This window comes from Coprococcus sp. AF21-14LB, assembly GCF_003458885.1.
Lineage (GTDB): Bacteria > Bacillota > Clostridia > Lachnospirales > Lachnospiraceae > UBA9414.
Genome location: NZ_QRVX01000006.1, coordinates 1 through 57,671, shown reverse-complemented (window position 1 = coordinate 57,671; position 57,671 = coordinate 1). Strand labels below are relative to the sequence as shown.

Genomic DNA, 57,671 nt, shown 5'->3' with positions numbered 1-57,671 from the left:
CTTCGCTACTTCGGATGCTTTCGCTTTCGGAATTGTAAGCACTCCGATCTCAATTCTGTTTTCTTTTACAAACTCTTGCAGTTCATCCATCATCCGGATCTCCACACCGCGAATGGAAACTCCCGCAAGTCGTGGATTCACGTCAAAAATCCCCTTCAGAAGAAAGCCTTTCTTCTCAAATGAAGTATAATTAGCCAGAGCCTGTCCCAGATTACCGGCGCCAATAATTACCATGTTATGCGTCACATCCAGTCCAAGAATCTTACCAATCTCTTCATAAAGACTCTTCACATTATACCCGTATCCCTGCTGTCCAAATCCTCCGAAATTGTTCAAATCCTGTCGTATCTGAGATGCTGTCACTTTCATGCGCTTGCTCAGTTCATTAGACGAAATTCGTTCAACTCCATTATCCAATAATTCACCTAAATACCGATAATATCTAGGCAATCTTCTTATAACAGCCTGTGATATCTTTCTTTCATTCATTTCGTCAACCTCGTCTTTCCGTAATCCGCATATTTACTAAAATATTATAGCGAATTGTCATATTGATGTCAATTATTTGTTGTAATTTGCAATATTTGCGCTATAATTGAACATGGAGATTTTTATGTCAAAACAGTATAGAAACTTGGCGATACGATCCAGCCAAATGAAAGATAAACAAACAGGAGGATACACATGGTACTCGCATGTCATAATATCAGCAAAGCATTTTTAGAGCAGGTCATTGTTAAATCCGGCTCTTTTCATATAGAAGACCGTGAAAAAGCGGCTTTAATCGGTGTCAATGGCGCCGGAAAATCAACTATCCTGAAAATGATCGTAGGTGAACTTACGCCAGACTCCGGTGAAGTCGTCCTTACCAAAGGAAAAACGCTCGGATATCTTGCTCAGCACCAGATCCCAGATACAGAACATTCCATTTATGAAGAATTAAAAACTGCAAGAAGTTACCTAATCCAAATGGAAAAGGAAATCCGCAAAATTGAAGGCGAACTGTCTTCCCTTACCGGAGACGATCTGGAAGAACGGCTTCATACCTATCATCGACTTACCGCCCAATTTGAACGCGAAAATGGATACGCCTATGAAAGTGAACTCACAGGTGTATTAAAAGGACTCGGATTTTCTGAAGAAGAATTCCAAAAACCGGTCAACACTCTCTCCGGAGGACAAAAAACCAGAGTAGCCCTCGGCAAGCTGCTTCTGACGAAACCAGACATCCTTCTTCTTGACGAACCGACAAACCACCTGGACTTAAATTCCATCGCCTGGCTTGAAACTTATCTTATGAATTATCCGGGTGCTGTTCTCATTGTTTCTCATGACCGCTACTTTTTAAATCGTGTTGTCACAAAAGTAATTGAAATTGAACATGGAGAAATCATGAGTTTTCCCGGAAATTATACTGAATTTGCCGAAAAGAAGAAACAGGTACGGGAAGCAAAACTGAAAGAATATTTTAAACAACAGCAGGAAATCAAACATCAGGAAGCCGTTATCGAAAAGCTGCGCTCGTTTAACCGGGAGAAATCCATCCGCCGCGCAGAAAGTCGTGAAAAAATGCTTTCAAAAATGGTACCGGTAGAAAAACCGCTTGAAGACACAAACGAACTTCATTTTCACCTTGAACCGTCCTGTGTCAGCGGAAATGATGTGCTATCCGTAGAAGATCTCAGCATGTCCTTTCAGACACAAAAATTATTCCAGCATGTAAGCTTTTCTCTGAAGCGCGGAGAACATGTTGCAGTCATCGGAGATAATGGAACCGGAAAAACAACGCTTCTTAAAATTCTGAATGGTCTTCTTGATGCCGATGAAGGACGGTTTCAGCTTGGAACCAATGTACATATTGGATATTATGATCAGGAACACCATGTACTCCACCCGGAAAAAACTATTTTTGATGAAATCTCTGATGATTATCCGACACTTACCAATACCGAAATCCGCAATGTTTTGGCTGCATTCTTATTTACCGGTGAAGATGTCTATAAATTGATCGGAGATTTAAGCGGAGGCGAGCGCGGACGGGTATCTCTGGCAAAGCTCATGCTCTCTGAAGCAAATTTTCTAATTCTGGATGAGCCTACCAACCATCTGGATATTGCCTCCAAAGAGATTCTGGAAAAAGCTTTGAATGACTATACCGGAACAATCCTGTACGTTTCTCATGACCGGTATTTTATCAACCAGACCGCACAGAGAATCCTGGAACTGACGAATCATACTTTCGTAAATTATATCGGAAACTATGATTACTATGTAGAGAAGAAAGAAGAACTGACAAGAATCTATGCCCCGTCTAACGAAAATTCTTCTCACGTTCAGGAAACGCTTTCCGATACAAAACTTGACTGGCAAGCCCAAAAAGAAGCACAGGCCAGAGAACGTAAGCGAAAAAATGAATTTCAAAAAACAGAAAAACGTATCGATGCACTGGAAACAAGAAATGCGGAAATCGATGAATTAATGACTCAGGAAGATATTTATACAAATTCTGTCAAATGCCGGGAACTTGCAGAAGAAAAATCTGCAATCGAAGAAGAACTCTTAGAACTGTATGAAACCTGGGAAACATTGGCAGAAGAACTGTCTTAATTAATTGCCGCCGGAAATGGATTCTTTTAAAAAGAAAACAATTCTCCGGCGGCAGCTTTATTTCTATCGTATTTTTTTGATATTTTTTCTAATTCTTACAGAAGCTTCCTAAGATTCTCTGCAATCGCCTGGATAAATTCTTCACTGTTTAAGGTTATTACATTCTCCAATGCAGTAATCGCCGCCAGATCCTTCGTCATTTTACCGCTTTCGATCGTATCAATGACCGCTTTTTCAAGGCTGTCAGCGAATTTCATCAGGCGATCGTTCTGATCCAGCTCTCCTCTCTTTCTAAGAGCTCCGCTCCAGGCAAAAATTGTCGCAACCGGATTCGTAGATGTTTCTTCCCCCGCCAGATATTTGTAATAATGTCTCTGTACCGTTCCATGTGCAGCCTCATATTCATAGTTACCGTCCGGCGTTACAAGAACAGATGTCATCATGGCAAGAGAACCAAAAGCCGAGGAGATCATATCACTCATCACATCCCCATCGTAGTTTTTACACGCCCACACATAGCCGCCTTCTGATTTCATAACGCGGGCAACTGCATCATCAATCAGCGTATAAAAATAATTGATTCCTGCTTCCTGAAACTTTTCCTCATACTCTTTTTCATAAATTTCCTGAAAAATATCTTTAAACGTATGATCATATTTCTTTGAAATGGTATCCTTTGATGCAAACCACAAATCCTCTCTTACATCAAGTGCATAGTGAAAACAGCTTCTGGCAAAGCTTTCGATAGACGCTTTCGTATTATGCATTCCCTGAATGATACCTTCTCCGGAAAATTCATGGATCAGTTCTCTTTGTACCGTTCCGTCCTCTGCCGTATACACAAGTTCTGCTTTTCCAGCCCCAGGTACTTTCATCTCTACACTCTTATACACATCCCCATAGGCATGGCGAGCTACTGTAATCGGTTTTTTCCAGTTTTTCACACATGGTTCAATCCCTGCTGCAAGGATCGGCGCCCGAAATACGGTCCCGTCCAAAATTGCACGGATCGTTCCATTCGGACTCTTCCACATTTCTTTCAGATCATACTCTTTTACTCTGGCTGCATTTGGAGTAATCGTCGCACATTTCACTGCTACATGATACTTCTTTACCGCATACGCTGCATACGCTGTTACCTGATCTTCTGATGCGTCTCTGGACTCCAGTCCCAGATCATAATATGCTGTTTTTAGCTCTACGAACGGACAGATCAAATGCTTTTTAATCATTGCCCACAAAACTCTTGTCATTTCGTCTCCATCCATCTCTACAAGCGGTGTTGTCATCTGAATTTTATCCATAGCCCTTTTCCTCCTGTTTCATTTTACTGATTTCTCATATTGTTTTCCATTACGTTAAATTATCTACTACATGACGGATATGTTCATCTGCCAATTGTTCTGCCAGCCTGGCATCCTTTGCTTTGATCGCCTCATAGATCCCGCGATGCTCTGCAATGGATTTCTCCGCCCGATCTTTCTTCTCTACGGATGTCTCTCTCGCTTTGCGCACATAATTGTGAAAATCTGTCATCACATGCTGAAGAATCCGACTGTTGGAAGCTTCGTATAATACTTCATGAAATTCACTGTCCAGTTCTACTACGTGCCCTCCGTCTTCTTTCTTTCTGCCGTAAAATTCCGATAGCAGCAGCACTTCTTCCATCTTCTCTAATTGTTTCTGTGTAATATGCTCTGTTGCCCATCTCGCGCAGAGACCTTCCAGCCTGGAGCGTATTGCATAGATATCCGCAATGTCCTTCTCATTAATTCCAGTTACATAGGCGCCTTTATTTGGAATGATCTTCACAAGCCCTTCCAGTTCTAACTGACGGAGCGCTTCCCTTACCGGTGTACGGCTGACTCCCATCTCTTCTCCTATCGTAATTTCCCTTAATTCTTCGTTCTCTTTATATTTTCCCGACAGAATATCTTCCCGCAAAACATTGAACACCCGTCCTCGCAGAGAATGATCCTGATATTCCTTCACTTCTATCACTCCAATTCCTGATTTTGTATAATTGTATACAATTATATTTCTTTTGTCAATAAAAAACAGGTGAAATCTCACCTGTTTTCAAAAATTTTATAGATTTATCAGACGATTTAATATAACTTTGCACCAACCTGACGCGGCTGATATCCTTCCCGCACAAGCGCTTCTAAAATTTGCTCTTTATGTTCTGTTCCAAATGCCTCCATCGTAATTCGAAGTTCTACTGCCGCATTACGGTTCGTATTCACAAACTGATTATGTTCCAGGCGAATGACATTGCCCTGCGCATCTGCGATTGTCTTCGCAACATGTACCAGTTCTCCCGGTTTATCCGGCAAGAGCACCGAGATAGAAAAGATACGATCTCTCTGAATCAGACCGTGCTGAACAATCGAAGACATCGTAATAACGTCCATATTTCCACCACTCAAAATGCAGACTACTTTTTTTCCTTTCAAATCGAGCTGACGAAGAGCTGCCACAGAAAGAAGTCCGGAATTCTCTACGATCATTTTGTGATTCTCTACCATATCAAGGAAAGCGCCGATCAATTCATCATCTTCTACTGTAATTACCTTATCTACATTTTCCTGTACATACGGAAACACCTTCTCTCCTACGCGCTTCACTGCTGTACCATCTGCAATCGTATTGGCGCTTCCAAGCGTAACAACTTCTCCTGACTTTAAAGCCTCCGTCATACTTGCTGCCTCTGCTGGTTCTACCCCGACTACTTTAATCTTTGGATTCAGCATCTTGGCAAGAGTAGAAACACCGCTGATCAGACCGCCTCCTCCAATCGGAACAATAATATAATCAACTGTTGGAAGCTCCTGAATAATCTCCATTGTGATGGTTCCCTGCCCGGTTGCCACATCAATATCATCAAATGGATGAACGAATGTGTATCCATGTTCTTCTGCAAGTTCATAGGCCTTTTCGCAGGCATCGTCATAAACATCTCCGTAAAGAACTACCTCTGCGCCTAATTCTTTCGTACGGTTCACTTTAATGAGCGGTGTGACTGTCGGCATTACAATGGTTGCTTTACAGCCAAACGCTTTTGCAGCATACGCTACGCCCTGGGCATGATTTCCGGCTGATGCTGTGATCAGCCTTTCTCGCGCTCCTGCGGTGTCAGTGTGCTTATTTTATAATATGCCCCCCGCAATTTATAAGCACCGGTATGCTGCATATTTTCTGGTTTCAGATACACTTTCGCACCGGTATCTTTACTCAGATATTCGCTGTATACCAGTTTTGTAGGATTCGTTACTTTCTTTACAAGCTCACTTGCCTCTTCAAATTTCTCTAAAGTAAACATTATCATTCCTTCTTTCTTCTGTGAAAAACTATTCTTCTTCCTCTTCTTTCTTGACATCAAATAAGGCATTCACAAAATCATCCGCATGGAATTTCTGCAGATCGTGAATCGACTCTCCAACGCCAATATATTTTACCGGAATTCCAAGTTCTGACTGATTGCAATTGCAATACCGCCCTTTGCCGTTCCATCCATCTTTGTCAAAATAATTCCTGTAATATCTGTCACTTCACTGAATTGTTTTGCCTGCGCAAGAGCATTTTGCCCTGTAGTTGCATCAAGTACAACAAGTGTCTCACGAAATGCTTCCGGATATTCCCGCTCCAAAACGCGGTTGATTTTACGAAGTTCTTCCATTAAGTTCTTTTTATTATGAAGTCTTCCTGCCGTATCTACAAGAAGTACATCCGCATGACGTGCCTTCGCTGCCGCAACTGCATCATAGACAACTGCTGCCGGATCAGAACCTTCCTGGCCTCCGATCAGATCTGCATCTGCGCGATTTGCCCATTCTTTCAGCTGTTCCCCTGCCGCTGCACGGAATGTATCTGCCGCCGCCAGAACAACCTTTTTATGCTGTTCCCGCATCTTCCCTGCAATTTTCCCGATTGTTGTTGTCTTTCCAACACCATTGACTCCGATGACCAGTACCGCAGAAGTACGATTCTCAAATTCGTAGGCTGCTTCCCCCACATCCATCTGCTCTTTAATACTCTCAATCAAAAGCTCTTTGCATGCCTGCGGCTCTTTGATATGCTGCTCTTTTACTTTTTCCCGCAGATTATCAAGAATCTCCATCGTTGCCCGCACACCAAGATCACCCATAATCAGAACTTCTTCCAGTTCCTCATAAAACTCCTCATCAATATGGGAAAATCCTTTAAAAATGTTATCAATACCGGACACAATATTATTTCTTGTTTTTGTCAGTCCTTCTACAAGACGTTTAAATAAACCACCTGCCATATATATCACCTGCTTTTCTTTTTTATTTATTTCTTTCTGTTCTGACTGCATTTATGTCTCCAGCTCATTTTCCAATAAGTCTACGGAGACTAATGTGGATACCCCTTTCTCCTGCATTGTAATTCCATACAGACGATCGGCTGCAGTCATAGTACCACGCCGATGTGTAATGACAATAAACTGCGTGTTCTTCGTCAGTTTATGCAGATACTGTGCAAAACGAACTACATTATTATCATCTAATGCCGCTTCAATCTCATCCAGAAGGCAAAACGGTGACGGTTTCAGATTCTGAATTGCAAACAGCAGAGAAATCGCAGTAAGAGCTTTCTCTCCACCGGACAGCTGCATCATATTCTGCAGCTTCTTTCCCGGTGGCTGAGCAATGATCCGGATACCTGCTTCCAGAATATCTTCCTCTTCCATTAATTCCAGTGTTCCTTTTCCACCGCCAAACAACTGTTTAAATACCTGATCAAATTCTTTCTGAATCTCTGCAAAACGCTCTTGAAACTGTGCTCTCATCGCTGCATCAAGTTCATCAATAATTGCCAGAAGCGTTTTCTCTGCTTCTACAAGATCCTGCTGCTGCGTTTTCAGAAATTCATAACGCTCAGATACATTCTTATAGTCTTCGATCGCATTGACATTGACAGAGCCAAGTCCCCGGATCTCTGTTTTCAAATTCTGGATCTGCTTTTTAATATCTGCCAGATCTACCAGCGTCTCATCCCGCTGTTCTTTCGCGCTATAATACGTCAGTTCATATTCTTCCCACATATAATTTGTCTGTTTTTCAGAAGCTTCTTCGCATGTTTCTTTCTGATTTGTCAAACGGAAAATCTCCTTATCAAGATCCCCCATTCGTTTCTGCAAAGACTCCCTTTGCTGAAGAAATGCCTTATGTTTCTGCAAAAGCATTTCTTTTGTTTTCGTATCTTCTGCAATTGCCGCCCTGATTTCTTCAAACAGCTCTTTCGAATTACTGATCGTTTCCTCAATTTCCAGAATTTTTTGCTCTTTTGCCGCAATCTCACCGGACATGTCGTTCTTATTTCGCTTTAATTCCTCTAACGCTTCTGACGATTTTCCAATCTCTTCTGACAGACGTTCTGTATTCTCTACAAGAAATTCCAGCTTCTGCTCCAAGCTGGCGCAGGCCAAATGAATCGTTTCACTCTTATGCATTGCGTCGTTCTCTTCCTTACGAGCCTGTTCTGTTTCCTGCTGCCATATTTCTATCTGTGAAGATATATCCCGCTCAAGAGATTCTGAAATCTCAAGTTCCACCTGAATTGAATCCTGATTTTCCCGGATTTCTTTCATCTGTTGTTCCAGATCCGTTCCTTCCCGATAAATCTGATCAATTTCTTCTTTTGCAGTCACCCGTTGGCTTTTCGCCTGTTCCAGATTCATTTTCGCTGTATTTTGTTTCACATAGAATTCCTGCAGCTGATCTTTGATCTGTTCCAGTATCCCATAACTGTCGGTACGCTTTTGTTTGCTGGCATTTAGTGCAGTCTCTGTTTCAACCATCTCGTCTTTTAACCTGCGAACCGTTTTCTCAAGCTCTTCAATCTCCCGCCTCCGGCTCAAGAGATTACTGGAATTCTTAAATGCACCTCCCGTCATTGCTCCGCCAGGCGTAATCAAATCGCCTTCTATCGTTACAATTCGGAGTGTCTGTCTGTATTTTCTTGACAAAGCAATTCCATGATCAATGTGATCTACCACAACTGTTCTTCCAAGTAAATGATCCGACAGCTTCCGAAAGCGTTCTTCCACTGTTACAAGTTCATTCGCAAGACCAATCACACCCGGTTCTTTCAGCGCTTCCGGTGTCCGAAACCCTTGACTTTGTCCGATGGCTGTCAGCGGAAGAAACGTAGCTCGTCCATACTTATTCTGTTTTAGAATCCGATCATACGCTTAGCTGTATCCTCGTTATCTGTTACAATATTCTGAATACTTCCGCCGAGCGCTGTCTCAATTGCGCTTTCATAATTCTTCTGTACCTTAATGATATCTGCCACAACACCAAGAAGACCTTTCTCCTTCACACGCTGTTCCATAACACGGCGGATACTGTTCCCGTAACCGTCATAGCGCTCTGTCATGTTTTTTAAAGAATCTAACCGTGAATGTTCTCTGTGATAGGCTGTCTGTCCGACACGAAGCATCTCATTTTTCTTTCCAATCTCCTCCTGAAGTGTCTGGATCTGCTGCTCTACTTTCTTTTGCTCCTCCAGAAGCTTTCGGATTGCTTCTGCAATCTCTTTCAGCTCCTCCTCATACACATGACATCTCTCATCGTGTTCACTGTCTGCACTCTTCATCTCGATCAGCCGTTTATGAATCTCTGCACGCCGCATCTGAATTTGTCCAAGCATCGTGTCATAATGCTGAATTTTAGCTTTTGTAGAGGAACGGTTATTTAATATCCCAAAAATGTCGCTCTGAGCATTTTCTACTTTCGAAGAAATATCTGCAATCTGAGACTGAATCTGGATAAGAGCTCTCTTAGCCTCTTCTTCTAATATCTGTTTCTCTGAAAGTTCTCTCTTTAGTTTTTGTTTTTCTTCTGCAAATTCTTCTTTTTGCTTCTGTTTCTCCTTCATTTCACTTTGAATTGCCTGATATCTCTGATCATAGTGCTCATCACTCATACGCACACTATTAATCTGTTCTTTCAGAAGATTGATTTCTCCTTCTAACTGCTGCTTCAAAAGTGTTGTCTCATTCAACTGTGTCTTAGATTTCTCAATCCTGTCATCCACAGCATCTGTTTCTTCTTCCATAGCCTCATATGCTGTCTTCGTCTCCTCATAACTTCGATTTACCGCATCAAGCTCCTCTGAGGCAATCTGTAATTTCTTCTCCAACGCATCCAGCTGTTCTTTCAGCCGATCCGATTCCAGAAGAAATAGATTAATGTCATATTTCTTCAGTTCTTCTTTCTTCTTCAAATAAGCCCTTGCCGTCTCTGACTGACGTTCCAGCGGTTCAATCTGACGTTCCAGCTCTGAAAGAATATCATTGACGCGAACAAGATTCTGTTTCTCATCTTCCAGCTTCTTGATCGACATATTCTTTCTCCGTTTAAATTTTACAATACCTGCTGCTTCATCAAAAAGCTCTCTGCGTTCTTCTGGTTTTCCGCTAAGAATTTTATCAATCTGTCCCTGACCGATAATGGAATATCCTTCTTTTCCAATACCGGTATCATAAAACAATTCATTCACATCTTTCAGACGGCATGTGCTTCCATTAATCAGATATTCGCTCTCTCCCGAACGATACAGCTTACGAGTTACCGTCACTTCCTTGAAATCAATCGGCAACTGTCCGTCGGAATTGTCAAGCGTAATCGCTACCATCGCGTAGCTTAACGGCTTACGGTTCTCTGTTCCGGAAAAAATGACATCCTGCATTGTTCCTCCGCGCAGCTGTTTCACCCGCTGTTCTCCAAGTACCCAACGCACTGCATCTGCCACGTTACTCTTACCACTTCCGTTTGGTCCGACAATGCCTGTAATTCCATTATGAAATTCAAATACAATCTTATTGGCAAAAGACTTAAAGCCTGCACTTCGATACTTTTTAAATACATCCTGCACCTACTTCATCTCTCTCATCTTACGGATCGCACAGTACGCCGCGGCCTGTTCCGATGCTTTTTTCGTTCTTCCGGTTCCTGATCCATAACAAAAGTCTCCAATATAGACGGCTGTCTCGAACGTTTTATCGTGATCCGGTCCCTCTTCTTTGACAAGCACATAGGACAGAGCTTCCTCATGCTCGGCCTGTACCATCTCCTGCAGGATAGTCTTGCTATCATAAAAGAGAAGTTTATTTTCCAGATCACTCAGCACAAATCTGTGAATAAACTCTTTTGCACTAGCAAAACCACCATCAAGATAAATTGCTCCGATCAACGCCTCAAGTGCATCCGATGTTACAGAATCTCTCCTGCGTCCTCCCGTTGCCTCTTCGCCTTTGCCAAGCAGCAGATAAGATCCAAGCTCGATTTCCCTTGCACAAAATGCAAGTGCAGGCTCACATACCATACTCGCTCTTGTTTTTGTCATCTCTCCTTCTGATTTCGTCTCATAGTTTAAAAAGAGATATTCACTGGAAATCAACTCCAGTACTGCATCGCCCAAAAATTCCAGACGTTCATTGCATTGATATTTTTTTAAATGCTTCTCATTTGTATAAGAGCTGTGCATCATAGCATGTCTTAAAAGTTCAAAATCATGAAACTGATATCCGATGCACTCTTCTAATTGTTTTAAATTACGACTCATAGTTTCCTCTCTTTAAAACGAAAAAGCCCATGCGGGCTTTTTCGCGAACATCATTTAATTTGTTGCGCTTTTAATTTTCTCAACAGCATCGCCAACTGTTACAATAGACTCTGCCTCTTCATTCTCAATCTCGATATCAAATTCTTCTTCAATTCCCATAATAATCTGGAAAATATCAAGAGAATCTGCTCCTAAGTCATCCACAAAAGCTGACTCCTCTGTAATCTCATTCTCATCCAGGTTTAATACATCTGCAATAATTGCTCTTACTTTTTCAAATTCCATAACAGGTCAATCCTTTCTTTTCTATTAATTTACTCTTCTGAATTTTCTGATATATTCTGCATACATTCCTGTATCTTTTCATTGATACGCTGTTCTTTGAATGTTACGCACTGAATAATAGAATTCGACACTTCCTTCGCTGTGGAACTGCCATGTGTTTTCACGACGAGACCATTCAGTCCCAAAAGCGGTGCACCGCCATATTCACTTGCATCAAATGACTTCAATGTCTTCTTCAGCGCCGGTTTCACTAATAATGCCCCGATCTTACTTCGAAGCGAAGTCATCATGCCATCTTTGATCTTCTTGATCAGTACTGCTCCCATGCCCTCATAGAGCTTAAGGATCACATTGCCGACAAACGCCTCACAGACAATAACATCTGCTGCACCGTGAGGAATCTCCCGGGCTTCAATGCTTCCGATAAAATTGATATCCGAGCACGCCTTCAACAGCGGAAATGTCTCTTTCACAAGGGCATTTCCCTTCTCCTCCTCTGCTCCGATATTGACAATTGCAACCCTAGGATTCTTAATTCCAACAACATGTTCCATATAAATGGAGCCCATTTTTGCAAATTGTACCAGATGGGAAGCTCTGGCGTCTACATTCGCTCCGCAGTCAATAATAAGTGATACGCCATTCTTCGTCGGAATCAGTGGCGCCAATGGCGGACGTTCCACTCCTTTCACTCTTCCTACAAGTACCTGACCGCCTACAAGGATGGCCCCTGAACTCCCTGCTGAGACAAATGCGTCTGCTTCTTTCTTCTTGACCATCTGCATTCCGATTACAATAGAAGACTTCTTCTTCTTCCGGATCGCCATTACCGGCGGCTCTGCCGTTTCAATCACTTCCGGAGCTTCCACAATCTCTATCTGATCCTTCGGATACGTATAGGCCGCAAGTTCCTTCTGGATTGCTTCTGTAATTCCGACCAGATAAACCTTAATGTCTTTTCTGCTTGTCACAGCAGTTACAGCTCCCTTTACAATCTCTGCCGGGGCGTTATCTCCGCCCATAGCATCCAGGGCAACTCTTGTAATTTCTGACATGTAAATTCCTCCCTGCTTCCTGTCATCCCAGAATTTCTGGTACTGACTAAAACTAATTCTACTAAACATTGGTATAAAAAGCAATATTTGTTGTAAGGTTTTTATGAAAATTTATCTCATTTCTATATTGACTATAGGGTTACCCTATTCTTTATAATATAATCGTACACAAAAGGAGGTAATTTATTTGAAACACAAACTAAGACAGATCCTTAGAAAACTTACTGCCGGTTTATCCTGGCGCAAAGTATTTCCAATTATTCTTGGCGCTGCGATCTGCTCTTTCGGAATCTATAACATTCATCAACAGACAGGAATTACAGAAGGCGGAGTCATTGGCGGAATGCTTTTAGTCCACCACTGGTTCGGTATTTCTCCCTCTATCATCACTCCGATACTGGATCTTTCCTGCTATCTTCTCGCCTACAAATATCTCGGCGGAAGATTCATCAAAATTTCGATCGTATCAACAGCAAGCGTTTCTCTGTTCTTCAAGCTATGGGAAATGTTTCCTCCGATACTTCCGGACTTGTCTGATCATCCTCTTACCGCAGCGATTGCAGGCGGACTTTTTGTTGGAATTGGTGTCGGTCTCATTGTACGTCAGGGAGGTTCCAGCGGCGGTGACGACGCTCTCGCCCTGACAATCTCCAAACTCAGCGGATGGCGACTTTCAAGAGCTATCTGTTTACCGATTTACTTGTACTTGCCTTGTCACTGTCCTATATTCCATTTCAGAGAATTGCCTTTTCTGTTATTACCGTCACGCTTTCTTCCTATCTGATTGACTGTATCCAGAACTGGCAGCCGAGATCAGCGAAAGAGCCGGAACTGATCTGATTTTCTCATTTAAGGATACTTTTACAAAAGAATGCCTTTACACAGCAGTTATCTAAGCGTTTTACATCTGTGCAGGCATTCTTTTTTTGACTCCGGTTGACTATTTCTACCAATAGCTTATAATAAATCACATGGAAAACTATAGAAAAAGAAAGGGTAAGCTTTACTTATGAAACCACAAACAAAACAAAAGAATCATGCAAGTGTAGAAAATGTCTACCAGCTAAACGGACGTGTTCCGCTCGGAAAAGCAATTCCCTTCGGACTGCAGCACGTTCTTGCCATGTTCGTCTCTAATTTGACACCGGTTCTTATCGTCTGCAGTGCCGCATTGCTTCGCGGAACCAATCAGACACTAAGCTCCGCAGACATCACACGCCTTCTCCAGTGCGCTATGTTTGCTGCAGGAATTGGTACTTGTCTCCAACTTTATCCAATCTGGAAGATTGGCTCAAGACTTCCAATCGTCATGGGTGTCAGCTTTACTTTCCTCGGAAGTCTGCTTATGATCTGTACGAATCCGGATCTCGGATACGAGGGAATGGTAGGCGCTGTCATCCTCGGCGGTATTTTTGAAGGGATCGTCGGACTCAGCGCCAGATATTGGAAACGATATCTGACACCGGTCGTTTCTGCCTGTGTTGTTATTGCCATCGGTCTGTCACTCCTTCCGGTAGGTATGGATTCCTGGGGCGGCGGCTCCGGGGCCGAGACCTCGGAATGTGGTATCACCTCGTCATCGGCGGTGCAACCTTAATTGTCTGTCTCGTTTCCCGCTATAAGTTACACGGAATTTATAAAAATCTCAATATTCTTGTCGGTCTGGCGTTTGGATATCTCCTGTCCGCAATCTTTACGATTGCCGGAATTGCTCCAATCATTGACTTCTCCGGAATCACAAAAGTAATTAATGAAATCGGATTTTTCGGTATTCCACAGCTTGTCTTTTTCTCAGACCACAAACCTGTATTTGATCTCGGTGCATTTCTGACGATCGCCATCGTTTACCTTGTATCTGCAGCTGAGACAACCGGTGCAACCACTGCCGTATGTAAGGGCGGGCTGCATCGCGATATTACAATGGAAGAACTTCAGGGCGCTCTGGCTGTTGACGGATTCTCAAGCGCTGTTTCCGGATGCTTCGGCTGTCTTCCTTTAACCTCTTTCAGTCAGAATGTGGGACTGGTCACGATGACCGGTGTTGTAAACCGTTTTACAATCTTAATGGGTGCACTGATCATGATCATCACATCATTATTCCCGCCACTTGGAGCATTTTTTAATTCTCTTCCGCAATCTGTACTTGGCGGCTGTACAGTTATGATGTTTGGCTCTATCATGTACGAAGGCGTAAAAATGCTAAAAGAATGTGAATTCAATGACCGTACTATGATCATTGTCTCCCTTTCCTTCTGCATTGGCGTTGGACTGACTCAGACTTCCGGAGATTTCTTTGCTGCATTTCCATCTTTCATAGGAGATATTTTCAACGGAAATGCTGTAGCCGGAGTCTTCGTTATCTCACTGCTTTTGAGCCTGTTTCTCCCAAAAGAGAAATCAAATGAAATAAAATAAAAACAAACTTTTCTCTTCATATCATAATAAATCCCGAAAGTATCTGTGTTCCTTCACATTCTTTCGGGATTTATCTTTAAATTTATTATTTTCCATATAAAAATGAGAACTACCACTATGATAGTTCTCATTTTATCTTTTCATTAATCTTCAACGCTTACAACTTCGCGTTTGTTATAGCTTCCACAAGATTTGCAAACTCTGTGAGGCATCATTAACGCACCACATTTGCTGCATTTTACCAGATTCATAGAGCTCATTTTCCAGTTTGCTCTTCTTTTATCTCTTCTTGCTTTGGAAGATTTATTCTTTGGACAAATTGACATGACATTTACACCTCCTTAAAATTGTTGAACAAATCGCGGATAACTGACATTCTAGGGTCAAGACTCGTATCTTCACAGTCACAAGTTCCCTCATTTAGGTTTTGACCACATACACTGCAAACACCTTTACAGTCTTCGCAGCATAGAATTTTCATCGGCCATCCTATCAATATCTCATTATAGAGTAATTTGTCTACGTCAAGCTCATATCCGTCAATATAATTTGCTTCGTCTAATTCGTCTGTCGTCACGGCATCTTTGTCATCAAGATTCACATGCTTATCAATCTCAATCGCAAGCGGAACTTCCGTTTCTTTCAAACATCTGTCACACGGCGCTTTTAAAATCAATTCAACATGTCCTCTGATCAGCAGCTCCCGGTTCTTGAGATGTGATATCTCAAGATGCAGTGGAGTATCTATCTGAATCGGATAATCTGCTCCTTCTTTCCTGAATTCCTTCAGATCAGGCAGAACATCTTCCTTGATTGTCTTATGCTGTTCAGACAGTACACTTGATAGGTTCACTAACATATCTGTTACACTCCTATTCATACCTAGACTATTATATCATGCAAAAAGATTTTGTCAATAAATATTTTTATATTTATTGAATTATATCTTTTTATTGAATAAATCTTTTACTACACAAGTGCTACTGTCTCGCGACAGATTGCAAGTTCTTCGTTTGTAGGAATAACAAGTACTGTTACTTTAGAATCTGGTGTAGAAATTACGATTTCTTCGCCGCGTTTTCCATTTGCCTCATCATTGATCTCAATTCCAAGATATCCGAGGTAAGCACAGATTGCTTTTCTCATTTCGCAGTCATTTTCACCGATACCTGCTGTAAATACGATATTGTCAACGCCGTTCATAGCTGCTGCGTAGCTTCCAACGTATTTTGCTACACGGTATGCAAATACATCCAGAGCAAGCTGAGCGCGTTCATTTCCTTCTTCTGCTGCACTTGCAAGGTCACGGAAGTCGCTGGATACGCCAGAGATTCCTTCTACACCTGATTTTTTGTTCAGAACTGTCATCAGACCATTGATATCAAGGTTTTCTTTCTTAGCGATGAATTCCATGATTGCCGGATCGATATCTCCTGAACGTGTTCCCATTACAAGACCTTCCAGTGGTGTAAGTCCCATAGAAGTATCTACAGATTTTCCATTGTTTACTGCACAGATAGAAGATCCGTTTCCAAGATGACAAACGATTGTCTTTGTTGCATTGTAGTCTTTTCCAAGTACTTCTGCAACTCTCTTAGATACGAAGCTGTGGCTTGTTCCGTGGAAACCGTAGCGTCTTACTTTGTAGTTTTCATAATATTCATATGGAAGACCATATGTATAAGCTGTTGCAGGCATTGTCTGATGGAATGCTGTATCAAATACTGCTACCATCGGTACGCCCGGCATTAATTTCTGGCATGCTTCGATACCGATTAAGTTAGCCGGATTGTGAAGCGGTGCAAGATCGTTGCACTCTTCGATTGCAGCTTTTACTTCATCTGTGATAACAACAGATGATGCAAATTTCTCTCCGCCGTGTACAACACGGTGTCCAACTGCATTGATTTCTTCCAGGCTCTTAACAACACCTGTCTCAGCATCTGTCAGAGCATCGATTACAAACTGGATTGCCTCTGTATGTGTTGGCATTGCTTTCTCAGTTGTAACTTTTTCTCCGCCTGCCGGCTGATATGTCAGTCTTCCATCGATACCAATTCTCTCGCAAAGACCTTTTGCAAGAACGCCTTCTGTGTCAGAGTTGATGAGCTGGAATTTCAAAGATGAACTTCCACAGTTGATTACTAATACATTCATTGTGATTATCTCCTTTTTTTCTCTCTATTGTACTGCTTACGCAGTCAATTTCAAATGTGTGTGATGCTCTTTATGTTCTGAAACGAACTACTCCTGAGCCTGTACTGCCGTGATTGCTGCAACGCCTACGATATCTTCCACGCTGCATCCACGAGATAAGTCATTGACCGGTTTTGCGATTCCCTGTGTCAGAGGACCGTATGCCTCTCCTTTGGCAAGTCTCTGTGTCAATTTGTATCCGATATTACCTGCATCCAGATCCGGGAAGATCAGAACATTTGCTTTACCTGCCACTGGGCTTCCCGGTGCTTTTGATTCTGCCACTTCCGGAACAAGCGCTGCGTCAAGCTGCAGTTCTCCATCTACCAGAAGGTCTGGTCTTGCAGCCTTTACGATCTCTGTTGCTTCTACTACTTTTGTAACGTCTGCATGCTTTGCACTTCCTTTTGTAGAGTGAGAAAGCATAGCAACACGAGGTTCAGCTCCTACAAGCTGTCTGAAAGACTCTGCTGAAGAATCCGCAATTGCTGCAAGCTCTTCTGCTGTCGGATTCTGGTTCAGACCGCAGTCACCATATACAAATGTTCCATTCTCGCCCATATCGCAGTTTGGTACTACCATCAGGAAGAATGCAGAAACAATCTTTGTTCCCGGTTTTGTCTTTAAAATCTGAAGACATGGTCTCAATGTATCTGCAGTAGAATGGCATGCTCCTGATACCATACCATCAGCATCTCCCATCTTAACCATCATTACACCGTAATACGGGTAATTTGTCAGAAGAAGCTCTCTTGCCTGTTCTTCTGTCATTCCTTTATTCTTACGGAGTTCAACCAGTTTTTCAATATATTCTTCTGTCTTAGAATATGTCTTTGGATCTACGATGATTGCGTCTTCGATAGCAAATTCAGCTTTCTTTGCCTGAATTGCGTCTGTATCGCCAATCAGTACAACCTTTGCAATCTGCTCTTTTAAAATAATTTCAGCTGCCCGGAAGATTCTGTCGTCTTCTGTCTCCGGAAGTACGATTGTCTTCTGCAATGCGCGGGCTTTTTCTTTAATTCCATCAATAAATCCCATCTTTAGGACCTCCTCTTTTTTCTCATATATTGTTTATTATAACTTATTTTCCTCATGTATACAACCCAAATTCTGTCTATTTTCCGATACAATGGTCTACTTCTTTTGTAAAACTGCTCATAATATGATATATTGAATATAATTTTGATAACAGAAGGAGTGACATCACTATGAAATTGACCGGACTGATTACTGAATATAACCCCTTTCACAATGGACATGCTTACCACTTAAAGAAAGCTTTGGAAGTTACGGGCGCAGATGCAGCTGTCGTTATTATGAGCGGTGACTTTGTGCAGCGCGGCGCACCTGCCCTTCTTCCAAAACATATGCGGGCAAAGATGGCATTGTCTGAAGGCGCCGGGGCTGTTTTCGAGCTTCCGGTCTGCTACGCCTGCGGAAGCGCTGAATTCTTTGCCGGAGGCGCCATTTCCCTCCTGACACAGCTCGGATGCATTGATTCTGTCTGCTTTGGCTCCGAATGCGGTTCTATTGAGCCTCTTATGAAAGCCGCCAAAGTCCTTTCGGATGAACCTGCCGCTTTTCAAAATATTTTACAAGAACATTTGAAGCAGGGACTTTCCTTTCCAAAAGCAAGGCAGAAAGCTCTGATCTCCTTTCTGCCGGAGCTTAAAGATGCCGGCTCTTTCCTTGCGTCTCCTAACAATATTTTGGCAATTGAATATCTCAAAGCCATCTTACAGCAGAACAGTCCGCTCAAACCATTTACCATTTCAAGAACAGGTACTCATTACCATGATACCAGTCTTGACAGCCCTCTAAGTTCCGCATCCGCAATCCGCAGTGCAATTTCAGAGGGTACTTCCCTTGATGCCCTGGAGACTTTTATGCCGGTATCGGCGCTTCACATTCTGAAAGAAGCTTTTTCCTGCGGTTATCCTGTTACTTTGGAAGACTTTCGACTGCCTTTAAAATACCGCCTTCTCACAGAGTCTCGTGATTCTCTTTGCCAATTTGCTGATGTCAGTCCTGAACTGGCTGACCGGATCTGCAATCAGCTTGGGAATTTTAATTCCCTCGCCCAATTTACTGCACTTCTAAAGACAAAAGAAATGACACATGCGAGAATCAGCCGGGCGCTGTTTCATATTCTGCTTGGAATTACGCAGGAGAAACTTCTTGCATATCGGGCGGAAGGTTTCACTTATTATGCACGGCTTCTTGGATTTCGCACAAGCCAGAAGGAAATCCTGACCGCCGTCAGTAGATCATCTTCCATTCCTTTGCTGACAAAGATTACAAAAAGTTCTTCGCTATCGCCTGTCGGACAAGATATGCTTTCTCTCGACATCCGCTCTTCGGATTTGTACGAAATAATAGCTGCCGATAAATACCGGCAGCCATTTCGCTCTGAATATCAAAAACAAATTATTAAATTACCTTAGAGCAGGCCACGGCCATTGCTCCCGGGCCAATATGGCATGCCACGCTCAGCGACAGGCGTGCCATATAACTTCACAAGTTGGGAACCTGTCCTCAATCTCTTCTTTCCATTTTGCTGCTTCCTCATCTGAACAAGTATACGCCGCTTCTAAATGGATCTTCTGATTCTGGAAGCGGTGCAGCATATCTTTCTCCATCGCATCCAACATCGTTTTCTTCGCCTGCTTCCAACCCCGTACCTTTGCAAATGCATCTAATTTTTCTCCCTGGATCTGAAGCACCGGTTTTAAATTCAGCACTGTTCCGATTGCTGCTGCAGCAGGTGTGATTCTGCCGCCCTTTTTCAAATATTTTAATGTATCAACTGTAATATAAATACTTGCCGCAAGACGATTTTCTTCCAGAATTTCTTTTATTTCTGCTGCATTTTTCCCTGCTGTGGCGAGCTGCATCGCATCCAGTACCGACTGACGCTGTGTTACAGAAATACGCTGATTATTTACAACATGCACCCTGCCTGCATATTCTTCTTCCATTGCAAGACTCATAGCGGTCTCACAGGAGCTGCTCAAACCACTTGACATCGGAATATGAAGCACTTCCTCATGCGTGCGCAGCAGTTCATCCCAAAGTTCCATTACATCTCCCGGAGATGGTTGGGATGTGGTGATTTCCGCATCATTTTTTAATTTTTCATAGAATTCTTCCTGCGTCAGCGTAATATCTTCTAAAAACAGTTCTCCGTCAATAAAAAATGGCATTGGAAGGACTGTAATCCCAAGTTCACGCCCTTCTTTTTGTGTGATTCCGCTGTTGCTGTCCGTAACAATTGCTATTTTCCCCATATTATTTACCTCATTAAATCATTACACTTTCTGAAATCTGATCCCTTTTCGCCACTGTGATAGGAAGTTCTTCCCCCCGGTAAGGATTATCTCCCAGTGTCACTTCAAGCTTCACTGTCTCGTATGCAAGCTGTTCATAATTATTCTCTTTGCTCAGATGCCCCAACATAATGCTCTTCATATGATTATTCAAAATATCGCAGAGCAGTCGTCCCGATGTTTCATTGGATAAATGGCCCTTATCACCTGCCACACGCCGTTTCAAATGATATGGATATACACCAACTTCCAACATATGGATATCGTGATTCGCTTCAAGAAGGATTGCGTCCAGATCTCTTAAATGTTCCACCGTATAGTCATCATAAATCCCCATATCGGTTGCTACTGCTACCGATTTGCTGCCGCTTGCAAAACGATATGCCGCCGGTTCTTTGGCATCATGGGAAATCCGAAACGGATTTACTTCAATATTTCCTATGGAAAATGGATGGTCAATCTGTACTTCGTGAAGCAATCCTTCCGGCAGCTTTCCAAGAGATTTGCTCTGACGGATGCCTTCAATTGTTCCTCGTGTTGCATAAACCGGAATCTCATATTTACGGCTAAATACGCCAAGCCCCTGAATATGATCAGAGTGTTCATGGGTAATCAAAATCCCATTCAGCTCATTCCCCTTTACATCCAGTTCCTTTAACCCTTCTTCAATTCGTTTCTTACTGATTCCCGTATCTACAAGTAAATGTGTGGATTCACTTCCTACATAGATACAGTTGCCGCTGCTTCCACTGGCAATGCTGCACATTCTCATGTTATCTATCTCCTGATTGTATCATCTATTTCGTTAACATACTGATTCTAACGCATTTTTTAACTGACTGCAAGTCTCTTTCCACAAACCGCTGTTATCGATCGTTCTGTCGCAGGCTTCGCGAAATTCATTCTCACTTTTCTGTGCCTGAAGCATGGAAGTTATTTTTTCATCTGAATACCCCCGAGACGCTTTCAGCCGCGCCCGCCTTATTTCCTCACGCGCGTAAATATACCAGATCTCATCACAGATCTCTTCGTACCCGTCTTCCAAAAGCAGTGCAGCCTCCAACACAAACAGCCTTGTTCCAGCTGATTCTTCCTCCCGGATACATTTTTGTACATATTGTTTCACTTTCGGATGAACAATCTGATTCAGCCTTTCCAGCTTTATCGCATCTGAAAACACAATACTTCCAAGTATTTTTCGATCGATCTTTCCATCTTCTTTCAGAATTCGCACGCCAAATTCCGCAACGATTTCTTTATAGCAGCATGCTCCCGGTTCCTGAAGCAAATGAGCAATTTGATCCGCCTCGTATACTTTTGTATCCGGCAATGCCTGAAACCAGGAAAGCACTTTACTCTTTCCGCAGCCTACGCCTCCCGTAATTCCGATAATTTTCATTTCTCTGTCTTCCTTTGCTTCCTGCAAGCGCTTTCTTCTTAAATTCTCTTTGTGATTTCTTATCTCTTTATTATTTAGCGTCATACCAGTTCTCGCCGGTCTGCACATCGATGACAAGCGGAACACTCAGAGAGACAGCCTGCTCCATTTCTCTTGCTAAAATCTCTCTCACTTTTTCTTCTTCTTCCACAAATGTTTCAATCAGTAACTCATCATGAACCTGCAGAACAATTCTGGAACGCAGTTTTTCTTTCCGCAATGATTCATTTACCCCGATCATAGCTATCTTCATAATATCCGCCGCCGTTCCCTGGATTGGGGAGTTCATAGCTACACGCTCCCCGAAGCTTCGCTGCATAAAATTAGATGATTTCAATTCCGGAATCGGGCGTTTTCTTCCAAACAAGGTTGTTACATATCCTTTTTCTTTCGCATGAGTCACTGCATCATCCAGAAATTTCTTAATTCCGGGATAGGTTTCAAAATAGCGCTCAATATATTCTGCTGCTTCCTTTCGCGTAATGCTTAGATCCTGACTTAATCCAAAAGAACTGATTCCATATACAATCCCAAAATTAACCGCTTTGGCATTTCTTCTTTGCAGTTCTGTCACTTCCTCAAACGGCGTATGGAATACTTGGGAGGCGGTTGTTCTGTGAATGTCTTTCGCTTCCCGATACGCATCAATCAGCGCCTGATCCCCCGAACAATGAGCCAGCACCCGAAGCTCAATTTGCGAGTAGTCCGCATCTACAAAAATACATCCTTCCTGCGGAACAAATACCTTCCGGATCCGTCTTCCCAGTTCCATTCGTACCGGAATATTCTGAAGATTCGGGTCCGTACTGCTGATCCGCCCGGTTGCTGTAACAGTCTGGTGGAATTTTCCATGAATTCGCCCGTCTTCTCCAATAAAACCTGCCAGGCCGTCTGCATAAGTAGATTTCAACTTTGTTAACTGTCGATACTCAAGAACCGATGCCACGATCGGATATTCGCCTGCAAGTTTTTCTAAAATGTCCGCTGCTGTCGAGTACCCGCTTTTTGTTTTCTTCCCATGGGGAAGCTGCAGTTTTTCAAACAAAATTACCCCTAACTGTTTTGGCGAATTAATGTTAAACTGTTCTCCGGCCATTTCCCAAATTACTTTTTCCAGTTCTTCGATTCTTCCTGTCAATGCTTCTCCGTACGCTTTTAATTCTTCGGCTTTTACACGGACGCCCGCTTCTTCCATATCGTTCAGTGCAAAGACAAGCGGCAGCTCGATCTCTTCATACAGCTTTTCCATCTGTTCTTCTTCCAATCGTTTCTGTAAAACCGGTGCAAGTTCATACGCCGCATAGGCCTCATAGCATGTCCGGTCTTCTCTCTTTGTTTTCTCACTGATTGAAAGATGTAAGTATTCTTCCGCAATTTCTTCAAATCCATATGCATTTTTCAGTGGATTCAAAAGATATGCCGCAATATGTACATCAAAAACAAATGCTGTCCGGCTCACTTTTGTTTCCTTCAAAAGCTTCTTCAGATCAAACAATGCTATTTTCTTCCCTGCCTTCGCCAATTCAGAAAATGCCTCATAGATCATCTTCATCGTAATCTCTTTGCCTGCCGGGATTCGATAAACTTCTGTATCTCCTATCGCAATCGCAGCCGCACTGTAACCACCCATGCCTGCAAAGAGCGGTAAAGAATGTTCTTCATCCTTTTCAAGAGAAACACCGATCCATTCTGCTCCTTTTGCCTTTTCAAGCACTTTTTGAAGCCCTTCCCTTTCTGTTACTTCAAGGAAATGTTTTTCCACTTCATTTACCGGAACCTCTACTTCAAACTTTGCCAGCAGATTTTTAAACTGAAGTTTCCGAAAATATTCATACGCCTCCGGTGTAAAAAGATTTCCAATTCTGGCTTCCCCTACCTCATACTCCAAATCCGCATTCAGGCAGATTGTCGCCAGCGTCTTACTCATTTGTGCCAGATCGTAGTGTTCCTGAAGCGCTTTTGATGCCCGCGGCGGCTTCAGTTCACTGACATGTGCATACGCATTTTCAACGCTTCCGTATTCTACAATAATTTTCGTAGCAGTCTTTTCTCCAATGCTCGGAACTCCCGGAATATTATCTGACGTATCTCCCATCAGCGCTTTCACATCGATAAACTCTTTCGGAGTTACCTGATAGCGCTCTTTCACATCTGACGCATAGTAATCTTCTACCTCTGTACGCCCCTGCTTCGTCTTTGGAATTCGGATTTTTACCCGATCCGTAGCAAGCTGTAGCAAATCTCTGTCTCCGGAAAGAACAGTCACTTCCATTCCCTGCTCTTCGCAGCGTTTTGACAGTGTTCCAATCAAATCATCTGCTTCTAATCCTGCTTTTTCGATCACGCGAATTCCCATAGCTTTTAGCACTTCTTTCATGACCGGCACTTGCTGACGCAGTTCCTCTGCCATTGGTTTTCTCGTTCCTTTATATGCATCGTACATCTCATGACGAAATGTAGGTGCATGCACATCAAACGCAACCGTCAGATACTCCGGCTGTTCCTCATCCAGAACTTTGAATAAAATATTCAGAAATCCATATATCGCATTCGTATGGAGTCCTTCATCATTGGTCAGATCCGGCACACCAAAAAAAGCCCGGTTTAATATACTATGTCCATCGATTAATAAAATTTTTTCGCTCATTGATACACTCCTGTCCCGACGGCAAAAGCCCGTACGTTCTCATACCCATTTATGATATCATATTTTAGAGTCAATGAAAACACGATTATCACAAATCCGGGCAACAAAAAAAGTACCGCAAATGCGATACTTTTCTTATGCCGGCGGCGGGACTTGAACCCGCACGTGGTTGCCCACAACAGATTTTGAGTCTGCCTCGTCTGCCATTCCGACACACCGGCCGGTTTCTCAACCGTTTTGTATCATATCATAGTTTTATGATAAATGCAAGCTTTTTCTTCAGAAATTCTTTAGGAAAACCTCTTTTTCTCTCTAGTGGCAGTTTTCATCCTGTCCCAGCAATTTCTTTCCAATCTCAAAGCAATCGAATGTCGCAAAATAATCTGCCGGTGTTTCTGCCCTTCGGATCAGCTGCACTTCTCCGCTCTCTTTCAGAAGAAGTTCTGCTGACTTTAACTTTCCATTGTAGTTATATCCCATCGAAAACCCATGCGCACCTGTGTCATGAATGATCAGATAATCACCAATTTCAATCTTCGGAAGCATTCTGTCGATCGCAAACTTGTCATTATTCTCACAGAGTGATCCGGTAATATCGTACTTGTGATCACAGACATGATGTTCTTTCCCCGCAACTGTGATATGATGATAAGCGCCGTACATAGCCGGCCGCATAAGATTAACCGCACAGGCATCACAACCTATATACTCTTTATAGATATGCTTTTCGTGGACAGCTTTCGTTACAAGGCAGCCATACGGTCCCATCATAAACCGTCCAAGTTCTGTATAAATTGCCACATCTCCCATTCCTGCCGGAACAAGCACTTCCTCATATACTCTGCGTACCCCATCGCCAATCACTCTGATATCATTCGGTTCCTGATCCGGTGTATACGGAATTCCGATACCGCCTGATAAATTGATAAAAGAGATCCGAGCTCCCGTCTCTTTCTGAAGCTGTACTGCCAACTTAAATAATACTCTTGCCAGCATCGGATAGTATTCGTTCGTCACTGTATTGCTTGCCAAAAATGCGTGAATTCCAAATTCTTCTGCACCCTTTGCCTTCAGTATCCGAAACGCTTCAAACAACTGCTCTGTTGTCATTCCATATTTAGAGTCTCCCGGATTATCCATAATATCATTACTGATCTGGAACAATCCACCTGGATTGAATCTGCAGCTAATCTTTTTCGGGATATAGCCAATCGTATCTTCCAAAAATTGAATATGGGTAAAATCATCCAAGTTGATCGTTGCTCCAAGCTTCGCCGCATAAGCAAATTCCTCTGCCGGCGTCGCATTAGATGAAAACATAATATCTTCGCCGGTTGCTCCGATTGCTTCCGAAAGCATCAATTCTGTATAAGAAGAGCAGTCGCAGCCACAGCCGTACTCCCGCAAAATCTGCATCAGATACGGATTCGGCGTTGCTTTTACCGCAAAATATTCCCGAAATCCTGGATTCCAGGCAAACGCATCTCTTAATGCCTTCATATTCTTCCTAATTCCTCTTTCATCATACAGATGAAATGGAGTTGGATATGTCTTTACAATCTCTTCAATCTGTTCTTTCGTCACAAATGGTTCTTTCTTCATCAGTAATACTCCTAGTTATTTTTTATGTTCGTGTGTGAATAAATGATCCTGACAATATTCATAATTACCATTACATTTTGAGCAATAGCGGAATTCCAGATTCGGATCATCCAGTTCCGTTCTGCCACATACTGCACAGCGATGCCGCGGCCCATCTCCCGCCGGCGCTGACCGCTTCATTTCCTGCTGAAATTTTCGTTTTCTCTGTATTTCTTTCGGATTATATGGTGAAAGATTTCTTGTTGATAAGAAAAATACAATAAAGTTCAGAAGCGACGCTAAAATAACAACCTTCGTTGGCCAGCCTCCTCTTAAGAAATCATATCCGATCAGTACGAAATACAGAATTCCCATCCATTTCATCTTAATCGGAATCACAAAATAAAGCAGTACCTGCATCTCCGGATAACTTGCTGCAAACGCAAGGAAAATAGACATATTAATATAATACGTTGAGAAGAAAGCTCCCATAATGCCTCCGACTCCTGCAAATCCCGGAACAAGTATTGAAAAAATTCCATACAGCACAAATGCACCAATTACCGTAAAGATAATTCCCGAGAAAATATATACATTATACCGGAAAGTTCCCCATGTCTGCTCCAATGTCTTTCCAAGTGAATAGTAAAACAGTAGCATAATGATCGTAAAAAGATCAAAACTTGATGGCGGAATCAGCACCCAGCTTACAATCCTCCAAATCTGTCCTCTAAGAATCAACGCCGGTTCCAGCGTCAAATACGAAAACATATTCGGCATAAACACAGAAATAGCAAAACCAAGCACATAACATGCAATCAGATAAAATGTTAAATTCGGGATGGCATACTTTCCAAACTTTCTTTCCAGTTTATTCAACCAGTTCATATCATTCTTCCCCTTTTCATTTTTATATATGATAATGTACACATTGTAACTTTTCCTTTGACGTTTGTCAATTTGAAGCCTGATGTTTATTTCTTTTTTAGAAAATATTAAATTCTCTTTTCCAACCTTCGTCAAAAAATGTCACATTTCACAATTTGTTCATAATATTTAACAATCTTTTTAGCTATTTGGAAATTGTGTTTTTCCTTTTTCTGTCGTATAATGTACATTGGTATGCAGGAAGCATATTAAATAAGTAATAACACTATATTTTTAGGATAAAGGAGTGACAGCATGAGTCAAAAAGATTTGTATACACTAGGAATTGACATCGGCTCCACCACTGTTAAAATTGCTGTATTAAACGACCATAACGAAATACTTTTTTCTGACTACGAACGGCATTATGCCAATATTCAGGAAACCCTCTCAGATCTTTTGGGACGGGCAATCTATACTGTCGGTTCTGTCAAAGTATCCCCGATGATCACCGGTTCAGGAGGCTTAACCCTGGCAAAGCATCTCGGGGTTCCTTTTGTTCAGGAGGTAATCGCTGTATCATCTGCACTGCAGGATTATGCACCTCAGACAGACGTTGCCATTGAACTTGGCGGTGAAGACGCCAAGATTATTTATTTTGAAGGAAAAAATGTCGAACAGCGTATGAACGGGATCTGTGCCGGCGGTACAGGTTCATTTATCGATCAGATGGCTTCTCTCCTTCAAACAGACGCTACCGGACTAAATGAATATGCCAAACATTATAAAGCCCTTTATACCATTGCGGCACGCTGCGGTGTTTTTGCAAAATCAGACATTCAGCCTTTAATTAATGAAGGCGCCACAAAAGAAGACTTATCCGCCTCTATTTTCCAGGCAGTTGTCAACCAGACAATCAGCGGACTCGCCTGCGGCAAGCCTATCCGCGGCCATGTGGCATTCCTCGGCGGACCACTGCATTTTCTTTCGGAACTTCGGGAAGCCTTTGTCCGTACACTGAACCTTGATGAGGAACATACAATTATTCCAACTTATTCCCATCTCTTTGCTGCCATCGGATCTGCCCTGAATTCCAAAAAAGATGTCGTTACATCTCTGTTGGAACTGAGGGATAAGCTTGCGAACCGAATTGAAATGGAATTTGAAGTAGAACGCCTTCAGCCTCTTTTTGCTTCTGAACAAGATTATCACGAATTTAAAGAACGACATGACAAGCACCAGGTGCCAATGATGGATCTAAGTACCTATCGCGGGAACTGTTTTCTCGGAATTGATGCCGGTTCTACAACAACAAAAGCAGCACTTGTCGCGGAAGACGGAACACTGCTGTATTCTTTTTATCAGAGCAATAGCGGCGATCCGCTTGGCACGACAATTTCTGCCATAAAAGATATTTACCGGCATCTTCCGGATGGAGTACGCATTGTTCATTCCTGCTCCACCGGCTATGGCGAAGTATTGATCAAGTCCGCTCTTTTGCTTGATGAAGGTGAAGTAGAAACGATCTCCCACTACTATGCCGCATCTTTCTTTGAACCGGATGTAGACTGTATCCTTGACATCGGCGGTCAGGATATGAAGTGCATTAAAATCAAAAACCAAACGGTAGACAGTGTCCAATTAAATGAAGCCTGCTCCTCCGGATGCGGTTCTTTCATTGAAACTTTTGCAAAATCTCTTAATTATTCTGTAGAAGATTTTGCTCATGAAGCTTTATTTGCCCGCAATCCTATTGATCTCGGAACGCGCTGCACCGTATTTATGAACTCTAAAGTAAAACAGGCACAGAAGGAAGGGGCTTCTGTTGCAGATATTTCTGCCGGTCTCGCCTACTCTGTCATTAAAAATGCTCTGTTTAAAGTAATCAAAGTATCCGACGCTTCTGAACTTGGTTCTCACATTGTAGTACAGGGTGGAACCTTTTATAACGATGCTGTCCTGCGAAGCTTTGAAAGTATTGCCGACTGTCACGCTGTACGTCCGGATATTGCCGGTATTATGGGCGCTTTCGGCGCTGCGCTTATCGCAAGAGAACGCTATCAGATGAAGGGATGCACCGGCACAACCATGCTTCCGATCAAAGAAATCGAAGCACTTACTTATACAACAACCATGACAAAATGCAAGGGATGTACAAACAACTGCCGCCTGACAATTAATAAATTCAGCGGCGGTCGGAGCTACATTTCCGGAAACCGCTGTGAGCGTGGACTCGGTAAGGAAAAATCACAGAATAAACTTCCGAACCTGTTCGACTACAAATTCCACCGCTACTTTGATTATGAACCGCTCGCTCTTTCCGAGGCAAAGCGCGGCATTGTCGGAATTCCACGCGTTTTGAATATGTATGAGAATTACCCACTCTGGTTCACGTTCTTTACCGAACTTGGCTACCGGGTATTGCTTTCTCCGGCTTCCAGTCATAAGATTTATGAAATGGGAATTGAGTCAATCCCAAGTGAATCCGAATGTTACCCGGCCAAATTGGCTCATGGTCATGTAGAATGGCTGATCCGGCAGAATGTGCCTTTTATCTTCTACCCTTGTATTCCTTATGAACGCCAGGAATTTGAAGATGCAAATAATCACTATAACTGCCCGATTGTTACTTCCTATGCGGAAAACATTCGAAATAATATTGACACCATTGTAAATGGAGAAGTTCGTTTTCTCAACCCATTCCTCTCTTTAAAAGATGAGGCAACATTTACAAACTGTCTTGTGAAAGAACTTGGAAACACTCTTTCAATTCCTGCGGAAGAAATTCGAAAAGCTGCTTCAAAAGCCTGGAATGAACTTTCCAATGCAAGAAATGATATCCGCAAAAAAGGTGAAGAGACACTGGCGTACATAGAAGAACACCACAAACACGGTATTGTTCTTGCAGGACGTCCATATCATGTGGATCCGGAAGTAAATCACGGAATTCCCGAACTGATTAATTCATATGATATTGCTGTTTTGACGGAGGATTCCATTTCTCACTTAGCTCCGGTAGAACGGCCGCTGCTCGTAATGGATCAGTGGATGTACCACTCAAGACTTTATGCCGCCGCTAACTATGTCAAGACAAGAAATGATCTGGATCTCATTCAGCTCAACTCTTTTGGCTGCGGTCTGGATGCTGTTACAACCGATCAGGTATCCGATATTTTAACCGGATCGGGCAAGATCTATACTTCTTTGAAAATCGATGAGGTAAATAATCTGGGCGCTGCAAGAATTCGTATTCGTTCCCTGCTCGCTGCAATTCGTGTGCGGGAGCAGAAACAGGAGGCACGAGAGCTGCATTCAACTGCCATTACAAAAGTTCCGTTTACAAAAGAAATGAAAAAAGATTATACGATTCTCTGTCCACAGATGTCGCCAATTCATTTTGACCTTGTAGAGCCGGCTTTCCGCAAATGCGGTTACAACATCAAAGTGCTTCCGAACAGCAATAAAGCAGCCATTAACACAGGCTTAAAATATGTAAACAACGATGCCTGCTATCCATCTCTGATTGTTGTCGGTCAGATTATGGATGCGATTTTGTCCGGCGAATATGACACAGATAAGCTTGCGGTTATCATCACGCAGACCGGAGGCGGTTGTCGTGCCTCCAACTACATTGGCTTTATCCGCCGTGCACTTGGCAAGGCCGGCTACGGACATATTCCGGTTATTTCATTGAATTTAAGCGGTCTGGAGAATAACCCTGGTTTTCAGATTACGCTTCCACTTTTGCTAAGAGGCGTATATTCTCTGCTTCTCGGCGACATTTTCATGCGTGTACTCTATCGTACCCGCCCTTATGAAAAGATTCCGGGATCAGCCAATGCACTCCACGAAAAGCTAAAGCAGGAATGTATTGATTTTCTCCAGAGCAATCAGCTCTCTAAGAGAAAATTCGATCAGCTCTGCCGCCGGATTGTAAAAGAATTCGATCAGCTTCCAATGCTGGATATTAAAAAACCAAAAGTAGGAATTGTCGGAGAAATTCTTGTCAAATTCTCTCCGGTCGCAAATAACTATCTTGTGGAGCTTCTGGAACAAGAAGGCGCTGAGGCAGTTGTTCCGGATCTGACGGATTTCTTCCTGTACAGTTTCTATAATATGAATTTTAAGTCCGAACATCTTGGTATGAAGAAATCTTCTGCCTGGAAAGCCAATCTTGGAATTCGTGTATTGGAATCCATGCGGAAATCTGCCTGTGATGCACTCAAAGAAAGTAAACACTTTCTCCCGCCGTCTCATATCAAAGACACCGCTGATATGGCAAAAGAAGTGGTATCGCTTGGAAATCAGACCGGAGAAGGCTGGTTCCTAACAGGAGAAATGCTGGAACTCATTCACAGCGGTACAAAGAATATTGTCTGTACACAGCCATTTGCCTGCCTGCCGAACCATATCGTTGGAAAAGGAGTTATCAAAGAGCTGCGCCGGCTTCATCCCGACTCTAATATCGTTGCAATCGATTATGATCCGGGTGCCAGCGAAGTAAATCAGCTGAACCGTATTAAATTAATGCTTTCAACCGCATATAAAAATCTGGAGTAATTCCTTAATATTAGAACAAAAAAACTCTTTCCCACAGAAAGAGCCTTTCCAAACATCCTTTTATACAGAACGTCCGAGCAAAACAACTTTGGACGTTCTGTTTTTATTGCTTCTATCCAGAAGCTTTCTACTGAAACACCCACAAATTTTTAATCTGCGGCTCTAATGTTTCATACTCCCACAATGTTTTGCTATTCTTTTTACTATTAGAATCGTTCACTTTAATTTTTCCATCCTCGATTCCAACTAATGTAATAAAATGCCCTGTTGTCGTAAAATCACCCGGGCGCATACTGCAAATAATCGGCTGCCCGTTTTGCAGCGCCTCAAACACCGTATCTTTTGAAAGACTCATTTCTGTACCGGCAATCCCGAAAGAACGAATTCCACTCGTAAACAATTCCCAGCTTGTTCCTACTCCCTCAACACAATACCCCTGTTCTTCTGCAAATTTAGCAATCGTATATGGCGTAACTGTATTTTCTCCCGTAAGACCTGCAATGACAGATGCCAGCGCTGTTGGGCCGCATCCGCTCACAGCAATCAAGCTATTTCCATATGCGCCATATCCCCAACGGTGATCCCACTGCAGTAAAAGCGGAAACTCCCCTTTGGTTACTTCTCCGATTGTATCGGCATATACCTTTCCCTTTTTATCCGGATAATCTAATACAAATTCTCTCATTTCCGGATTTCGTGATAACATCTCCAATAACTCTTCCGGATAGTCTCCTTTCTCTGTAATCATAGATAAATTTGATCCCATTGCCTGTAAGATTGTGAAGCCGCTGCTTAGCGCCCGAACTGCAGTGATTCCAAGACATAAAACTATTATTGTAATGATCAAACGCATCCTTTGCTTTATCTTTCTTCGATTTCGTTTTCTAACTTTTAATCTCTGTTTTGTCATAGTGTATACCTCCATCTGTGTATTAGTTTATCTAAAATAAAGCAGATGGTTTTCTTTTTTCCCTCTCTAAATTCTTAAGAACTTCTTAGTTTTTACGGCACAAAAAAAGACGCAGCTTCCAAAAGGAACTGCGCCTCTATATTGCTTTCTATTCTATTTCTGATAAAATTTTCTCAATACTTACCAACTTGACACTTAAAATAAAAATATCCGTTGCCATTGCAAGCTCTTCTTCTGTAGGAAATGTCGGAGCAATCCGAATGTTACTGTCATGCGGATCTTTGCCATACGGAAACGTAGCGCCGGCCTCTGTCATAATTACACCGGCTTCTTTTGCTTTTTCCACAATCTTCTTCGCACATCCGTCCAGTGCATCAAAGGAAATAAAATAACCTCCGCGTGGTTCCATCCAGGATCCGATTTCCAATTCGCCTAACTCTTCTCTCAGTTTGCCAAGAACAATCTCAAATTTCGGCCGGATAATATCAGCATGTTTTTTCATATGTTGTACCATACCGTGAATATCTCCGAAAAATCTTGCATGGCGGAGCTGGTTTACTTTATCGTGTCCAATTGTCTGAATTTTCATCTGTTTACGGATATCGATCAAGTTTGCATCGGAAGCTGCGATCGCTGCAATCCCGGAACCCGGAAAACTAATCTTGGAAGTAGAAGCAAATTTATAAACCATGTCCGGATGTCCTTCCTTCTTACATTCCATCAGAATCTCAATAAGATAATCCTGCTTATCTTCATATAAATGATGAATTCCATATGCGTTATCCCAGTAAATACGGAAATCCTCTGCTGCCGGTTCCAGACACGCAAAGCGATGCACCGTCTCATCCGAGTATGTAATTCCCTGCGGATTAGAGTATTTCGGCACACACCAGATTCCTTTAATAGCCGGATCGCTGCTTACTAATTTCTCTATAATATCCATATCCGGTCCGGATTCTGTCATTGGGACATTGATCATCTCAATCCCAAAATATTCTGTAATTGCAAAGTGTCTGTCATATCCCGGAACCGGGCATAGGAACTTCACTTTATCAAGCTTGCACCACGGAGTGCTTCCCATAACGCCGTGTGTAAAGGAACGTGCAATGGTGTCGTACATCACATTCAGGCTGGAATTTCCAAAAATAACAATATTGTCCTTTGGCACTTCAATCATATCTGCAAGAAGCTGCTTTGCCTCTTTAATTCCATCGAGAACACCGTAATTACGGCAATCCACTCCTTCTTCACAGATCAGATCTGAATCACTTGTCAATACATCCATCATTCCCATGGAGAGATCTAACTGCGCCTTTGACGGCTTCCCTCTTGACATATCCAGCTTGAGTCCTTTTGCCTTTACCTCTGCAAATTGTGCCTCTAATTCTTCTTTTAATTCCAGCAGTTCCTCTCTGCCAAGTTCTCTGTACGCTGCCATTGCGTATCCCTCCTACCTGATTTTCTTTTTCACTCCTTGCATCATACTAAAGTTTTGACGTTTCGTCAATCATTTCTTGCAATTATTTCTTGTTTTATTTGTATTTTTATGGTTTTTAACATATTTTTTGAAATATATTTATATTATTTATTCATTTTGTTTTCCAACATCCTAATCCACAAGATTTTTTCATTACCAAATTACATAATAAAACCTTGCATAAAGCTGCATACGTTCTTGTACGCTTCTCCATGCAAGGTTTCTCGTTGCCGTTATTTCATTTTCTGCTATTTCACTAAGATATTATTTTTCAATCAAAAGGGATTTTCCTGTCATTTCTTTTGGCTGTTCCATTCCCATCAGTTCAATTAATGTCGGTGCAATATCTGCAAGACATCCACCTTCGCGAAGTCCATACTTCTCATCTGCATTGATTAAGATAAATGGAACCGGATTCGTTGTATGTGCTGTAAACGGAGCGCCTGTTTCTTCGTCAATGAGCTGCTCTGCATTTCCGTGATCTGCACAAAGGAACATCTGTCCTCCCACTTCTTTTAGCGCTTCCACTGTCTTTCCGACACATGTGTCAACCGCCTCGATTGCTTTGATTGCTGCATTTTCCACTCCGGTATGTCCTACCATATCCGGATTTGCAAAGTTCACAATAATGACATCGTATGTTCCTGACTGAATTGCAGCAACTAGTTTATCGCATACTTCCGGCGCACTCATCTCCGGCTGAAGATCATACGTTGCCACCTTCGGAGATTTAACAAGAATACGGTCTTCTCCTTCATTCGGCTCTTCTACGCCGCCATTAAAGAAGAACGTTACATGCGCATATTTCTCTGTTTCAGCAATACGTGCCTGTTTTAATCCATTTGCTGCAAGAAATTCCCCAAATGTATTTGTAATTTCTGTTTTAACAAATGCAACCAGTTTGTTCTCAATTGTTACATCATACTCTGTAAAGCAGACATAAGTTGTTTTTACGCGTTCGCCTCTGTCAAATCCTGTAAAGCTGTCATCACAGAATGTTCTTGTAATTTCTCTTGCACGATCCGGGCGGAAGTTAAAGAAGATAACAGAATCCTTCTCCTGAATCATTGCTGTAGGAGCTCCGTCTTTCATAATCACAGTCGGAAGTACAAATTCATCTGTCTTGCCATTATCGTAAGAAGCCTGAATGGCATCTGCTGCAGCATCTGCCGGAACACCTTCGCCTTTCACCATGGCTTTATATGCTAATTCTACTCGATCCCATCTGTTATCACGATCCATTGCGTAATAACGTCCCATGACAGTCGCTACTTCTCCTACTCCGATTTCTTTCATCTTCGCTTCCAGCTCTGTCACATACTCTTTGCCGGATGCCGGCGGTGTATCTCTTCCGTCTAAGAAGCAATGTACATATACCTTTGAAAGTCCCTGTCTTTTTGCCAGTTCCAGCAGACCATAAATATGTGTGTTATGACTATGAACGCCTCCGTCAGATACAAGTCCGAACAGGTGAAGCGCACTGTCATTTGCCTTTGCATTTTCGCAGGCAGCAAGCAGCGCTTCATTTTCAAAGAAGTCTCCGTCCTGGATTGCTTTTGTAATCTTTGTCAGATCCTGATATACAATCCGTCCTGCTCCCATATTCAAATGACCAACTTCTGAATTCCCCATCTGACCTTCCGGAAGTCCCACTGCCATTCCACTGGCATTTCCTTCAACAAACGGATAGTCTGCCATTAATTTATCCATAACCGGAGTTGCAGCTTCTGCCACTGCATTTCCCTTTGTTTCTGTATTTAATCCGTAACCATCTAAAATCATCAATACTGTAGGTTTCTTACTCATCATATTCTCTCCTTCTCTGGTACTTTGAATATATGCTCTTTCCAGAGTTCATTTTACATGATTTTAAAATGGCTTGCAAGTTATATTCTTAACAATTTTGATATAAAACAAGGGATTCATATGGGCGAAGTGTCAAATGTGCTGCTATCTTGGCATCTTCATAATTTGCAATCAGAAGTTTGGCATTCTCTGCGGAAAATTCTTCCGGCACTTCATAGGACAGCTCTTTTTCTGAAAAATTACATATAACAAGAAGCCTTTCTTCTCCCAGTTTTCTTTCATACACAAAGAGATCCGGATCTTCCGGCAGTAATAATTGGTATGTACCATATGGAATGATGTCGTACTCTTTTCGCAGCCGGATCAGTTTCTTATAAAAATAAAATACGGAATCTTTTCTGGACAGCTGTTCTTTCGCGTTGATTTCTTTATAGTTCGGATTGACCATGATCCACGGTGTTCCTGTTGTAAATCCTGCATGCTCACTATCGTCCCACTGTACCGGTGTTCTTGCGTTATCACGGCTTCTGCAACGAAGGTAATGCAGCATTTCATCCGGTGTAACACTTCCGCGCCCTACTTCTTCCTCATATGCATTCAGACTTTCAATATCTCTGTAATCTTCCAGTTTTTCAAACGGAACATTTGTCATGCCAAGTTCTTCTCCCTGATATACATAAGGAGTTCCCTGCATCATATGGAGACAGACTGCCAGTGTTTTGGCGGAATACTCCCGAAACTGCGGCGAATCATTGCCAAGCCTTGATACCATTCGCGGCTGATCGTGATTGCACCAATACAGACTGTTCCATGCCTTTCCTTCCAGACCGGTCTCCCATCTGGACATTACCTCTTTTAGTTCCCGCAGATCGATCTTTTTGTCTGTCCATTTCCCGAGCGGTCCATTGGAAGATAGACCTGTATGTTCAAACTGAAAAACCATATTTAGCTCTTTTCCGTCCAGTGATGCATATTTTGCTGCCTGTTCTACCGTTGCTCCCGCACATTCTCCGACAGTCAAAAGATCATATTTGGACAGCACCCGCCGATTCATCTCCTGCAAATATTCATGTACATGCGGTCCATGGACACTGTAAGGCCCGTAACTGCCGTAAAGAGCTTCCGGAGCTTTCGGTCCGTCCGGAAGTCCCGGCACTTTCGAAATCATGCTGATCACGTCCATACGGAAACCGTCAATTCCCTTCTGACACCACCAGTCCATCATATCAAATACTGCATCCCGCACCTTCGGATTGTCCCAGTTCAGATCCGGCTGCTTTTTGGAGAATAAATGCAGATAATACATATCTGTTGTTTTATCATACTCCCAGGCGGATCCACTGAAACAGGAACCCCAGTTGTTCGGTTCTTTTCCGTCCTTACCTTCCCTCCAAAAGTAATAATCGCGATATGGATTCTCTTTCGACTTGCGGCTTTCTACAAACCACGGATGTTCATCAGAAGTATGATTTACAACAAGATCCATCACAATCCGGATTCCACGCTCATGCGCCGCTGCCAGCATCCGGTCAAAGTCTTCCATTGTCCCGAATTCTTTCATGATTCCCCGGTAATTGCTAATGTCGTACCCATTGTCATCATTTGGAGATTCGTACACCGGAGAAAGCCAGATTACATCAATTCCCAATTCCTTTAAATAATCCATTTTAGATGTAATACCATTCAAGTCACCAATCCCGTCTCCATTGCTGTCACAGAAACTGCGCGGATAAATCTGATATACTACCGCTTCTTTCCACCATGTCTTTTCCATCGTTTTCTTCTCCTTCATTCTGATTTTATCAGTTATAGGTTTTACGTTAAACTTATTTTGTAAAAATATACAGGCTCTTTCAAAAAAGCCCGCATATTTTCTTTCTGCTATTGTTTTATCACACTCGTTTTGAACTGTCAATAAGTGTTTTCACAGATTCCCTCTCTACAATCCGCACAGGCAGTCTGATATCTTTTTCTTCGACTATTTCACCGCGAATCTGCCGCAGCAGCTGCTGTACCGCCAGAATTCCTTTTTCCGGAACTCCCTGATGAATTGTTGTAAGACGCGGCGAAGAAAAATGAGACATTAAAATATCGTCAAACCCGATGATTGACAGTTCTTCCGGAATCTTAACGCCTCTATGCCGAAGTATGTCCATCAGTGCAAGGGCATAATAGTCCGAACTGACAACAATTCCGGTAAAATTTCTCAACCGCTCCAAATCTTCTCCAAATACGACCATCTGCTCACTCCACATAAGCCCTTTCTCCATACACGCCCTACGAAACCCATGCAGACGAAGTCCATCCGCACATCGATCGGCTTCCCCTTCTGTAATCTGACGTTCTGTTGCAAATCCAATGCGGCGGTGGCCATGCTCCAGAAGATATTTGGCTGCCAGATATCCTCCTTCTTCATCCTCGGTTCCAACATTGACATATTGTTTTCATGAAAAAAACAATCAGTAAACACAATTGGAATCTGCAGCCATTCTTTCAGCGGATCGCAAAAATCCATTCCCAGTCCGACAGTAATGATGCCGTCCACATTCCAGTTTGCCACAAGATTTTTAATCTCTTCCGGAGAATCCGAGGCATGCAGCATCATATAATAGCCATTCAAACGAATTTCCCTTTCCATTGCCCCTATAATTTCAGCAGTAAACGGACTGTGAAATGTTCCGTCTTTCGCTTCCCGATAGCCGTGGATAATTACTCCTATAATCTTCGATTGATTTCGCACAAGCATTCTGGCTCCCATATTCGGAATGTAATGCATTTCCTTCATAATCTGCTGAATCTTTTCAATGGTTGCCGGAGAAACTCTCCCTGCATTGCCGTGAATCACATTGGAAACTGTTGTGACACTGACTCCGGCCGCTTTTGCAATATCCTTAATTGTTGTCATATTGTTTTCTCCACTCCTTGTTTAATCTTCCCGCAGCATTCGCTTCTCTGTCATATAAGTAATCAGGAAATATCCTCCGTAAATCAATACAATCACTCCTGCTGTCAGAAACAGGGAAGAACCCATATTCACATATCCTACAGTTCCTAACAGAAATTGCGCAAACTGAATCCCAAATACCGAATGAATCATTGCCAGAAGCAGGGGAAGTCCGAAAAATATCGCTGTCTGCTGCAGCATAGAATGATGAATCATCTTCTCATCGACTCCTATTTTGCGAAGCATCTCATACCGTACTTTGTTATCCAGATGGTCGGATAATTCTTTGAGCGCCAATACTGCTGCACTGGAGATCAAAAAGATAATCCCTAAATAAATACCGATAAACGTCACAATCGTTCCAAGTCCTGCACTGCTCTCCATATGGATAATCTTCGTACTGATCTCAAAAATATAGGCAGCATCCGTTGTCGTTTCCAGCTGACTCAATGCGTTTTTCTCAACAACTTCATTTACTGCATACAGCTTATCTAAAAACGCTTTTTCCGTTTCCTTCTTTTCTTTCTGTGGCACGTTATAATCTGCTGTCAGCACGCTGAAAACGCAAGTCATATTTTTTACTGCCTCATCCGGAACAATATAAATCCCTGTATTGATCCGACTTCCAGCCATGCCTACATATCCATTCTGACAAACATCATACTTTGACTCATATACTTTTCCGTCAATTGTAACCGGAATCCCTTCCTGAATCGAGCGATTCCTTACAGCAGCCATCTGTTCAAAACTTGCCAGAAGCACATACTGATTTTCTTCCAGTTCATATGTCTTTTGCCCTGTCTGCTCTGCCAGACGATTATATTCACTAAGCGGAACAAATTCTTCTTTCATCTCGTATGCCAACATCGGAAATTCTTTTTTTACAGAATCGCTGAGTGTATCTCCCATTGTCAACCCATTTTCATAAATCCGGACGGTTGTTGGCTCTTTCAGGAGCGTCAGATCTGCTCCTGCTTTCTGGATTTTTGTCTCCACATCCGCTCCCGGCGCTGTAATCTGAACATCTTTCGGAACATTCTCTTCCACTTCCCGTTTTACCGTCTCATTCAGCGCTAATCCTGCTGACAGCACGCAGATTGTCAAAAACAGCATAAGACAGGTTACCGTCATCGAGAATACCATTGTATGTATCTTACTGTGAAGCTGACGCAGTGTAAAAGAATGAAGCGCCCGAAAATAAATTCGTTTTGCATTCATAACAAATTTCAGCAGCAGTCCGGAAAGAGACCAGAAGATAAGAAATGTGGCCACAATTCCTTCCAAGATTGGAGTTATGAACGCATCTGCATACTGCATTTCTTCCACACCTCCGGTTACTTGCCAGTATGCGTGTCCGAGAACAAGTACCGCTATCAGAAATACAATCGTACAGATGGTTGTATTTTTCATTTTCAGCTCTTCATTTTTCCTGCCCGACTGCAGCAGTTCAATCGGTCTGCTTCTTCGTACAGATACGGTATTGAATATCATAACAATCACATACATGATGCTAAAGTATAAAATTGTTTTCCCAAAAGCATCCGGAGAAAATGTAAAGGTAAAACGACTCATATCCACTTGGAACATGTTTGCCACTGCAATGGACGCAAGCTGAGCCCCGAACACCCCAATGCAAAGACCTACTGCCAGTGATATGACTCCAATAAATACCGTTTCAAAAAATAAGATTCTGGACACTGCGCCCTTCCCCATACCGAGGAGCAGATATACACCAAATTCTTTCTTTCGTCTGCGGATCAAAAATCGATTTGCATATACCATAAGGAATCCAATCACTGCTGCCACAAATACACTTACAATTTCCAGTGTCCGCGTCATTAATATAATAATAGATTTAGTAGATTCACTCAGCTGTTCCATTACGGTCTGCGTCTCCAGCGAATTAAACACATAAAAGATCGCAACGCCAATTACAAGTGTAAAAAAATAAATTCCGTAATCTTTTATGCTCTTTTTCATATTTTTTATGGAAAGGCTAAATAACATCATTAAAATCGCCTCCCAATAGACTCATCATATCGATGATCTTATCAAAAAAGGCTTTTCGCCCTTTCTCTCCTTTGCGGATTTCACTGTACAGCCGTCCATCCTTAATAAAGATCACCCGGTCTGCATAACTCGCAGTAAACGCGTCATGTGTTACCATGAGAATTGTCGCTTCGCGCTTTTTGTTCAACTCTAACAGATGCTCCATCAGATTTTTCGCATTTTTAGAATCAAGAGCGCCGGTAGGTTCATCGGCCAGAATCAATTTCGGACGCGTGATCACTGCACGGGCAGATGCAGTCCTCTGCTTCTCTCCACCGGAAATCTGATACGGATATTTGTTCAAAATCTGTTCCAGATTCATAAGGTGTGCAGCTTCTACTACTCTTCGGTCAATTTCTTCCGGTTTCACCTTCTGGATCTGCAGCGCCAACGCGATATTTTCATAAACAGTAAGCGTATCCAGTAAATTAAAATCCTGAAAAATGAATCCCAGCATCTCCCTTCGGAACCGGTTCATCGCCTCTCCGCGAATCTTTGTAATATCTGTTCCGCTAAGATAAATATGTCCTGCTGTTACCTTATCAATCGTTGCAATCATATTTAACAGTGTTGTTTTTCCGGACCCGCTTGGTCCCATAATCGCCGCAAATTCCCCCTTATCTACACTTAATGAGATTTTATCAATCGCTTTCGTTAAATTTGACTTATTTCCATAATACTTTTCTACGTCTTCCACTCGCAACATTTCTGCCATGTGTATTCGTCTCCTTTCCTGTTCTTTTCTTACACTTGTGAGTATAGCGAAACAGGTGGATTCCATCCATCGATTTCTATAACAGAACCTTACAGTTTTGTAAGCTTTCTGTCATCTTCCAACACCTGGTAGAACTCATGTTTCCAAAATCGTATTTCAACTTCCGTATAACTGTTCTTCACAGAATGGATTAAAATATCATGTCCCAGCTTTCCACAGAGTTTTTTACATAGGTACAATCCCATTCCTGTAGAAGACTGAACGCGTCTCCCATTTTCCCCGGTAAAAGATTTCTCAAACACACGAGAAAGTTCACTTTCCTCTATTCCAATTCCATTATCCCATAGAGAAAGTATTGTACAGTCCTCTTCTTCCCTCCCAGTAATACAGATCTCGTCCGCTTCTCCTTTTAAGTACTTTAAACTATTATTCAAAATTTGCCGCACAATAAACTCCATCCACTTGCTGTCCGTCTGCACCCGGCATTTTAACCCTTCCAGCTTTAGATGAATCTGCTGTCCCAGAATCGCTTCCTTTTCTGACTGCAGGACTCTTCCAATAATCTGTTCCAGTGAATACGTCTTAATCAGATAATCTTTCTCCGTATTCTGCCCCCGTGTATAATACAGGATTTGCTCTACCGCACATTCGATTCTCTTTACTTGTGCCCTTACTTTCTCTCCTGACAACAGGTTGTCATTATGCAGCATTAGAACAAGGCTTGCGATCGGCAGTTTAATTTCATGAACCCAAAGTTCCATGTAGTCTTGTAATTCCTTCATCTCATCCCGGTACTGACGCAAATACTCATGCATTGCCCGGTCAGTCTCATACAAAACCTCTGTCAGCACCTCTCCTTCTCCAAAATCCGGATGTTCCAGAAGCTCCGGCAGAAGATATTTCTGATCGAGCTTTGCAAGTTTTCGAAAAACACTGTCGTAAAACCGTTTCTTTTTCCAATAGTCAAAACAAACTGCCAATACCTGACTCCCAATCATCACTCCGAGAAGTAAGATACTGACTTGCCGGTTGATACGCAGTCCAAAAAGTAAGTAAGCGGCCAGAATATCTGCTGTAATAAAAATCAATGCAGGAACAAATTTCCCACGGCAATATCGATTCCATGTCATAATAAAATGTACCCCTGTCCTCTTCTTGTTTCAATTACATCATGCAGCCCCGCCTCTTCCAGCTTTCTGCGAAGACGCGTAATATTAACGGTCAATGTATTATCATCTACAAATTTCTCGTTATCCCAAAGATAACTCATAATCTCCTCCCGAGTTACAATCTCTCCCACATGCTCTAAAAGATAGCTGAAAATCCCGAATTCATTCTTAGACAGCAGAATCTCTTCCTCCCCTTGCACAAGGCAGCTTTTTGCCGGACAGATCTGAAGTCCGCGGTATGCCTGCATCTGTCCGCTCGTTTCCCCTGCCCGCTTCAGTACTGCTTCGATATGCAGAAGAAGCAATGCCGGATGATAAGGCTTTGTAATATAGTCATCTGCCCCATAACTCATGCATAATACTTCATCCATATCTGAATTCTTGCTCGTTACCATAATAACCGGAATCTGTGATGTTTTACGCACTTCCCGCAGGATAAAATCTCCTGTCATTCCGGGAATCTTAATATCCAGAAGCACAAGATCTGCATCCGTATTAATTATCTGCGACACTACTTTTTCAAACACAGTGACAATTTCCGCCTCATAACCACTGTTTACAAGCAATGTATAAAGTTCCTTCTGAAGACTTTCGTCATCTTCAATAATCAGTATCTTTTTCATATGGATTCCTCACCTCATGTCGATATCATATCTGCTTCTCAGATCTCGTGCTCCCGCTGCCAGGATATTCTTTGCAGCGTTTATATCTCTATCATGCTTTGCACCACAAACCTTATGCAAATAATCTTTTCTGGTCTTTCTTAGCTTCTGCTATGGCAAAGCAGGAGAGCGTAGCTGAAGCGCTCAAAGCGTCTAAACAAATGGAATGGGTGCGCCACATCAATTCCACTCGCAACCGTGCGAAAAAATCGTTCTGCACGAGTTGGTATATATCTGTAAACCTGATACAAAAGCCCCACACTTCTGACGATAAAATCAGAAGCGTGAGGTTTCCTGATTTATTTTGTTTGTTTGCTGTTTTCTTTGATATTTGCCACAAGACGATCGAAATCACTCTGATATGTTCTGTCCTGCAAAACACGGAATTTTTCAAATTCACTTTCTGCAAACGCCTTTGCGATGGCAGCGGTCACTTTGCCTTTGTCATATAAAATATCTTCTTCGTTGAACTGGAGGAACGCATCCAAACGATTAGCCCAATCCTGCATATACATAATGTTTCCTCGCCGTGCCTGTCTTTCGGCATAGTCCAAATACATTGTCACGATCTCATTCAGATTTATCATTTCTTCTTTGTTTAAGTAGTTTTTGGCAATTGAAACATCCGACTTGCGAATACGCCCCTGCGGAGCATTTTTCCAAGTTGTCAAACCCATGTTTGGTTTTGTGCTATCGGCTCGTCCATAAACAATCTCAGCCGCCGTATGATGAGTGACAGCGTAATGAAGCTATTCTGTACTGTGGCAAAAAACTCTTTTGTAACAGGACTGTTCACATCATAGTCAGCACTGCACTGGGAGTAAATGTCCGTGATTTTTTGATAAAAACGGCGCTCGCTGGAGCGAATATCACGAATACGCTCCAACTGTTCCTCAAAATAGTCCTTACCAAAGAGGTTTTCCGGTTCTCGCAGTCGTGCATCGTCCATCACATAGCCTTTAATAATAAATTCTTTTAATACTCGATTTGCCCAAATGCGGAACATCGTAGCCTTTTTAGAATTAACACGGTATCCGACAGCAATAATGGCATCCAGATTGTAATAGCTTGTATTGTACCGCTTGCCGTCTGCCGCAGTTGTTTCCATTTTGGAAACAACTGCTTCTTCCTGCAATTCACCGGATGCAAAAATATTTTTCAAATGTTTTGAAATAGCCGCCTTTTGCACTTCAAATAATTCTGCCATCTTTGCCTGCGTCAGCCACAAGTTTTCCTGATATAAAAGGATTTCAACCCGAACTTCACCATTATCAGTTTTATAAAACAGGATTTCCCTTGTTTCATAAGGAGTTAGCCCAAATTCTTCGTTCATATCCATTCCCTTCCTATTCTTCACTTTTGTTTCTCGCTCTGCTTTTGTAAACATTATGCTTGTTCTTGCACTGAGGGCTGCAAAATACAGCACTTGGTCTGCTTGCAACAAAGGCTTTAGTGCAGTGCCTGCAAAGCTTAATTGGGTTTTCACTGTCGGTCAGCATAAAGCTGAACATCATCTGAACGCCCAGCAGCAGGGAATGAAAGTCCCAAACGATGGTCGGCTTATCTAACAGGGCGATATGGTAAGTTGGAGCTATGCCGCCGAATGCCGCCATGCTCTGCTGCATCATCTGTCTGGTTTCATCGTTCAGTGTATCATAATCCTCATAATAAAGGAAACTGTTGATATAGGTAAACGTCCAGTCAATGAACTGCTGTTTCATCCATTCATATCGCTCCGCATATTCCCGCTGAAAGCTCATGTTGACAGCCATCGGCTTGTCTGTCATGGTCAAAGCCAATGCCATCATAACACGGTCATTCTGAATGTTCCACATGGACTCGATACCACGCTTGATCACATCCAGTTTGTCAAATGGAAAGAACAGTGCCAGATATTTTTCAGTGGACATAGTTTCTTCTTTGATGAAGTGATTTTTCGGCAGGTACACCGCCTCATATTCCATAAAGTTTGGTGTGGTAGGCAGCGCAGTCATCAGTCCAAACAAGCCATATTTCACCGCAAATTGCTGGATAGCCTTCTGAATTTCGTCATCCGGCTTTTTGCTCATACCCATGCGTCCTATATTGATGGCATCCAATACAATTTTCTGATACTCTGCCAGTGGATCATAAATACTCGGTTGCGCCGTCTTGGTGGGCGTGAGATACAGAGTTCCGTCCTCTGCTGCCCTCCATTCATATTCACTATACCGCACCCAGTTAGAACTGGTACGTTCAAAAAGGTTCTTCATTTTCTCACTCCTGTTTCCAATCACTGATACCATATTTGGATAAAAGCTCTTTTGCCTGTTCTATACCGTTTTCTGTAATATATATCGATTTGGAACGGGACGGATGATTCCCCTGCCGGATATAGTCTGCAGCGTCCAATTCATTCAGTATATCAAAATCATAGCCTTTCCACGATAAAAATCGGTTGCTTCGTAAAACTTCTCTCCCTGTGTAAAGCGGGACAGGTATAACAGCATCAGTGTTAATTCCTTCATTGCTTCTTTGGTTTTTATATTTTCCATATCAGTCTATTCCTCACTTCATATTGTAACCTGAATAACTCATTTTTATATTATCAATTATACGATTTCTTTTCCCCTGAATCAATCTTCATTCCAGATTCTTCTAAAAAATCTTTCTCCAATAAGGTCATTGGCTGTTGCTTTTCTGCCTTATCCAAAAGTGCAGGAAGCAGCTTTTTTCGTATTTTTTTGAGCATCGTGCCACGCACCTTGCGGATGTTCCGATCGCTTTGATTCCGTATTTTAGCGATCCTTGTTGAGCTAAACAGCCGGACAGCGCAGAGAAAGAGCAGCTCCTTGTGTTCCTCATTCAATTCCCAGAGGATTTTGGATAGGTATTCTTCCGTTACCAGTTCATGGATGTCGTAAGGACAGTAGAAAATGGCGTCAATAAAATCTCCCTTTCGGAGCTGCTTTTCCAGTACGTCGTTTAGCATATCCGGGAAAAGGAGTTCATTGGCAGATGCCCCGTAATCAAGAGGAACATCATCACCGCTGCGGCTGAGTTCGTGATAGCGTTCCCTTCGCTCCCGATTAGTGTCCAGCCTGTCCCACCATGCGATCACATTTTCAAAATCCCGCTGTGTTCTGGCGGAATCCTCCAATCGTGCAAGGGCTTCTGCCCGCAGTTCTCTTTTGAGCTTCTTGCACTCCGGTTCTTCCTCGTCAGTACCATCCTCAAAGGGATGTTCCTCGGCGTCGGCTTCCAGTTCTTCGATGAGCTGTTCTTCTTTTGCGATCTGCCACATGGCTTGTTCGGATAATTCGGTTTCTTCGGTATCCGTATCATTGTCAGCAAGAACAACTTGGTTCGTCCGCTTCCTCCGCTTCTTTTCGGGAAGATCGTCAGCGGCTTCTTCCTCATCGTCCCAAAGGGCATTTTCATCTTCTTCGTCATCGACTATGTAATCGGAATCGTCCGTTTCATATTCATCTTCATAGTCAGTATCTTCTTCATAAAAGCCGTCATGTTCATATCGTTCGGGATCGTCGAACACCGCAGACACTTCCCTTCAAAAATATTTTTGAAAATTTCTTGGATTCTCCGTAAAAACAGTTCCGCTAAGTACCCTGTATTTCTCCTATATAATCTCTCGGAATCCTGAGTGATTATAGCCAGCATAGCTGGCATTGAGCTTAGAAAAGTAAATATTATCTGAAAAGAATTAAAATAGACATGAGAAACAGACATAACTATCGCTATGCCTGAAACTGGTGTATAATAATCACAGGGTCATGCCACTTCTAAAATCAACTTTCTCAGGGTGGAGTCAAAGGGCAGATCCCATGCATCAAGGTGTTGGAGCATCATGATGTGATAGAGGCGGCAGTACCACATCTTAGTCGAGCGGTGTCTGCCGCTTTCTAATTTAAAGTCTATTTTCTCACGTTTATTGGAACGTTCTGCTGAGGTTCTGGCGTTATATTCCATTTTCCATTCCTCACTGTTACGAGGTGGAAAGTTGATCAGTCTTGGATTGTCTTTCATAGCAAGATGAACGGTTCTTCCGTATTTCGAATCTGAACAGGGATTTTCACAGGAACAGCCATATTTTCTGCTGGCAAGGGGGCAGCGATATTTTAATCTTGCTTTGGATGGTTCAGAACCGTCCCGGTTCATTTTCCTGCCTGCTTTACAAACGGGGATACCATCTTTACCAATGGTAAAGTCATCTTTGTATTTTACTTTGATTCCACGCTTTTCATTTAGATCAATAAATGGCTGGATATGGTTCTTGCGGCAATAGGAATAGTAAGCCATTGCATCATGGGCAGAATCCAAAAGCCATTTACTGACATGATAATCCGGCAGAAAACTTTTCATTCTGAAATACGTTTCCAGAAATCCGTTTCCAGAAATCCGTGGGAATCATGTTTGGAAGCAGGATTCAGAAGAGGAAAGATGGGCAGGTCACTTTCAGAGTTGGCGGCGACCAGCATATAAAGGTCATATCCATGATAAAAACAGTCTCTGGAAGAATCCCATCCAATATCACAGTCCGGCTGGGAAAAATAACGGTCGCAGTCGCAATCTGTAATGCCGTTAAGGGTACAGTTACAGACACGGTGTTTGCGTTCCCGTGCAGAAGTGACAAATGGTGTCCCATCACCGGCAATGGAAAGATTAGAGGTATCAATCAATCCCCGTTGAACAGACTGGCTTAGGAATTCCTTATTGTAGATTTAAAAAAGGGAACTGTATGGCTGGTCATCAATGGAAAAAGCCCCAGACTCCAGCTGTTTCAATAACTGGTCAACAGAGATCTTTTCGATAGATTCTGCCTTGGTACCTTTCTGTTTTGGCTTTTTCACTTTTTCTTTTTGACAGGATGCACATGAGGAGAAAGATTATCAGAATCTGAATCCCAAAGCCTGTTAAGGAAGTCATAGAAAGTTCCGACCCCTGGAGTATCACCAAACTCAAAGCCACTAAGGATGGCATAAAGAGGATTAATCTTTAACTGGGCAGCCCAGTCGGTCAGGGAATACACCTTGAAATCAATGGACAGCAGATAGGAACGCTGCATACAGGAAGGAGTTCTCGGTTTTGGTCCAAAGACAGAATACTTACTGCGGAGAAGTTCATCTGTATAGGACAGATCAAGAGCCCAGAAACGTTCAATAATATCCCAGGCAGAACGGGGAATAGCACATGGATCCGGATAATATTTACGGAGATTTTCAATAACAAAGTTTTGATAGGCGGCGTGTCCGCCAGAATTAACAGGTAACATAAAAATCGCCCTCCAGTCGAAAGAAATAAAATATATTCAATCGCTTCGCCGCAAATTTTGAGCGATTTGTCAAGCCTTTTTTGACAAAAAAGTGGGGGATTTTAATAAAAATGGAATCTGAAAGCCTTGATTTTACTGGGCTGAAGATTCCGAGAGATTATTTTTGAAAAATGGAGGAAACAAAAATATGAATATATACGGATATGTAAGGGTATCCAGCACTGACCAGAATGAAGAACGGCAGATGATTGCCCTGCGGGAGACAGAGGTGCCTGCGAAAAATATTTTCATGGACAAGCGGTCTGGCAAGGATTTTGACCGCCCTAATTATAAGAAGCTGGTAAAAAGTTAAAAGCCGGGGATTTGCTGTATATTTTAAGCATTGACCGACTGGGACGTAATTATGAGGAAATTCAGAAACAATGGCGTATTCTCACGAAAGAAATCGGCATTGATATTTGTGTGTTGGATATGCCGCTTTTAGATACTCGAAAAGGTAAAGACCTAATGGGAACTTTTATCGCTGATCCTGTGCTGCAAATCCTATCTTTTGTAGCACAGAGCGAGCGTGAAAACATTAAGAAACGGCAGGCTGAGGGAATCGCCGCAGCGAAAGCAAGAGGGGTGAAATTCGGCAGACCTGAAAAGAAAGTCCCGGATGATTTTGGAAAAATCGTCCACGCCTGGGAACAAAAAAGACTCCCTTTTGAAGAAGTCCTTAATCAATGCAATATGAGCGAAGCCACGTTTTACCGCAAATTGCGGGAACACAGGCTTCTCAAAGGCGAAAAACTGAAGCGATAACAGTAATATGGCTATCAAAAGGTGTACCTTTTGATAATATTGGATCGAGATGTCACTAAAGCTGTCGGGATGAAAAACATGTCGGAAAATCCTGCTATTTGCTTGTGATTTCAAGAGATTACCTATATAATGATAATGGTTAGTTGGCTATTAAAAGGTACACCTTTTGACAATATCTGAGTGAAATGTGGTAGGAATTAAGAAAATAAACAGTAATAACATCGCTCACCAATTGGCGTGGGTTGCCGTAGTCGTAAACTGACCATAGCCGCCCCACGGCAAAACGAAAAGGTGGCTGGAGATGTTGAAATTTTTTTTGCATCCATATATAATATTGGGAGGAAAGCATAATTATGAAAATTGTCTATATTGGAACAAATGGCGGGCTGGCTGAGACTCTAGTTGAGCGAATGTGACAGGAGGGGAATGATGTCTACCTCCTATCAGACAAAGAACTTTCACAAAAACCAAAGAAAGGCTCTCTGCACCACTTTTACCGAATTCCTCGCAAGGGGAAAGCTTTGGAAAACTCCTGTGCTCCATTTCGCCGGATTGTGTGATATTTGCCGGTAAATACTACATAAGCAGCACCCATGAGGAGGAGTCGGATGCAGATGTGACCCTGCTGGCTCAGTCATTGCGGGCGGCTGCCGCATTTCCGCATGTGAAATTCATTTTGCTGTCATCCATAGAGGTGTATGGGAAGACCAGTGGAAGAGCCGATGAATTCGCGGAGCGTGCTGCCGTCAGCGAACGAGGAGTCCGATTTATCCGTGAGGAACAGCTTCTGGACATTTACCGGAAACAGCACGGTATGGATGCGGTAATCCTTCGGGCATCGCAGCTCTATACCAACCGGCCCAAAGAGGGTGAAAGCGATATCTTGAGCCGGAACTTTTTCAACGCCGCCCATCCGGATGTCCATATGTCGAACAATGTGTTCCAGCCGCTTCATGTTTCCGACTTCGTGGATGCAGTTAAGCGGGTGCTGGATGCCGGAAATCAGTATGTTTACAATGTCTGCGGAAGTGCTGAGGTTTTCCCAAAAGTGCCTGTACCAGATGGTCTGCCAACATGAGAAACTTTCGGAGCAGGATATCCAGTGGGAGGACTCCGGCTGCGTTACCCTGGCGGACAGCGGCCGGATCAGGCAGGAACTGGGATGGAGCGATTTTCGAAATCTGGAGGAACAGCTACAGGAGAGGGAGATTACATATGAGAGAGCACCGGTGGAGCGCCGGAAGAAGAAAAAGAGGATTGTTCCGGTGGGAATCCGTCAGCTTGTGGAAAATCTTCTGATTTTTGCTGTGTTTTTTGCCTTGAGTTCCCTTTGCGGCTGTGCTGGCTGGCGGTTATGGAATTTGTATTTGTAGGGCTTATGGTCAGCTATACCGCCAATATGCTCAGGGAAGATGCCCGGAGTGTCCGCCAGGATTTGGAGATGCTAAAGGAGGAGTATGAGGATTTAAAGGACATTAACGAGGAAAACGTACTTATCAAAAACGAGTATGAGCAGCGACTTCTGACATCCAAGTCCGGCTTTCCAAAGCTGTATGGCCTGATCAGCCGCCTGATGGTTCAAGAGCCGGATCGTATCCTCTTGGAGGCTATGCAGGTTATCTCCGAGCTGGTCCGTACGGATACGGTGGCTGTCTACCATGGGCAGGCAGGAAGTCCTTGGCTCCGGTTGGTGGGAGCACTTTCAGAAAGTTCCGTAATGGACGGAAAGTCGTGGAATCTTTCCGATTCTCCAAAGATCTGTGATGCGGTAATGCGAGGGGAACTCTATCAAGGAGAGTTTGGGAGTGGCGAACCCGCCATAGTAATGCCCATTGTCTGCCAGGATGTTCCAGAGGCGGTGGTTCTCATAAAGAAGCTGCCTTATGAGTGCGAGACACTGTATCATATCAATCTGCTGAAAACTATGTCTTTGTTGCTGCGCCGACGAATGGAGAAGTTCGATAGCTTTTTGATGTGCTGAAACGGTAAGCGGTGCGGATAGAATATAAGTTGAATAGAACGCTTTTGAAGGAGATTAGGTGTGATGGGAAAACAAACAATTTTAATCGTTGATGATTCAGAGATGAATCGTGATCTTCTGGTAGATATTCTGGAAGATCAATATGATCTGATAGAGGCTGAGAATGGGGTAAAAGCAATCGAAATTCTTGCAGAGCAAAGAGAAGCGATATCTCTTGTGCTTTTGGATATTATGATGCCCGAGATGGATGGATTTGGAGTGCTCAGTCATATCTATCAAAATCATTGGAATGAATCATTTGCAGTGATTATGATTTCTGCCGATGATTCTCCGGTGAATATCAAACGTGCCTATGACCTGGGGGCGTTTGATTATATCAGCCGCCCATTTGACGCCGCGATTGTCCAGCGCAGAATTGCCAATACCATGTGTTTATATGTGCGTCAAAAACATCTTGAACAGATGGTCATAGAGCAATTTTATGAGAATGAGAATAATAATAGACTGATGATTGCAATCTTATCTCATATTGTAGAGTTTCGTAATGGGGAAAGCGGAGCCCATGTATTGCATGTGAATCAGATCACGGAGCTTTTGCTGAAGCAATTGATTTTGCATACGGATCAGTATCCGTTGTCCCAATCAGATATTACTTTGATAAGCATGGCTTCTTCACTGCATGATATCGGAAAGATTGCGATATCGGAAGAGGTTTTGAATAAACCCGGACGTCTTACCGATGAGGAATTCGAGATCATAAAAACCCATGCGGCAATCGGCGCTGACATATTATTAAGCTTGCCGGCGGATCAGCAATCGGTTCCCCTTGTCAGGATGGCATTTGAAATCTGCCGGTGGCATCATGAACGATACGACGGTAAGGGGTATCCGGATGGATTAAAAGGAGATGATATTCCGATTGCGGCTCAGGTGGTTTCACTTGCGGATGTGTATGATGCATTGACCAGTGAGCGATGTTATAAGAAAGCTATTCACATGAAGACGCTTTGAACATGATTTTAGACGGACAATGTGGTTCTTTCAATCCGCTCCTGTTACAGTGCCTGCAGGAAATCACGACGGTTCTGAAACAGGAACTGACAAAGAACGTGTTGGGACAGAATATGATGCAGAGAACAGGTGGGGGAATAGACTATGGCAGAATATTTTCCGGCAAAAAGTATAACTTTCAGTCTCAGCAGCAGAAGACTTGGAAGCTGTTATATACGGATTCGTTAACAGGTGTTTACAACCGCCGCTATTATAATGACTATATTCAGAATGCTGAAGATACCCAGGCGGCTGTTATGATAGATGTAGATAACTTTAAACATATTAATGATAACTATGGGCACGATGCAGGGGATATCGTGCTTCACAGCATTGCCCAGACGATTTTATCCTGTGTACGAAAAACAGATGCTGTTATCCGTTATGGTGGCGATGAATTTGCTGTTATCTTTTATCAGATACCGGAAGATGTGTTTGAGACAAAATTGGAAAGAATGAGATATTTAGTTGAGACTCTCAGTGTGAATGAGTATCCGAAAATTCATATGTCTATAAGCGTAGGCGGGGCATACGGAACAAAAAGAGCAAAGGAACTCTTTAAAATTGCAGACCGTTTGATGTATCAATCGAAGCTTACAAAAAATCAGGTGAACATCTGTTTCCTGGATAAGAAAGCAGAGAGCGTGTAAAGAGGAGGAGAAAGAATTATGAATTTAAAAGAATGTTACATAAGTTTTGGCGGTGACTATGATGAGGTGCTGGGCAGATTGAGACGGGAACAGACTGTGCAGAAATTCGTATACAAATTTTTGGATGATAAAAGTTTTTTTCAGTTTGAGACTTCTATGGAAAACAAAGAGTATGAGGAGGCGCTCCGGGCTGTTCATACACTCAAAGGAATTTGCCAGAATCTGTCGTTTAGCAGACTGTACGAAAGCAGCAGTCTGGTGACAAATGCGTTGAAAGAGAATGATTATGATAAAGCAATCGAGATGATGCCACAATTATCAGAGGATTATCATCAAATTATTCATTCTGTTGAAGAATACAAGAACTCTAAGGAGGAATAACGTCAATGAAGAGCAGGAAAAAACGGGATCCCGCAATGCAATTCTTAATCTTCAGCTTCATAGGAGTTTTGCTTTTTAGTATTGTTGTTTTCAGTGTGTTGGGAATTTATATGAGCCGAAAGAGTGAAAAGGCGATTTCTGAGATTGGAGAAATCTATATGTCAGGAATGAACCGGCAAATGTCCAGACACTTTGATACGGTAATCGGACTGCGATTTGCTCAGGTCAAAGGTATTATTTCTGTTGTTCCAACAGATAACACGAACAGAGAGCAGCTGTATGAGGAGCTGATTTACAGGGCGAAGGTCAGAGGGTTTGACTATTTAGCGCTTTGTTCCGAGGAGGGGGTTTTTGAAACTCTTTATGGAGCATCTATACAGCCCAGCAATCCAGGTCCTTTTGTGGAAGCGTTGGTACAGGGGGAACAAAGAGTTGCCGTGGGGGCTGATTCGACTGGGAAAGAAGTGGTATTGTTTGGTACTGATGCGTCCTATCCTATGCGGAATGGAAGTAAGTGCACCGGTCTGGTAGCTGCCGTACCACTGGAGTATATTACGGATTTTCTGACGCTGCAGGATAAAAACCAGCTGATGTATTATCATATTATCCGGTCGGACGGCAGTTTTGTCATACAAAATAGAAACATGGAGCTGGCAGGATTTTTTGAACAGTTACAGGAACAGCTTCAGTCTGAATCAGGAACTCTTTAGAAGGAACGTTGATTGAAGAGTTTGGCAGTGCGTTAAAGAATCATAAAGAGTATTCCGGAACACTTGAAGTAGATGGTGAGACACGGCAGATTTGTGGAACATCATTACCTTATTCGGAATGGTATCTGGTGGCAGTAATGCCCTATAGTGCTTTGAATGATATCATAAATCGTCTGAATAATCAGCGTATGATTCTGACATTATTATCCTGTGCTTCTATATTGGCTATACTGACATTGATCTTTAGCCGGTATTTTTCCATAACCCGTTCCCAGGTGCTTGAGTTAGAGGACGCCCGCCGAAAAGCGGTTGAATCAAGTAAAGCAAAGAGCGAATTTTTGGCAAATATGAGCCATGATATCCGTACACCCATGAATGCAATTGTCGGCATGACCGCGATTGCCACAGCCCACATAGATGACCAGAAACAGGTACAGAACTGCCTTAGAAAAATTACATTATCAAGTAAACATCTATTAGGCTGATCAACGATATTTTGGATATGTCTAAAATTGAAAGTGGGAAATTAACTTTAACAACAGAACAAATTTCATTAAAGGAAGTTGTTGAAGGAGTTGTTAATATTATGCAGCCACAAGTTAAGGCAAAAAGGCAAACCTTTGACATACATGTCGAAAATATCTTAACAGAAAATATATGGTGTGACAGTGTACGCTTGAATCAGGTTTTGCTAAATCTTTTATCGAATGCAACGAAGTATACACCGGAGGGGGGCTCGATACAACTATCCCTCTCTGAAGAAAAATCTCCGAAAGGAGAAAACTATATCCGAACGCATATCAAGGTCAAGGATAATGGAATTGGTATGTCGCCAGATTTTCTGAAAAGAATATATGAATCCTATAGCCGTGCTGATGGAGTCAGGGTTAGTAAAACGCAAGGCACTGGTTTGGGAATGGCGATTACAAAGTATATTGTGGACGCAATGGAAGGATCCATTAATATAAAAAGTGAACTTGATAAAGGTACCGAGGTCTCTCTTACATTTGATTTTGAAAAAGCGGTTGTATTGGAAATGGACATGGTTCTTCCTTCCTGGAGTATGTTGGTAGTTGATGATGATGAATTACTCTGCAGGACAGCGATAAACACGCTGAAAACCATCGGCATCAATGCCGACTGGGTATTGAGCGGAGAAAAGGCGATAGAACTGGTTATCCAACATCACAAAAAGGGAGATGATTATCAAATTATTTTATTGGATTGGAAACTACCTGGTATGAATGGGATTCAAGTTGCAAAAGAAATCCGGCGTAATTTGGGAGATGAAATGCCGATTTTGCTGATTTCTGCATATGACTGCAGTGAATTTGAAGAGGAGGCTCGTGAAGCAGGTATTAATGGTTTTATTTCCAAGCCCCTTTTTAAATCCACGCTGTATCATGCTTTGCGTCAGTATATGGACACTCAAACAGAAAATGACCAGACATTGAACTCCAATATCGATCTATCTGGACGCCGTATCCTGCTTGCTGAGGACAATGAGCTTAATTGGGAGATCGCAAGTGAATTGTTGTCTGACCTGGGTGTAGAGTTGGATTGGGCAGAGGATGGCCAGATATGTCTGGATAAGTTCCAAAAATCATCAGCGGGACATTACGATGCCATTCTTATGGATATACGGATGCCGCATATGACAGGGTATGAGGCTACAAAGGCAATTCGAGGAATAAATCACCCAGATGCTTTATCTATCCCAATCATTGCTATGAGTGCAGATGCTTTTTCTGATGACATACAGCATTGCCTGGAGTGCGGTATGAATGCCCATATAGCAAAGCCGATCGATGTTATAGAATTGACTCGCTTATTAAAAAGATATTTAATATAATGGCAGATATGGTATAACAAAAATTGCAAAATTTTTGTTATTGTAAGATAACCATTTAGGGGAAGTTGGGAATTAAGAGGGGCCTGTAGACTGAATTGTTTGCAGGTCTTTTCTTACTTTAGCCGCCTTTTATTCAGCGGCCTATCCACAGGACACCGAAGGCATGGTTTTGCAGAGTATATGGAGCAGGTACAAAGTGCTGCTTCATATGATACCGGAATCACATCGGAATACGGACACTCCCTTTTGGCTTTATTTACCTGCAGGTATCATATAAAAAATGGGGGTTCCTCGTGGCCGCTCGAACGGTGTAACCACCGCAGTTTGGATGAAAATATCCTTGACAAATCTCATCTCAGCTGAGTGCAATTTTGAATCATGCAGTTAATTTCTATGATTTGAAAAGCAATGCTGCACGCAAGGCAGGATCTATGGGAAAAGAAAGAACAAAAGAGATGCTTTTCTGGACAAAAGAAGAGTATATGAAGTTCATTGAAGCGGTGGCGGATAAGCCAATCTCCTTTTATGCATTTGAAATTCTATATTGGTGTGGAGTGCGTATGGGAGAGTTGTTAGCACTGACACCGGCAGATTTCGATTTTCAGGCGTGTACTATCCGGATCAATAAATCTTATCAAAGATTAGAGGGGAAGGATATTATTACAGATCCAAAGACTGTGAAGAGTAATCGTATGATCACCATGCCGGAATTTTTAAGCGAAGAATTAGAATCGTATATAGGAATGTTGTATGGTTTGAATGAAAATGACAGGATATTTCAAATTTCAAAAAGCTATCTTCATCATGAAATGGATCGTGGTGTGAAGTTGTCAGGAGTGAAGCGAATACGAATCCATGATTTACGACATTCTCACGTGTCATTGTTGATCAATATGGGATATTCTGCGGTGGCAATTGGAGAAAGGGTAGGGCATGAAAGTGTGGAAATCACATATCGATATGCACATTTGTTCCCGACAATCCAAACAGAGATGGCGGAAAATCTAAATCAGGAAAGAGAGGAATATCTGGATGAGTGAAAAAAATAGGGATAACAAGAATCGGTGGCGTAATGTAACCATAGCGTTTCGAATGTCTCCAGAAGAAAATGAAGAGCTAGATTTAAGAGTAAAACTTTGTGGATACCAGACGAGACAAGAATATATCATTGAAAGCGTTTTACATCAAAAAGTCACAGCAGTAGGAAATCCGTTGATGTTAGTACAGTTTAGAAAACAGCTTCGAGGGATTGAAGAGGAACTAAAAAGGTTAACTACATTAGAGGATGCCGATGAAGAGTTGTTTACACCTATTCGAACAATGTTGGAGATATTAAATGCATTTGCAGAAGAAAGAAACTATGAAAAAAGGAAAAAAGAAAAAGCCCAGAAATAATCTGAGCAAGTTCCCTGATCATCAGAATAACTGATATATCACCTTAACAACTTGAGTATATCACAAAATTGTTGTTGCAACAATTGTTAAATTCTGTTTGCCAGGGACTTGCCCGGTTGGGCAGGAGGTGGAAATGGAAGATAATTATAGAGAAGTAAAAAAGGCACGGGAGTTTGACACATCATTTTTATAACTTTCCTTAGGAATCCTTTATTTAAGCCATTTAAGGCTTATTTTTTTGTCAAATTTTACGAATTTATACGTGCTATTTT

General features: G+C 42.4%; 40 protein-coding genes, 1 tRNA gene and 11 pseudogenes (1 of these 52 running past the window's edge). 14 read left to right on the top strand and 38 right to left on the bottom strand.

Going from position 1 to position 57,671, the window contains the following annotated elements; all coding sequences use genetic code 11:
- Window positions 1-489, bottom strand: the 5' portion of a protein-coding gene (locus tag DWX73_RS02590; RefSeq protein ID WP_118346636.1) for a redox-sensing transcriptional repressor Rex. It extends 156 nt beyond the left edge of the window; only the first 489 of its 645 coding nucleotides appear in the window; it begins with the start codon at window positions 487-489; its stop codon lies beyond the left edge, outside the window.
- A gap of 195 nt (window positions 490-684) precedes the next feature.
- Between DWX73_RS02590 and DWX73_RS02585 the strand changes: the two genes are divergently transcribed.
- Window positions 685-2,607: an ABC transporter ATP-binding protein gene (locus tag DWX73_RS02585; protein WP_118346634.1), complete on the top strand. Its 1,923-nt coding sequence runs from the start codon at window positions 685-687 to the stop codon at window positions 2,605-2,607.
- A gap of 95 nt (window positions 2,608-2,702) precedes the next feature.
- Here the strand turns inward: DWX73_RS02585 and DWX73_RS02580 are convergent, their stop codons facing one another.
- The 8 genes and pseudogenes from DWX73_RS02580 to plsX all read right to left on the bottom strand — a co-directional run bounded on the left by DWX73_RS02580 (window position 2,703) and on the right by plsX (window position 12,542).
- Window positions 2,703-3,911 (bottom strand): NADP-dependent isocitrate dehydrogenase, encoded by a 1,209-nt coding sequence (locus DWX73_RS02580; protein WP_118346632.1) that lies wholly within the window; start codon window positions 3,909-3,911, stop codon window positions 2,703-2,705.
- A 49-nt stretch (window positions 3,912-3,960) separates the two neighbouring features.
- A complete protein-coding gene (locus DWX73_RS02575; protein WP_118346630.1) occupies window positions 3,961-4,599 on the bottom strand; it encodes a GntR family transcriptional regulator in 639 nt (212 codons plus the stop codon).
- Window positions 4,600-4,715: 116 nt separating this feature from the next.
- A pseudogene (gene ilvA, locus DWX73_RS02570) lies at window positions 4,716-5,929 on the bottom strand (threonine ammonia-lyase).
- A gap of 28 nt (window positions 5,930-5,957) precedes the next feature.
- Window positions 5,958-6,895, bottom strand: a pseudogene (ftsY, locus tag DWX73_RS02565) (signal recognition particle-docking protein FtsY).
- Between the two features lie 51 nt (window positions 6,896-6,946).
- Window positions 6,947-10,505, bottom strand: a pseudogene (gene smc, locus DWX73_RS15430) (chromosome segregation protein SMC).
- A 7-nt stretch (window positions 10,506-10,512) separates the two neighbouring features.
- Window positions 10,513-11,202: a ribonuclease III gene (rnc, locus tag DWX73_RS02555; protein WP_118346628.1), complete on the bottom strand. Its 690-nt coding sequence runs from the start codon at window positions 11,200-11,202 to the stop codon at window positions 10,513-10,515.
- 54 nt (window positions 11,203-11,256) lie between these two features.
- Window positions 11,257-11,487 carry an acyl carrier protein gene (gene acpP / locus DWX73_RS02550; protein ID WP_118346626.1) on the bottom strand — a complete coding sequence of 77 codons (231 nt, stop codon included), beginning with the start codon at window positions 11,485-11,487 and terminating at the stop codon, window positions 11,257-11,259.
- A gap of 29 nt (window positions 11,488-11,516) precedes the next feature.
- Entirely contained in the window at window positions 11,517-12,542 is a 1,026-nt protein-coding gene (gene plsX, locus DWX73_RS02545; protein WP_118346624.1) for a phosphate acyltransferase PlsX, read from the bottom strand.
- A 187-nt stretch (window positions 12,543-12,729) separates the two neighbouring features.
- Here plsX and DWX73_RS02540 point away from each other — a divergent pair, with 187 nt between their 5' ends.
- On the top strand, window positions 12,730-13,326 hold the full coding sequence (locus DWX73_RS02540) for a YitT family protein (protein ID WP_330413403.1): 597 nt from the start codon (window positions 12,730-12,732) through the stop codon (window positions 13,324-13,326).
- A gap of 225 nt (window positions 13,327-13,551) precedes the next feature.
- Window positions 13,552-14,957, top strand: a pseudogene (locus tag DWX73_RS15425) (uracil-xanthine permease family protein).
- A 143-nt stretch (window positions 14,958-15,100) separates the two neighbouring features.
- Here DWX73_RS15425 and rpmF read toward each other — a convergent pair.
- The 4 genes from rpmF to pta form a co-directional block, all read right to left on the bottom strand.
- Window positions 15,101-15,283, bottom strand: coding sequence for a 50S ribosomal protein L32 (gene rpmF, locus DWX73_RS02530; protein ID WP_118346622.1), 183 nt, complete (start codon window positions 15,281-15,283; stop codon window positions 15,101-15,103).
- Between the two features lie 5 nt (window positions 15,284-15,288).
- Window positions 15,289-15,816 (bottom strand): YceD family protein, encoded by a 528-nt coding sequence (locus DWX73_RS02525; RefSeq protein WP_118346620.1) that lies wholly within the window; start codon window positions 15,814-15,816, stop codon window positions 15,289-15,291.
- A gap of 110 nt (window positions 15,817-15,926) precedes the next feature.
- Entirely contained in the window at window positions 15,927-17,114 is a 1,188-nt protein-coding gene (locus DWX73_RS02520; protein WP_118346617.1) for an acetate/propionate family kinase, read from the bottom strand.
- A gap of 87 nt (window positions 17,115-17,201) precedes the next feature.
- Entirely contained in the window at window positions 17,202-18,194 is a 993-nt protein-coding gene (gene pta / locus DWX73_RS02515; RefSeq protein ID WP_118346615.1) for a phosphate acetyltransferase, read from the bottom strand.
- A 170-nt stretch (window positions 18,195-18,364) separates the two neighbouring features.
- Here pta and DWX73_RS02510 point away from each other — a divergent pair, with 170 nt between their 5' ends.
- On the top strand, window positions 18,365-19,600 hold the full coding sequence (locus DWX73_RS02510; protein WP_118346613.1) for a nucleotidyltransferase: 1,236 nt from the start codon (window positions 18,365-18,367) through the stop codon (window positions 19,598-19,600).
- On the opposite strand, the pseudogene DWX73_RS02505 reads toward DWX73_RS02510, so the two are convergent.
- The 7 genes and pseudogenes from DWX73_RS02505 to DWX73_RS02475 all read right to left on the bottom strand — a co-directional run bounded on the left by DWX73_RS02505 (window position 19,587) and on the right by DWX73_RS02475 (window position 27,036).
- Window positions 19,587-20,443, bottom strand: a pseudogene (locus DWX73_RS02505) (DegV family protein). The gene DWX73_RS02510 and the pseudogene DWX73_RS02505 sit on opposite strands and share 14 nt — an antisense overlap.
- A 13-nt stretch (window positions 20,444-20,456) precedes the next feature.
- Window positions 20,457-21,254, bottom strand: a complete 798-nt coding sequence (locus DWX73_RS02500) for an MBL fold metallo-hydrolase (protein WP_118346611.1) — start codon at window positions 21,252-21,254, stop codon at window positions 20,457-20,459.
- 33 nt (window positions 21,255-21,287) lie between these two features.
- Window positions 21,288-21,965, bottom strand: coding sequence for a dephospho-CoA kinase (gene coaE / locus DWX73_RS02495; protein WP_330413399.1), 678 nt, complete (start codon window positions 21,963-21,965; stop codon window positions 21,288-21,290).
- Window positions 21,952-24,567: a DNA polymerase I gene (gene polA, locus DWX73_RS02490; protein ID WP_118346609.1), complete on the bottom strand. Its 2,616-nt coding sequence runs from the start codon at window positions 24,565-24,567 to the stop codon at window positions 21,952-21,954. Before polA ends, coaE begins: the two co-directional genes overlap by 14 nt.
- Before the next feature lie 138 nt (window positions 24,568-24,705).
- Window positions 24,706-24,788 (bottom strand) — tRNA-Leu (locus DWX73_RS02485).
- Window positions 24,789-24,879: 91 nt separating this feature from the next.
- Window positions 24,880-26,169 carry a diaminopimelate decarboxylase family protein gene (locus DWX73_RS02480; RefSeq protein ID WP_118346607.1) on the bottom strand — a complete coding sequence of 430 codons (1,290 nt, stop codon included), beginning with the start codon at window positions 26,167-26,169 and terminating at the stop codon, window positions 24,880-24,882.
- A gap of 15 nt (window positions 26,170-26,184) precedes the next feature.
- Window positions 26,185-27,036, bottom strand: coding sequence for a rhomboid family intramembrane serine protease (locus DWX73_RS02475; RefSeq protein WP_118346678.1), 852 nt, complete (start codon window positions 27,034-27,036; stop codon window positions 26,185-26,187).
- A 294-nt stretch (window positions 27,037-27,330) separates the two neighbouring features.
- Here DWX73_RS02475 and DWX73_RS02470 point away from each other — a divergent pair, with 294 nt between their 5' ends.
- Window positions 27,331-31,575, top strand: coding sequence for a 2-hydroxyacyl-CoA dehydratase (locus DWX73_RS02470; protein WP_118346605.1), 4,245 nt, complete (start codon window positions 27,331-27,333; stop codon window positions 31,573-31,575).
- A gap of 127 nt (window positions 31,576-31,702) precedes the next feature.
- Here DWX73_RS02470 and DWX73_RS02465 read toward each other — a convergent pair whose 3' ends face one another.
- From DWX73_RS02465 to DWX73_RS13775, 18 genes and pseudogenes are all read right to left on the bottom strand, one after another.
- Window positions 31,703-32,485: a C39 family peptidase gene (locus tag DWX73_RS02465; RefSeq protein ID WP_242996555.1), complete on the bottom strand. Its 783-nt coding sequence runs from the start codon at window positions 32,483-32,485 to the stop codon at window positions 31,703-31,705.
- Window positions 32,486-32,633: 148 nt separating this feature from the next.
- Window positions 32,634-33,923: an aminotransferase gene (locus tag DWX73_RS02460; protein ID WP_118346601.1), complete on the bottom strand. Its 1,290-nt coding sequence runs from the start codon at window positions 33,921-33,923 to the stop codon at window positions 32,634-32,636.
- Window positions 33,924-34,226: 303 nt separating this feature from the next.
- Window positions 34,227-35,768: a 2,3-bisphosphoglycerate-independent phosphoglycerate mutase gene (gpmI, locus tag DWX73_RS02455; RefSeq protein ID WP_118346599.1), complete on the bottom strand. Its 1,542-nt coding sequence runs from the start codon at window positions 35,766-35,768 to the stop codon at window positions 34,227-34,229.
- An 88-nt stretch (window positions 35,769-35,856) separates the two neighbouring features.
- Window positions 35,857-37,542 (bottom strand): glycoside hydrolase family 13 protein, encoded by a 1,686-nt coding sequence (locus DWX73_RS02450; RefSeq protein WP_118346597.1) that lies wholly within the window; start codon window positions 37,540-37,542, stop codon window positions 35,857-35,859.
- 118 nt (window positions 37,543-37,660) lie between these two features.
- Window positions 37,661-38,104, bottom strand: a complete 444-nt coding sequence (locus DWX73_RS02445) for a LacI family DNA-binding transcriptional regulator (RefSeq protein WP_242996557.1) — start codon at window positions 38,102-38,104, stop codon at window positions 37,661-37,663.
- Window positions 38,105-38,538: 434 nt separating this feature from the next.
- Window positions 38,539-38,673 (bottom strand): annotated as a pseudogene (locus tag DWX73_RS14245) (LacI family DNA-binding transcriptional regulator); the annotation flags it as partial.
- 21 nt (window positions 38,674-38,694) lie between these two features.
- Window positions 38,695-40,722, bottom strand: coding sequence for an FtsX-like permease family protein (locus DWX73_RS02435; protein WP_118346591.1), 2,028 nt, complete (start codon window positions 40,720-40,722; stop codon window positions 38,695-38,697).
- Window positions 40,709-41,476, bottom strand: a complete 768-nt coding sequence (locus DWX73_RS02430) for an ABC transporter ATP-binding protein (RefSeq protein WP_118346589.1) — start codon at window positions 41,474-41,476, stop codon at window positions 40,709-40,711. Before DWX73_RS02430 ends, DWX73_RS02435 begins: the two co-directional genes overlap by 14 nt.
- 89 nt (window positions 41,477-41,565) lie before the next feature.
- Window positions 41,566-42,606: a sensor histidine kinase gene (locus tag DWX73_RS02425; protein ID WP_118346587.1), complete on the bottom strand. Its 1,041-nt coding sequence runs from the start codon at window positions 42,604-42,606 to the stop codon at window positions 41,566-41,568.
- Window positions 42,603-43,268 (bottom strand): response regulator transcription factor, encoded by a 666-nt coding sequence (locus DWX73_RS02420; RefSeq protein WP_118346585.1) that lies wholly within the window; start codon window positions 43,266-43,268, stop codon window positions 42,603-42,605. Before DWX73_RS02420 ends, DWX73_RS02425 begins: the two co-directional genes overlap by 4 nt.
- A 338-nt stretch (window positions 43,269-43,606) precedes the next feature.
- Window positions 43,607-44,646 (bottom strand): annotated as a pseudogene (locus DWX73_RS02410) (virulence RhuM family protein).
- A gap of 7 nt (window positions 44,647-44,653) precedes the next feature.
- Entirely contained in the window at window positions 44,654-45,559 is a 906-nt protein-coding gene (locus DWX73_RS02405; RefSeq protein WP_118346583.1) for a hypothetical protein, read from the bottom strand.
- A gap of 4 nt (window positions 45,560-45,563) precedes the next feature.
- Window positions 45,564-45,698 carry a DUF6429 family protein gene (locus DWX73_RS15415; protein WP_242996553.1) on the bottom strand — a complete coding sequence of 45 codons (135 nt, stop codon included), beginning with the start codon at window positions 45,696-45,698 and terminating at the stop codon, window positions 45,564-45,566.
- Window positions 45,699-45,703: 5 nt separating this feature from the next.
- The gene (locus DWX73_RS13790; RefSeq protein WP_242996551.1) at window positions 45,704-45,841 is read right to left on the bottom strand and encodes a hypothetical protein; all 138 of its coding nucleotides are present in this window, start codon (window positions 45,839-45,841) and stop codon (window positions 45,704-45,706) included.
- 53 nt (window positions 45,842-45,894) lie between these two features.
- Window positions 45,895-46,839 (bottom strand): hypothetical protein, encoded by a 945-nt coding sequence (locus DWX73_RS02395; RefSeq protein ID WP_118346581.1) that lies wholly within the window; start codon window positions 46,837-46,839, stop codon window positions 45,895-45,897.
- A gap of 236 nt (window positions 46,840-47,075) precedes the next feature.
- A complete protein-coding gene (locus DWX73_RS13785) occupies window positions 47,076-47,666 on the bottom strand; it encodes a hypothetical protein (RefSeq protein ID WP_242996550.1) in 591 nt (196 codons plus the stop codon).
- The gene (locus DWX73_RS13780; protein ID WP_242996548.1) at window positions 47,663-47,983 is read right to left on the bottom strand and encodes a hypothetical protein; all 321 of its coding nucleotides are present in this window, start codon (window positions 47,981-47,983) and stop codon (window positions 47,663-47,665) included. The genes DWX73_RS13785 and DWX73_RS13780 overlap by 4 nt, the downstream gene beginning before the upstream one ends.
- 167 nt (window positions 47,984-48,150) lie before the next feature.
- Window positions 48,151-48,576, bottom strand: a complete 426-nt coding sequence (locus tag DWX73_RS13775) for a hypothetical protein (protein WP_242996546.1) — start codon at window positions 48,574-48,576, stop codon at window positions 48,151-48,153.
- Window positions 48,577-48,763: 187 nt separating this feature from the next.
- On the opposite strand from DWX73_RS13775, the pseudogene DWX73_RS02380 reads away from it, so the two are divergent.
- The 9 genes and pseudogenes from DWX73_RS02380 to DWX73_RS02340 all read left to right on the top strand — a co-directional run bounded on the left by DWX73_RS02380 (window position 48,764) and on the right by DWX73_RS02340 (window position 57,399).
- Window positions 48,764-49,380: pseudogene (locus DWX73_RS02380) on the top strand (recombinase family protein).
- 442 nt (window positions 49,381-49,822) lie between these two features.
- The gene (locus tag DWX73_RS02375) at window positions 49,823-50,458 is read left to right on the top strand and encodes an NAD-dependent epimerase/dehydratase family protein (RefSeq protein ID WP_118346578.1); all 636 of its coding nucleotides are present in this window, start codon (window positions 49,823-49,825) and stop codon (window positions 50,456-50,458) included.
- Window positions 50,442-50,753: a hypothetical protein gene (locus tag DWX73_RS02370; protein WP_118346576.1), complete on the top strand. Its 312-nt coding sequence runs from the start codon at window positions 50,442-50,444 to the stop codon at window positions 50,751-50,753. Before DWX73_RS02375 ends, DWX73_RS02370 begins: the two co-directional genes overlap by 17 nt.
- Entirely contained in the window at window positions 50,735-51,361 is a 627-nt protein-coding gene (locus tag DWX73_RS02365; protein WP_118346574.1) for a hypothetical protein, read from the top strand. Before DWX73_RS02370 ends, DWX73_RS02365 begins: the two co-directional genes overlap by 19 nt.
- A 63-nt stretch (window positions 51,362-51,424) precedes the next feature.
- Window positions 51,425-53,061: pseudogene (locus DWX73_RS15410) on the top strand (diguanylate cyclase).
- A gap of 18 nt (window positions 53,062-53,079) precedes the next feature.
- The gene (locus tag DWX73_RS02355) at window positions 53,080-53,442 is read left to right on the top strand and encodes an Hpt domain-containing protein (RefSeq protein WP_118346572.1); all 363 of its coding nucleotides are present in this window, start codon (window positions 53,080-53,082) and stop codon (window positions 53,440-53,442) included.
- Window positions 53,443-53,447: 5 nt separating this feature from the next.
- A pseudogene (locus DWX73_RS15405) lies at window positions 53,448-56,004 on the top strand (ATP-binding response regulator).
- Window positions 56,005-56,351: 347 nt separating this feature from the next.
- Window positions 56,352-57,044 (top strand): annotated as a pseudogene (locus tag DWX73_RS02345) (site-specific integrase); the annotation flags it as partial.
- Window positions 57,037-57,399 (top strand): plasmid mobilization protein, encoded by a 363-nt coding sequence (locus DWX73_RS02340; RefSeq protein ID WP_016439643.1) that lies wholly within the window; start codon window positions 57,037-57,039, stop codon window positions 57,397-57,399. The pseudogene DWX73_RS02345 and the gene DWX73_RS02340, both read left to right, overlap by 8 nt.
- The last annotated feature ends 272 nt before the right edge of the window (window positions 57,400-57,671 follow it).

Bases quoted from the DNA above. Each gene is read 5' to 3' on its own strand.
- DWX73_RS02585 (WP_118346634.1), top strand. From the start codon at position 685: ATGGTACTCGCATGTCATAATATCAGCAAAGCATTTTTAGAGCAGGTC.
- DWX73_RS02580 (WP_118346632.1), bottom strand. From the start codon at position 3,911: ATGGATAAAATTCAGATGACAACACCGCTTGTAGAGATGGATGGAGAC.
- rnc (WP_118346628.1), bottom strand. From the start codon at position 11,202: ATGAGTCGTAATTTAAAACAATTAGAAGAGTGCATCGGATATCAGTTT.
- acpP (WP_118346626.1), bottom strand. From the start codon at position 11,487: ATGGAATTTGAAAAAGTAAGAGCAATTATTGCAGATGTATTAAACCTG.
- plsX (WP_118346624.1), bottom strand. From the start codon at position 12,542: ATGTCAGAAATTACAAGAGTTGCCCTGGATGCTATGGGCGGAGATAAC.
- rpmF (WP_118346622.1), bottom strand. From the start codon at position 15,283: ATGTCAATTTGTCCAAAGAATAAATCTTCCAAAGCAAGAAGAGATAAA.
- DWX73_RS02525 (WP_118346620.1), bottom strand. From the start codon at position 15,816: ATGTTAGTGAACCTATCAAGTGTACTGTCTGAACAGCATAAGACAATC.
- DWX73_RS02520 (WP_118346617.1), bottom strand. From the start codon at position 17,114: ATGAATGTATTAGTAATCAACTGTGGAAGTTCATCTTTGAAATTCCAG.
- pta (WP_118346615.1), bottom strand. From the start codon at position 18,194: ATGGGATTTATTGATGGAATTAAAGAAAAAGCCCGCGCATTGCAGAAG.
- DWX73_RS02510 (WP_118346613.1), top strand. From the start codon at position 18,365: ATGAAATTGACCGGACTGATTACTGAATATAACCCCTTTCACAATGGA.
- DWX73_RS02500 (WP_118346611.1), bottom strand. From the start codon at position 21,254: ATGAGAATGTGCAGCATTGCCAGTGGAAGCAGCGGCAACTGTATCTAT.
- coaE (WP_330413399.1), bottom strand. From the start codon at position 21,965: ATGACGCTAAATAATAAAGAGATAAGAAATCACAAAGAGAATTTAAGA.
- polA (WP_118346609.1), bottom strand. From the start codon at position 24,567: ATGAGCGAAAAAATTTTATTAATCGATGGACATAGTATATTAAACCGG.
- DWX73_RS02480 (WP_118346607.1), bottom strand. From the start codon at position 26,169: ATGAAGAAAGAACCATTTGTGACGAAAGAACAGATTGAAGAGATTGTA.
- DWX73_RS02475 (WP_118346678.1), bottom strand. From the start codon at position 27,036: ATGAACTGGTTGAATAAACTGGAAAGAAAGTTTGGAAAGTATGCCATC.
- DWX73_RS02470 (WP_118346605.1), top strand. From the start codon at position 27,331: ATGAGTCAAAAAGATTTGTATACACTAGGAATTGACATCGGCTCCACC.
- DWX73_RS02465 (WP_242996555.1), bottom strand. From the start codon at position 32,485: ATGACAAAACAGAGATTAAAAGTTAGAAAACGAAATCGAAGAAAGATA.
- DWX73_RS02460 (WP_118346601.1), bottom strand. From the start codon at position 33,923: ATGGCAGCGTACAGAGAACTTGGCAGAGAGGAACTGCTGGAATTAAAA.
- gpmI (WP_118346599.1), bottom strand. From the start codon at position 35,768: ATGAGTAAGAAACCTACAGTATTGATGATTTTAGATGGTTACGGATTA.
- DWX73_RS02450 (WP_118346597.1), bottom strand. From the start codon at position 37,542: ATGGAAAAGACATGGTGGAAAGAAGCGGTAGTATATCAGATTTATCCG.
- DWX73_RS02435 (WP_118346591.1), bottom strand. From the start codon at position 40,722: ATGATGTTATTTAGCCTTTCCATAAAAAATATGAAAAAGAGCATAAAA.
- DWX73_RS02430 (WP_118346589.1), bottom strand. From the start codon at position 41,476: ATGGCAGAAATGTTGCGAGTGGAAGACGTAGAAAAGTATTATGGAAAT.
- DWX73_RS02425 (WP_118346587.1), bottom strand. From the start codon at position 42,606: ATGACATGGAATCGATATTGCCGTGGGAAATTTGTTCCTGCATTGATT.
- DWX73_RS02420 (WP_118346585.1), bottom strand. From the start codon at position 43,268: ATGAAAAAGATACTGATTATTGAAGATGACGAAAGTCTTCAGAAGGAA.
- DWX73_RS02405 (WP_118346583.1), bottom strand. From the start codon at position 45,559: ATGAAGAACCTTTTTGAACGTACCAGTTCTAACTGGGTGCGGTATAGT.
- DWX73_RS13790 (WP_242996551.1), bottom strand. From the start codon at position 45,841: ATGGAAAATATAAAAACCAAAGAAGCAATGAAGGAATTAACACTGATG.
- DWX73_RS13785 (WP_242996550.1), bottom strand. From the start codon at position 47,666: ATGAAAAGTTTTCTGCCGGATTATCATGTCAGTAAATGGCTTTTGGAT.
- DWX73_RS13775 (WP_242996546.1), bottom strand. From the start codon at position 48,576: ATGTTACCTGTTAATTCTGGCGGACACGCCGCCTATCAAAACTTTGTT.
- DWX73_RS02370 (WP_118346576.1), top strand. From the start codon at position 50,442: ATGGTCTGCCAACATGAGAAACTTTCGGAGCAGGATATCCAGTGGGAG.
- DWX73_RS02365 (WP_118346574.1), top strand. From the start codon at position 50,735: ATGGAATTTGTATTTGTAGGGCTTATGGTCAGCTATACCGCCAATATG.
- DWX73_RS02355 (WP_118346572.1), top strand. From the start codon at position 53,080: ATGAATTTAAAAGAATGTTACATAAGTTTTGGCGGTGACTATGATGAG.
- DWX73_RS02340 (WP_016439643.1), top strand. From the start codon at position 57,037: ATGAGTGAAAAAAATAGGGATAACAAGAATCGGTGGCGTAATGTAACC.